Raw genomic sequence first — 57,671 nt, forward strand, 5'->3', positions numbered from 1 at the left:
CCACTGCAGTGAGGATGTAAGAAGGGGCTCGCCTATAGAGAATACGTTAAGTCAGAAGATACTGACTCACACGCCCAACAAAAAAAGCCCCAGATTTTCATCTAGGGCTTATTTAATGCGTTCAGATAGTCGAATAGTGCTATTCGCTTTCGTTGTAACCTGTATGGCTATTGCGAATTTCATAGAAGGTCGCTTGCGCGAACTCATCTGGATCACTCGAATTGTTAAGGTGATATACCCCTACTTTGAAATACATATACTGCCCATCTTCACCATACAAGCTATCGCTCATATCATAGTTCGCCACCACGTCCTCTTTACCTTCACGAGAAATAGTTACCGTAAGTAAATTCACGGTCACATTAATGTGGTAGCTAAATTTCTCATCTAAGGCGATACCATCTGCCGGGTTAGATGCACTACTACTTCTTGAACCAATCATTTCAACATAAGTTTCTATATTGTCACCCGTTGAATCTTCAACTCTACTTTCATGGGCAAAATAGATGGAGCCTAGTGAATTACCAGGAAGTTTGCGATAGTACAAGCGAATAGGTTCATCATCATTGGCGTGTATCTGGCCAATAATCAAACGTCCAATCTGATAGTTCTCTCCGGTGGTGGTGACATTGTTCACAGCCAACGTCACATGCAGATCACCGTCTACACCACCGGCATCCGCTTGACCTTGTGCTGAGGCACTGCCGAATACCCAATTGTTCTCATTAACCCCTTGGGTTCGGATGGAAGTATTTCCACGACGCAGCATTTCTCGAAGCTCAACCCGCACGTAGTTGGTATTCTCCGACGTTTTAAAACCATAACTCGGCGAACGCATTACAATGCCATTGTCAGCTGAAGCATAGAAAAACTCAGAATTGGTATAGCCCGCAGCCAATTCATTTTCCCAAATTGAATCTGAACGACCGTTATTGTCTTCGTCGGTAGGAACACTGAGGTACCAATCAGCCAAATCGATCCCCAATTCATTAGGGAACACATCAGCGAATTCGCCAGTCGCGTCCGCACAGCTGTGTGCCTGTACCTCAACAATAGCGTTATTGGTATTTTCGCTATTCCCTAACCCTACAATTCGGACATAACGCGCTTGAGACTCTTGCAGGCTTACTAACTCAAAGCCGCTATGACGACCACTAGACTCCAAGTTATCACCCACGTTTGACCAAGTTTGATTGTCTAGCGAGGTTTCAACATAGAAAGAAGCGACTCTTGACGCCCCGTCATACCATTTTATGGTGAGTGCGCCTAACGTGCGCTCCTCGCCTAAATCAAGTTCAAGACTTTGGCTTGTTCCATCAGAAGACCATCTAGATGCGGGTGTTGTATCGCTATCAATAGCGTTTCCAGGTGCCATTGATGTGTCGTGATTACCGTCGTCCGTCGCTGATACAAATGGATACGTGGTGTTTGTACAGGCTTCCGGTTCTGGATCTGGTTCAGGTGTTACTGGTATCACAGGGTCGGGTAACGATGGTGAGGATGAGCCTCCACCGCCACATGAAATTACACCCATTAAAAGCATGGTCAATGCAGAAGTTGAAGCTAACTTAAACGGTTGACCATAGTTTGATTTTTTCATATTGAACTTTCCTAGAGAGCTGCTGTTGGGCTAAGCACAAAAATGGTTAACCAAAAGGTTGTTGAATTGTAAAACTAATTATCATTATCATCAACTTTATGCAGACCAATTAACTAAATTTTAATTACCAATACAAAGTATTGACAGACAATAAGGTTAGCCAATATTAAGAGTTGTAAGTTTTGATAATTATAAGGCGGGCTTGAAGAGAGGGTTAGTCAGCTAACCCCTTCTTCAAAGGAGAGTTACACTGAGAATTTGGCGGTTATTGCACTTATATTTACGGACTGCTCACCTAGACTCTCTAGCTTTAAACGCACTTCAGTGGAGTTGTCGCCTATTTCGTCGGCGGTGGTAGCAATCTCGGTAATGCGCTGCGCGATAGTGGAAACAACACTCGATTGTTCGTCGGCCGCTGTAGCAACCTGAATATTCATGTGTAAAAGCTGCTGAATTGATTGGTCGTTGTTTTTGACAATATTGCGAATATTATCCATGGCGCTATTAACTAATTTGTGTTGCTTATCAGAATCCGCAATATCCAGCATGGTTTTCTCTGAACTCTCTTGCAGTTTGTTCAGAATCTCTTTTATCTCAATAGTGCTCGACTGACTGCGTTGTGCTAGCGTTCTGACTTCGTCAGCGACTACGGCAAACCCGCGCCCCTGCTCACCTGCCCGAGCAGCCTCAATGGCTGCATTTAGCGCCAACAGATTAGTTTGTTCAGAAATCTCCTGAATCACACCTAGTACGGAATGAATAGAGGAAACATTGTCGCCCAATTCACTGATAGATTCCCTGACATTCGACATCACATCATCTAGGTTATCTAACTGCTCACAGGAGAGTTGTACATGGTGCAAAACATCGTGCATCTCTTCTTTTACAGTATCAGCAGATTGGCGTGTTTGATTCGCATTCTGGGCAATCTCAGCAGAAGTTGCAGCCATCTGTTCAATCGCTGTAGCCACCTGTGTAGCTTCATCTTTCTGACTCATACTGCGCTGCTCTAGGTCAACCTGTCGTGCCGTTGAAATTTCTGCTATTTGGTTGAGCGTGACACTCGTATTTTTCAAATGATTGATGTCGTTTGCCATGGTATTCAAAAAGCGATTCACGGCTTTTGATATGTTATCTAACACATCAAGTTTACTCGCGGGAATGGTAGCAGTGAGATCGCCTTCACCCTCAGCCAGTCCTTCCATTGAGTGACGCAAATTACGCAATGGCTCATACATTCGGGTCACAGCAAATAGTATAAAAATAGACACCGACAGAATAATTATCACCAACAGGGAAATAGAGCTTGTCAGTGAGCTTGAAATCTCGTGACTAACAGCGTTATTTATTTCACCTTTTAGTTCATCCACACTGTCTATATAGAACCCGGTACAAATAACTACATCCCACTTTGGGATATAAATCGAATAAGCGTATTTTGGTGAGGGTTCTGCTTGTCCTGGCTTGTTTTTGTAATAAGTGCTGAAACCGGTGCCGTCCATACCTGCTCTAATCAGATTTTGAACCACATAATTGCCTTTCACATCTGTCTCATTCCAGCCGTTTTCGCCGGGTTTACCACCAGCACCATGCTGCATGCGCTCGCCATCGGTTTTATGAGTAAATATATAACCATTACCGTTATCAAATTGATACCTGTTGAGAAGCTCCATTGCTTCATAAAAACCTTCATAGCCGGGCATGTTAATGTAGGGGTCTATCATTTCCCTAGCAGATTCAAGAACGGTCACTAAACGCTTTTTTTCGATCTTCATGATGGTGTCATGGCTGATCTCATTGATACTCGCGTTTATCGCATTTGAACTACTGATTTGATTATAAAATCCAAGAGAGGCAACTATACAGAGAGGGATAAAAACTAAGAGGTATATCTGAAATTTTAACGAACGCAACATATAGATACTCCATAAATACACTTACGCTCGAAGAAACTCATATTTACTACTGGTAATCAACTGCGTAGCGAAATAAAAACTCTATAAAACAACGCTTTAATTATATTCATTGAAAGGCAACTACGAGTAAACCAAAGGCCATACTTAACCTCTGGTTAGCTCGCATTTTTACGTCTTAGGGTGCCGTGCTTGGACTTAGCACCAAATTAGAGAAGGTCACTTGGGTATAATCGCCATTGGCTTTATCTACCGCCCAATCACCTATGCCTGGACATGCTGTGTACCAACTTCCTGGTGCATTTTTGGTACTGCACTGGTTGTAAGCGCCGGCTTTAAAGTAATGCCAGTCAAGTGTGTAGCCAAACTTGTTATCAAGAGGATCCACATTACCGTATGCATCTACGTTATTTGTCAGATCAATGGAATAGGTAACGGTTTCTTTGCCTTCAGCAGTAAACTCAAGGTGCATAATGTTCTCATGCACATTAATAACATAGCTGAACTCTTCGCCCAGTTCGATGCCATTAGCCCCCGGGTCTGCAGGGTTTTCCCACGTATATCCCCACACTGGATAAGCAATATCTGTGCGGTTTGGGTCATCTTTGGCTAAGTTACGCTCGTAGGTCCAAAACACTGATCCTGTGTCGTGATCTGGCCATTTTTTATAATAGATTTTAATCGGCTCGTTACCCCAACCAAACAAGTCGCGAGTATTGCCGAGTAGAGTGGTGTCTTTTCCTGCGTGGATTTGCCCGATAACCACGGAGTAGGCAGGATTTTTATCTGGATTTCCCGCTCTAACGGCTACGTGGTCTACCTTAAGGCTGGCTTCCATTTTGCCACCAATTGAACCGAAAATACTCGACGCTGTGTGAGCCGCCAGTACGAAGTTATTTTTCGGGTGCTTGGTACCAATTCTGAAGTTACCACCGCGTAATTGCTGACGTAATTCAGAACGCGTATTCGATGAGTTCGACGTGGTTATCGCTTTGTTGGGCGCAGTAAATACCATACCGCCATTGTCGTCCAGATAGAAATAATCAGGATGAGAATAGGTTTGGATTTCTTGCACATCTATTTCGTCGATTTTTCCATCGCCGTTAGCGTCCATGGGTAAGGTAATTTTCCAATGGCTTAAGTCGAATCTATCGGCTGGCACTGGATTCGTAGAGGTAGTATTGGGCGTTGAGCCGCAAGCGGTGACTAACCCCGCAACAGCAAAAGTAGAAAAGATAAGTCTTACACGTTTATTGTTCAGCATATTCAACTCTTATTACGTGGTAGTGGTCAACCAAAAAGATAAGGGGGTGTAAAAATGTTAAAACCCCTGCAACTTTTGACATACCAATCAACAATAACACTATTACCAATATAAAATCAATTGCCTGACAATTGGGTAATAATTCGCGAGTTACACTGCTTCTTTTGAGATGTTCACGTATGGCCTTTAGGTGAATTGAGAGTACTTATTCACATAAAAATTACTTGTATTTAATAACTAGACTCAAATTTCAAAAAGCGGTTAGGTTATCCAATTGGATCCATCTATGACTGTCCAACTGTTGTTAGACTTCTCAAAAATTATTGTCCCACCAGCCCAACCTGCAGACCACTTCACATAAGCCTTGTTCGAACTTTTGTTGACAAAAAGCTCAATGTTAATGGGGTAAAAGACTCCCCATTTATCGCGAACTCTAGAAATTTCTTGGGAAGAGAGAACGATGGTTCTTACCGGTAACTGAAGGTTTGTATAGTTGTTTCTGTTACCCATTAGAAACAAAGTGTACATTTTATCTATTTCAGCTCGGTCTTCTGGTAAGGGAACCATTTGGTCAGAACGAGAATTTACGATAATTGCCTGTTCTTCAAATCCGACAATATTGTCAAGAACGGTTTCTAGTACAAATGAATAATCGTTGGGTTCTGCTGAATATTTGACAAAGGGCAAAGGGTCTTTGCTGTCAATCAATCCGTCTTCATCAGTGTCCTCAGCAAGCGCATTTAACCCCAATTTTTCCTCTAAAATGTCAGTTAAGCCGTCATTGTCAGAATCTTTGTATATGTCACTTAATTTGTATTCCAGATAAAGAGAACGCTCATCGGTATTAATTCTCAAACCAACAGGCGGAAACGAAATACTGGTAGGATCGATAGCAGCGTTTTTGACCTCAATGCGAACAAATTCCCCCTCTTTCATACTCAGTTTGGAATCTCTAACAACTTCGTAAGGTTGATTGGCTTGAATACCTAAATAGAGAGGGTTACTCCACGAAACGCCGTTGTCAGTGGAGTGAATAAGCCAATACCCTCCACCTGATACTTCGCCAACAGGATCAACATCATGATTTTGATATATTACAAAAGCTTCTTCACCTTGTTGGTCAACTCTTACGGCAGACCAATCTTGGATTGGTAGCGATAGATTAGCCGTGCTTTGCAGGTGAGTATTTGGTGAATCGTCACCCGCAGACATCAAATGCTCTTTAAAATATACGTTCCTATTGTGCGTAAAAAGGCTGACTGGGTTTGCATCATTACTTTGCCCTTCTTCAAAGCCCACTAACTCTTTCGTGTGCCTTAACCAAACCTCTCGCTTATCATCTAGTCTCGTTACAAATTCACGGTAATTTTCATAGCTCATATGCTCGCTCAATACGTCATTCCACACTGATTGATAAGTACCAGCCACAGCGGAGTTCAAGCTAATAGAATTAGCCAAGCTGTTTCCAATGTGAGTGTATCCATTGCCGATCGCTATTTTTGCTCCCAACATTCGAAAACCCGGTGCTTCGCCCTTCAATTTCCAGTATGCACCTTCATTTTCATCGTAAAAAGAGGAGGTGGAAGAACCTATGAAGTAGTCGTACAAATCCACATTGCTCGAATAATTCTCTATCAGTGTATTGAGTAATTCGCTCGTATGTAGGCTTTCAACGAAGTGCGAGTTTTTGAATGCTTCTGCTCCGTCTTTATTCCCTTTAGTTAAAAACTCGGCAAGAGTTTCATAGTAGAAATGAAAATATGCTCCATCAAGTGGATAGGAATATCCACTCAGTTCAATCGCCTCATTAAACTTCACACCCCTAATTAACTTATTGCGTATTGAGTCAGGCAGTGATTGAAGAACGCTTTCATACTCAGGCACGTACCCAAGTTTATACAGTGAATCTAGATACAAGCCCGTTAGATAAAGTCGTGTATTCTCATCAGTGGTAACTAAATCGCTTTCAAATAGTCGCTTAGAAAGCAATAATTTATGAGTGTCGCCCAATTGAGTTTCGTTAATTACGAACAAATCGATAGCCGCAGTATTATCAAAGTTAGTGTAAATCCAAGAAACAGCCTCCGGGCATCGACTTAAGCCACCGTCTTCTATAATCAATCTAAAACCGTCACCCCTTTTCGACAATCTATCTAACTGGTCTGGAACCAAACAACCCGCTGTGTCTAACCAAGTGTCTATTACAGTCTTAGTAAAATATTGCGAAGCGCTTCTATTGGAAAATAAATCAAGCGATGATTGGAGTAAGGCGTCAGTTTGTTGTTGCCAACCCTCTTCATCTGAATATGGCAATGCATCGATTTCCGATTTCTGAAGTATAAAATCGATAAGGGAGGTAATTTCAGAGTCTGGGATTTTTGAAATATCCCTTAACGCCTTTATGATTTCATCTTGAGATTTCTCGCTCGAAACAGCCAAATAAAGATAGTCTTCGAATTCATCTGGCGTAGTCATAAATCGCGCGCTGCTTTCTTTTACAAACGTATTGTACCTTGGCTCAACTAGGTCAGTTTCTTTCTTGGCTTTGTCATTGGACGTGCATGCAAAAAGGGTTGCTGCGACAAAACAAAGGGATAGTATTTTTTTCAACTCAATATCCTTTTGAAGCTTTAAGTATTGCTTTGTTTTATCTGACCATATCATTTACATAAGCAAATCCTCAAAGTGTTTTCTAACTTCGACTATAAGTTTAAACCTTAGATAAAATGTGAAGATAATTGCTATTTAGACTCTCAAAGTCATGAATGTACTAGTGAGCGTAGGTATGAATAACGTCTAAAATGGCATCTTTCAACAAATACAGGGTTTGCTTGTTACCATCGTTAGACATAAGCACCATGCTAATTCCGGTCTCAATATCAGAGTACTTCAAAACATGGTGCGAAGGGTTACTGCCGTCGTGATGAATTGCAGTTACGGCACCTGCAATCACTGTATATCGTCCAAAGTCATATTCCATATGGTGTTGCTTGCCCGATAAGGGATGCTGTTTAACCAACTTAATTAACCTAGTTCCATTGAGTAATGTGCCATCCAACAATGCCGTTTCCCATCGCAAAAGATCTTGAGGTGTTGTGTATAGCGTTACGCCATTAATCGCTGTGGGATAATCACCTTATACAATCCCCTCTCTTGTGTTGACCTGTGTGAGTTGAACTGTGTTTGTCATTCCCAAGGGCTTAAAAAATGTTTCTTCGAGGTACTTGGTAAATGTTTTTCCGGTAACCCGCTCCACGATAAGTGCTCTTACTACAACATTAATATTGCCGTACAGGTAACCACTACCAGGAGCAAAGGCTAATTCCGGTATCTGAGTCATTTGATCAATAACTTCTTCAGTTTGAATATTCTCGTACCACCGTATTTTTGGTAGTCCAGACGTATGGTTGAGAACATGCTCAACATTTATGTCCTCTGCCCATTGAGGGAGCCAATCGAGATATTTGAGAATACTGTCGTCAAGAGACAGTTTTTGCTCCTCCACCAACTTCAAAATGGCAACTGTTGTGAACTCCTTACCTACCGAACCACTACTGAACCTGTGTGTCGGCGTAATTGGCTGACTATCTTGTGTGCTCCCCCCACTGAAATTTGCAACAGGGCCGCGATTTACCATTACAGCAATAGAGCCATTAAATCCTTGTTTCGTTGCGTAGTCCTTTGTAGTTTGGCGAATAGCACCATGCCAACTCTGACCGATATCCGTTGCTAGGGCGCTACTGCTAAACAACACGACGACACTAAAAGTGAATACCAAAATTGCGGACATTCTCATTTAGTTTTCCTCCTTATTGGTAAGCGACGCCTGAAGCAGAAATTCGAGTCTGTGCTTGAGTGGTCGCAACCATAATTCAGCGAATAGAATGGCGTAGACGAGAGGCCTAATGGCATAGGTTACATAATTTACCGTGTACTCAGCTTGAACATTTGAATGAACCACAATAGTGAGTCCACATACGAGTGAACTCGCGATACCAATAATGTAGGCGTATTCGAGTAGTGACTGACACTGTCGTATTTTAGTGTTTGGCGCAGACAAATTGACTGGCGGCACTAGGATCCAGTAGGTCGCTTTGAAAAAAGCAATGTATTTCTAGCCCCATATGAGACAAGTGAAAATACCATAAGCAACCCAAATACCATGACTGCTGAAATACGCTCCCAACTGGGGTATTTCGCAGTAAGGTCAATGATTAAATAGGCGCATATCGCTAATACACACATTCCCAACAAACCAGACCAATTAGGTGCTATTGATTCGGACTGACTAGCGTTATTAGCAACATGCTGGCTTATTTCTAAATCTTTGGGACTCAATTCGAACACTGATGCCAGCGCCAAAGCAGACTCCAAAGAACAACTTCCTCTTTTTCAATCCGCTGAATGGTACGTTCACTCAATCCAGATATCGTGGCTAACCTACTCTGAGACCAACCTCGTTCCTTCCGTAAAACAACGAGTTTTTCTTTATCTAATTCCATCTACCAACCTAGCGACAACTAAACAACTACTGCGTTTGTCTACTATGCCATTGAATAGCAAGAACGCCACGACATACACCCGACAATCCCACGTAAAGTGCATGCCAGAAGCAAAATATGTATGGAATTTAACTTCTACTACCGTCATCTAGTTGCTAGCTTTTATTCTCTAATAGAGTAAAAGCAACGCAATTTGAGTAGGCGATTAGAGAGGGAAAATTGCTTTTCAATATTGTCTTTTCAACAAAACACATTTGGAAACTACATGGATAGTAAAATAATCAGGACGATTGCTTTCACGTCGCTTTTGTTTTGTACGGGCGCCTTATCACAAACGGCGAGAGTATGTGAAAAATGCAGCGCAGAAGAGGCTGCCATATCATATGCAAAGTCCCTAGCTCCACGTTTAACGTGTTCACTAGCACTCAATGGTGAGACTGAATGCTACTCACCCCAAAAGACCGTCACCTTTGTTGATGCTAATTCTGGGCAGTCATACAAATATGAGGTGTTTAGAGACAGTGCTCCCCCGTACGCAGTTCACGTTAAAAGAGTTCCACTGTCCCGTGAAAGCGAAGCGTCATTTAAAACACTCATGCAATTTATCGTTGATGCGAACGCAGCTATATCCAACGCTTCTACTCGTTTTGATGCGCTTGTTAACAGTGCATCAGATGAGTTCCAGCAGGTAAGTGCTATCGGCGAGTCTCAACCAGCAACTGAATGCCCATCAAGCAGTGCACTGAGCACACTAGTTAATCCCAATACTCTAGATACTATTCAAAGCAGAGCGGCTATTGAAATTGGTGCTAAGCTCGAAAACATAGACGATTACAGCCAGTTGAATTTTGCAAAAGTTGGCCACCAATGGAGTATTGACTTTAACGGTTTGAACAGCACTATCGTGACGGAGGGCCACCACAGAAACAAGCTCTTTATTGTCACATTTGGCCAGTCAGAACGACAAAGCGATAGAAAAGACTTTTTCGCGTACAGCGTTGATATTATTGGCTTTGACAGCCAACACATACCCATAGTGGATTTGACTCTTTCAGATGCCTCTCGCGTTGCTGGGTACTCTTTGGGAGCACTCAAAGGAGCCAACGGCCCATTAGAAATCATCGACGAGTGCATATTGACCCAGTTCGCTAACGCGGTTGAACAGGGCGTTTTGGTTTCACTAGCTAGCTCTAATGCTTCAAGCCCAGAGTTTCAAGCAAGATGCACTACCAGTGAGCTAGCGTACTGGGGTAACGAAATACGTCAAAACAATCAGGCTTTTTTGTTTAGAGTGTGTGATTAGAAACAACTAGTGCTAAGAAACACTTTTTACTGGGAAAGCCACTGAACGATAATATTTTGGATCGCAGGATAACTTGCAGACGAAACTTTCTTAAGGTTGTCGAGTTCCGTTGTACAAAACTCGGAATAATTTGATGACGTAACTTCTTGCTCTCCACTTTCTTGAATAACTTTAATACACGACTTAAAAGACTCAAAAGCTTCATAGACTGGATCCTCTTGAGCCGTTACTGACAAAGGCGAAGCAGAGATTGAACAAACCAATAGTGGAGCAAAAAGTTGACGTAAGTGCATGATAACATTCCTTGTTTTTCTTTAAACATAGTTGACTTGTAGGGAGCAGCTCTATAATTTAATGACCAAAATAAGAACTGTCAATGGAGTGACGTATGATGTATCGCGTATTTTTGCTAGCTATTATTTGCCTATTCAGTCAAACATCGCAAGCGGCCTACTTTGTAAATTTACCTGCCTCACCAAACTCAACTGGTAACTTCACACTCAGCTGGAATGCAGAGTTAACTGATGCTGGCGGGTATTATCTGTACCAAACAGTTTCAGGCACAACTACCACTATTTACAGTGGCTCGGCTAGAACTAAAACTCTGTCTGGGCTATCTAGTGGAACATACACCTATGAACTAAGAGGTTTAACTACATCGTGGATAGGAGGCGAGCCAGTTATCAGAAATGTCTCAATGGATACCTATTCCATCGTTGTCAATTCTGTATCTGTTCCGCCCAAAATGAGTACTCCATCAGTACCATCTTCTTCTGATTGGTCCATACCTGTTAGCTGGTCACAAAGCTCGGGTTCACAAGTTACTCAATATCAACTCGATGTGAAAAAAGATAACGGCTCTTACTCTACAGCGTATAGCGGCTCGTCAAGAAGTTACACCTATAACGCGTCATCAAACGGTACATACACGTTCAGAGTACGCGCAAGAAATAGTGCTGGTTGGGGGGCGTACAGTAACACTGCATCATCTTCAGTTACTAGTTCAAACACTGGCGCAGGCATAGACAGCATTCCTGATCAAGTCGTCACCTCGCTCAATGGAGCAAACCTTAACAGTGACCTAGTAGGAGAAATTCAAGCAACGAGTAGCGTTGATGGTGGAGCATTCAAATATTCAGTACCAATTACACTACCGCCTGGTCGAAAAGGAATGAGCCCTTCAGTATCGCTTAACTACTCAAGTCAGAATGGTGCAGGTGTTGCTGGATTTGGGTGGAGTCTCGCAGGAAGTGGCGCGATTCATCGTTGTGCAGATATCTATGACCTAGAATCAAGTGCAGTCTCGGTTCAATACAACCTATACGACAAGTTATGTATCAATGGCGAGCGTTTGCTTGCAACGAGTGGTACCTATGGTTATTCGGGTACAAAGTATCAAACAGAACGAAATCCGTCGTTTACGGTTGAACAAGTTGGCGGTCACTTGAACTCCGACAGTGTCTCCTTTGTTGTTCACTACACCAATGGCAATTCAGCCGAATACGGTTCAGATGCAAATTCTAGAAAAAAACGCAGCGGTCACGGCGTATCAGAAAGCTGGATGTTGCATATTCTAGAGGACACATTCGGCAATCAGGTAGAATATGAATACACATTAACAACTGGGAACAGTTACCTTAAAAATATTTATTACACTGGGCTCAACGGCCAGAGAGGTAACCGTGTTGTTTCCTTTGTATATACCAGTATTCCTACATCTTATAGTTATTCATACGGCGGAAAGTCTGCTTCAAACAAACTTCTTCAACGTATTGACGTCAAAATTAATAATGTCACCGTGGCAAATTGGCGACTAGGTCACACAACGGCGGTCAATGACGACATCCATGACGTAAAACTGTTGGAAGAGTTAAAATACTGTGAGGGTTCTAGCAGTACCGAATGTGTTGCAACGGACTTTGACTGGTATGAAATGGATTATGATTACTCAGCCACCAGCAATCACCCACTGGCCAGTGTTACCGACCAATTCAATGTTGGACAGACAGTCTATCGTGAGGGAGATTTTGATAACGACGGAGTACAGGACTTACACGGTGCTGAGCGTATTTACCTCTCATCTGGCGGAACGCTAAATTACAGTAGCCTACCGGGCTTTTCTACCAATTATGGTGATAGTGACGAAGATACGCCATTTGCGCAGCAGTCAGATGGTTATAGATATACCTCTGTGCAAGGGGTAATGGACTATGATGGTGATGGAAACAGTGATTTAATTTATAAAGATTCGAGCAGTAAAATCAGAATTGCTCTGATGAACAAAGGTGTTATCAAAGGAACTGTTAATACCAATATCAGTGCCGCCTGTAGTTTGAGCTATGTGAATGTTCGCACCACCCCATTCTGCAACAACTTCATTCTAGATTTTGACGGTGACGGCTGGAAAGACTTACTAGTAGCGACAAAAGCAGTTTCCGCAAATGTCTACGACAGCACAATTACCTATAAGGCCTATAGAAATAAAGGCAATAGCACAGGGTTCAACTACGCGGGTGAGTTTCAATTGGACCTTCGCTGGGCATTAACACCGCTTGACGTAAACGGTGATGGTCTTCTTGATTTAGCGGCATCATCTTTTGGTAAAGCACCATATTGGTACCAGACAAGCTACAACAGAAGTACTGGTCGAGTGAGCTTTACTCACAAAAACCACACATTGAACGTTAACTACAATGAAGCGCTTCGCAATAAACCCGGTCGCTGGGTTGATTTTAATGGTGATGGCCTTCCAGACATACTAACGCTGCATTTAAAAAACTCCTTCGACGCAACATATACTTACTCAGTAGTCATAAATAAAGGCAACGGAAAGTTCGAGTCTCCAGTATCTACTGGTAAACAAGAATTAGCACATGTATCCAGTATCCACGGGGGTATTGTTGATGAGAATGCAGTTGAGGGTCAGGTTTATACCAGCTTTATTAAAGTATTCGACTTTAATGGCGATGGGCGACAAGATTTACTGATACCAACGCAGAAAACAGCTAACCGATATTTATGTTGGGACCAAGATTCAAATCAAGCTTGTGATGCTATTGATGGCGCAGAGTTTCCTCGTTTTCATATTTATGACGTTTTTGAATGGGACGTATGGATCACACAGGAAAATGGCACATCTTTCGTTCAACACGAATTAGGTTCAGGTATTACGGGTGCACTGGCCACCATGTCCGTAGTTGATGTTAATGGAGATGGTCGAGATGATTTTGTTAGTGGTATTGGATTTGAGTCTGACGCCACTCACAGAAGATGGCGCTATGGGAATCCGTTTTTTGGTAACTACCCTCGTGGATACGTTATTTCACAAAGAGATAGCACTGACAACTTTGCTATTTCGGAAGTATCTACCGGCATGGGGACAGAAGCTAAAATTAGCTACGCTCAACTCGCCGATGCCACAGTAGCAAATGATAGCTTTGTGCTTGATTTAGGGCACCCATATGTGCGCTTTACTAATACTATGCGTGTGGTAGATGAATATAGTACCGACAACGGCGTAGGTTCGTTTAACACAACATTTTATGAGTATGGTGCACCAATATTCCACTTAGCAGGTCGCGGATTTCAAGGGTTTGAAAAAATAGTGACCACAACATCACAAGCTATAACCAAAGGCGCTTATGCGACCCTAGACGTTCAAACAACCATAAATTTCAACTATGAATTCCCGTGGTCAGGTATGGTTGCTTCTACACAAACCAAAGACATTACTCACGGCTACCTACTATCTGAAACTTCAAACACACTCTCTTCAGATGACCATACGTATAGCAGTGGCACGCCTTACTGCTTCTATTCGCCAGTAAGTACACAAATTAGTTACCAACAAGATGGTAGTGAAATGTCACGAACTACCACTTCTACTAAAAAGCGATTACCTTCAGATGCAAGCTACCCATTCTGTCAGCCCGAAGAAGTAGTTGTTACCGCTACGGACGACTACACCACAAAAACGGTAACAACAGACTTTGAATACTACAACAGTGGCTATGTGAGCATGCTAAGCGACAAAACTGTCAAACAACAAGCCACTTACAGCCTCTCTGGTTTACCCACGGGCGCAAGAAGCACCAAAACGGTAACTCACTATACTAAGTACAATTCGAGCAACTTTGCAGTAACGGAAACCGGGATTAAAAATAGTAGCGGTAACGTTGAGCAATCAACAAAATATTCGTATTTCAATAGTTATGGTATTCCTGAACGCGTTACTCAAGGTAGTCGCTGGTTACACAATACGTACAGAAGCGACGGTTACTTTATAGAATCTGTTAGCAATAGACAGTGGGGCCTAAACGTAGACGCTACCACATACTTCTACAATGATTTAACGGGTATTCCCGAAATTCAAATAGACGCCAACGGAATTACTACCACAACGAATACCGACTTTTTAGGTAACGTTTTAAGTACATCAACAACCAAAAACGGTGTACTACTGGCTCCTCCAGTATATACACAACGAGTTTGGCAATCAGGTAGTTACGCTGCACGAATTAAAACCGTGCAAGACGGAAGCCCTATAGTCACTGCATACCTAGACTCGCTCGGCAGAGAAGTGAAGTCACAAAGTACTGGTTTTAGCGGAGCACTGGTGACCAGTCAAACCATCTATGACGAACGTGGCAATATTTATCAACAAGTGACGCCAACGTCTGATTACAGCACAAGAACATCGGTAACTTACGGTGAATATGACGCTTGGAATCGCCCTAGCTACAAAGACGTTGATGATGGTTTTGTGCGTTACACGTCTACATATACCTATGATGGTCTTAAAACAGACATACTCGTTAATGGCACGTCATTGGCTCAAGGCTCTACCGCTAGCAACATAGGGTCTAGAACCGCTACCGTAGGTAACATGTCTCGTATATACAACTCAATGGGGCAATTGTTAAAAACGGTAGACGCGAAGAATGGTTCAACATACTTTGCTTATGATGGAGCGGGCAACCCTGACTACATCAAAGATGCCAAAGGCAAAACCATAACGGCTGTATACAACGATATTGGTGAAAAACTCAGCTTCAATGACCCCAATATGGGGCAATGGACATTCACTTATAACCAGTATGGTGAGTTAGAACGACAAACCGATGCCCGTAATGTTCAAACTGTACCTGTTTATGATTACCTAGGCCGAATTAAGTCGGTCAGTGGCCGCTCGTGGACATATGATGTTGCTGGATACGGACTTCTTGATTCGACCAATTCTGGCACTGGGCAAATTAAGTCATATGACTATGATGCACAGTTACGTGTAGACCACATTACAACTACCATCGACAACATCAATTTTGTACAAAAGTATGCCTACAACGCCACACTAGGCAGCTTAAAAGGTGAAGAATTCCCCAGCGGTGAAGTCATTGGCTATGAGTACAATCGTTATGGTTTTGTTGAAAGGGAATACAGATTAACCAGCAGCGGTGAACAGACCTTAAGAGAAATAAGTTCACTCGACGCCTTCGGTAATATCAAACAACAAATCATTGGTGGAGATATTCACCAAACGTTTTATCGAGAAGACAGTGGTGCCGTAGAAAGCATTTGCGCAGGCACAAGTTTTTCGTGCACGGTTAAATATCAACACATCTCCTATGATTACGACCAAATGGGAAATTTGGTTAAACAACGTAACGAACAAACTGGTCTTGAAGAGCAATATGTATACGACAACTTAATGCGTGTTCAAGGGGCCAGATACACTCGTGGTTCAACGGTACTGGGTAACTACAACTACGATTATGATGCAGTGGGGAACCTAACCAACAAGAGTGACTATGCTACCTTCTATGGTTATAACTCGTCCAAATCGGGTGGTGGAAATGCTGGCCCTAATGCGGTCAGACGAATCACCCGAGCAAGTGGAGGTACTGTATACTTCGAGTACGACAATAACGGAAACATGACCAAAGGTGATGGGTTAACGCAAGCTATCTACAACGTTGACAATAAACCCACCAAAATCGTCAAACACAGCGTTACGGCTACATTCGCCTACGGCGAAGATGGTATGCGCTTTAAACAAACCAAAACGGCCAGCGGGCAAACCACCACTACCTACTACATAGGCAAAGGGTTTGAGCGTGAAATTCAGCCTGGCAACCACATTGTTGATAAAACTTATGTGGGTGATCACACCACGCTTTACACCACGGTATCGGGCTCACCAGATTACCCTGCATCTGTTTTACATTCATTGGTTGACCGACTGGGAAGCGCCACCACGCTTCTACGAGGCGACCAGACTAACCCGAGTATTATTAGACATCGTGCTCATGGCATATTCGGTAGACCTATCGATGCGGGTACTGGCGGATTACTCACGTCATTAGCTTCATGGGACAATTTCAACCGGGGCTACACGGGACATGAGCAGTTAGTTGAACAAAAACTGATTCATATGAACGGGCGGGTGTATGACTATAACCTTGGTCGGTTTATGTCGGTTGACCCTGTTATTCAAGCGCCTACGAATAGTCAGAGCATGAACCCGTATTCGTATATTATGAATAACCCGATGGCGGGGGTTGATCCTAGTGGATACACCGCCGAAACTCCTACTGAGATCCCCCAAACCGCCACGGATACGCAGCAAGCAGATTTATCTAACACCAAATTCTCAAAAATTGAGAAAATGGATGACGGCAATGTATACGGCACAACTACCAGTGGAGAAGTATACAAGCTAGACAAGGTCACCGTTTCGAATGGCGCAGGGAATACAATTAGTACTTTCACGTTTGATTCGAGTAACGGAAATGGTACGGCTAACGTAGGGAAGCCTAGTAAAAGCCAAGTGACTCATGAAGACGGCTATACCAATTACGGAGGATATAGAGTCAACTGGAGAAATGTTCAACAGTCAATTCTTGATGGGCAAGGCTCCGTTGTTTCCCCCAAAGACCTAAGAGAAAATGTTCCGGGGGACCTCCTAAATTTAGCAATGTCTGACTTTGAAGCGTTTACGGATCAAGCGCTTATAGCAGGCATGAATAGTAGCTCAATGGAACGAGCTTCGATGTTTGGTGGTAGCGTAGATATGGCTACTTCTGCCGCAGTTGCAGGCCTTGCGCTTATGAGACATCACGGAAGTAATGTAACCTCACCCACCTATAGAGAGCTTGCAGGTTTGGTAAAAGGGTTTGAGGCTCATCATATATTGCCACAGTATTTAGGAAAGCAGCTTGGTTATACGCAGAAGCAAATGTTAGATCATCCTGCGATACTAATACCAAAATTTAAGCATACGGGAGCATTAAATCCTGATGCCTATCACAAGGTAATCAATAGGTACCTGCCTAGAAATCAGACGTATACTCCACAACAAATTCGCGGAGGTCTGCAAAGGGCCTATGAAGACCTCGGGAAACCTGAGCTTTATAGATCGGTTGAAGGGTTAATAAAATAACATGATGAAACTTAAAGATCTCGACTTATCAGCTTTGTCTGAAAATCCAATAATGGAGTTAGATTATGCTGAGGAAACTGATGGGGAAATACTAGTTAGACCAGTGATGAATTGGTCCGAAGAACTATTTAATTCTCAGTTGATTGTCAGAACGCAGTTTGTGGACCGTGAGCAGAAAAGCTATATCGGTTGGGCATATTTGAACTCAACGAGTCAAATATGTGACTCGCAACCTAATATCATTTTTGAATCAGGGGAATTATTAAGTTTTTGGTATGGCGTTTCAAAACCTTCCAATCGTTCCATAGATTTGTGTAGCAAGAAAGAAATTAAATTTCCTTTGCAGTTCGACTGTTATCATAACGACAAAATTCCTCACATTTACGGTGAGCTAGAAGGACTTTACTACTTTGATTCTTCATTCAAAGAAACAGTTTTTAAGCTTTAGACTCTGGTTGATAGTATAAAGCCCGCATCAAGCAGCTTTGTTGTCCTAGGCCGCTAGTTCTGAGTTAAAAAGCTCTATATGGTCACTCCGGCTGAGTCAAATGTATTCAGCCGCTTTTCGTATTTTTAGATACGCGTTTTAATTAACTCATTGTCTATTACCCTAAACAGTATTCTGCCTAATGAAATACGGCCTCATAACATATATCCGGCGTCGTAATGACCTAGTTAGCTGGTCGGAAACATCTAGTTGGACACCCGCCTTAACTGACCGCCAGTACAATTACGTTGGCGGTTAGAAATCTTCACACTGAGGTGAGTAGCCTCTGTTGAGATGACCCCAATGCCCAAAGCCAGACGCTCCCAAATTAGTTTGTCAGACACGCCCTAATATCACTGTGTATCGCGCTGTGTTCGCCGCGCATTTTCTAAAATACTAATCGGACAACTATATTAATGAGCACAAAATATTACTTGTAGCTGTTTTACGATTCATATATTCAATTAAATCTCAAAAACCTTGATATTTTCCGAATTCAGAGGCAGTGCAAAATAAAAAATCAGGCTCAGAAAAATTTCAATGCAAGCTATAAAGAAATACTGGGATACATGATAGACACCAATAATTCCATTATTTTTAGTTTTAAAACTTTTTCTTAAAAAATAGAAACACAGCCATTTTAATTTGCTAAATAGGCATTTTAATATGTATCATTGATGCGTTTATACTGTCTTAATGGCAGTTTAAATCAACCCTAAATATCATTCTAAATTTCAATTACGACATGGAGTCATCGATGGATAAAAATGCAAGAAGAAACACACTAAAACTAATCGGAGCAGGGGCTATCGTGGGAGCTTTGAGTGCACCTCCACAGGAAGCAAATGCAAGCGTTGGTGTCAATAGCAACCTATATAATGTTAAAGACTACGGCGCGAGAGGAGATGGTAGTGATGATACAACAGCAATAAAGAATGCCATATCTACAATGATGAGTAGTGGTGGAGGAACACTCTACTTTCCTCAGGGCAAATATACTATTAATAGCACGCTTTCTTTCAATAATTTTCAGGGAGCAATAACAGGTGATGGTATCGAATTATCTATTCTAATTTTCAACGATAGCGACGGAATTAGGATTGATAATACAGCGTTTCCAGAGCCAACATTTCACCTCAAGCCCTCTGTTTTTATCGAAGGCTTATCTCTTCTTACAAAAAATCTGGAACAAGAGTCGGGCTTCATTATGAGGGCAAAAGAACATCCGCATTGGGTAAACAGTTAACTTGTATAAATTGTCAATTTAGAGGTTATAGTGATCGTGAGGCTTGGAAAATAGCTGCCTCCATATCAGAGGGGTCTATGAGTGAATTTCGAGGGGTTTATTTTAAAGGGCACACCAGTAATGTTGATGTCATGCAATATGCTCTTCGACTCAGTAACAATACGATAGATATCAAAGTTATAGGTTGTTATTTCTATTGGTGTATGAATGGAATAGCTTTTGAAGGTAACAATAATAATGCAGGTGAGGGTCTAGTTGTTTCCTATTGCCATTTTGTTCCCGTGAGATATGGTATAGTTTCTAGAAAAAACACTGGTAATTATCTAGCTATTGATAACAATCACATTGCCGCTCATTCACGCGGTATTCTTCTCGGCGACAGCCAAACTAATGGTTCAAATCACTCCCAAGTAAATAATAATCTAATTTTCAAGTCAGCTACCTCTACAAGCGGATTTGTTGGAATTCATGTTTACGCGGAGCGTTGCACAATTATTGGTAACGAAATAATGAACGAAGGGCTATCAGGATCCGAGAATGGTATTGTACTGGATGGCTCGTCTTTTTCGCGTGTAATAGGTAATCTTTGTTACCGACAAGATACAGGTATTTGGATTAAAGGTAATTCAAACAGAAACATTGTCTCGGACAATATTGGAGACACTGTAAGTAACTCTGTTTACAACCAAGGCTCAAACAATCTGGTTAATAATAATATTTGATATTGACCAGATTTCATTACATAGACTGACCAAAAGCTTTTTAGGGCTTTCGACACTTTGATTTGAGTGTCTGAGCCCTATTTACCAAGCTACATATGGGTTAATGACTTTTGAACCTTTAAATATCTAAATTTTGTGAAAATCTGTCCCAAAATACAAATTATTCAAAAATAGTGTGCGAGGACTAGATTGCAACTTGGGCTACCTTAACCAAAGCCCACAGTAACCAAAACATCACACTCCATACATCAAAACGCCACGCTGCTGAGGTAATAGTTAGCAAAGCGTGAGGGATTGGGGTGTGTAGTGGATATCAGTGTGACTTTTTTAGGTGTGGGTAATGCCCGTGCTACCTCGTTAGGCAATTCGAGTATTATCATCGAAGCCGACGCTAAACCATGGCTTCTGGTTGATTGCGGCTTTGATACCTTAGACAAGTTTCAATTGCGCTATCCAAATTCTTTACCTCCTGCGGTATTTATTACCCATTGTCACTTTGATCATATAGGCGGGTTAGAGCAGCTGTATTTTCTTGCTCGTTTTTCTGATAAACGGCCTGTGGTGTATATTTCACATTTATTGGTTTCTACTCTGGTCAGCGTATTGGGGAATACTCTTATTGCCGAAGGGCGAGAGAACGTATGGGATGTATTGAACATAGTGCCTGTTCACAATAGTTTTTTTCATCAAGGCACTAAACTCTATGTACACCCTGTACGTCATCACGTACCCAACAGCGCCTTTTCATTACACATGCCCGGTTACTTCTTTTATTCAGGCGATACTCGCCCCATCCCCGAAATTATTCATCATAATGTAAATAACAACGAGATAATTTTTCATGATTGCGGGATAAAGGGAAACCCAAGCCATACTGGGTTAGACGACCTACGAAGAGAATACGCGCCTAATGTGCTCAATCGTCTGGTTGCCTATCACTACGCTACAGCGGAGGACGGTTTACATTTTGCCAAGCAGCAGATAGCGTATGCTCAACCCAATCAAACCTTTGAACTGAACAACGCCGCTACAAACCAAGCGTTGATTACACTTCCACAAAGGGCGTAAACGTTTATGCAGCAAAGCGTGCACTCACCGCAAAACAACAACATCATTATAAGTGATGAAAACGCGCCGTTTTACCAAGCATCTCCCACAGGCTTGTATGTGATTGTTTATACCATCAACCCCGTCGATCAAGTGCCTATTTGGTTATCGACCGTGGAGTCTTGGTTTAAGCCCCATGGCATCTCGTTCATATACCGCCATCCTGCACAAGCGGTACCCCTATCACTTTTTGAGAACAGCCAAGGGGTATTGCTCTGGAATGGTACACTACCCGTCTTTACCCAATTAAAGGCATGGCTCAATAACCATCAAATTGCATATAGTTTTGTTGAGTGTGGGTTCTTTCCACAAACACAGCACGTTTACTTTGATAAGCAAGGTATCAACGTAGAATGCAGCCTTGCCACTGATGATTTACGCTGGTTACCCGAAAATGCCTCAGCGCTACTGGCCAATAAAGAACATGAGTTCTTCGACGGCGTACTAGCGTATTGCGAACATGAAGACTATATTTTCGTGCCTTTGCAACTAGGGGACGATTCCAACATTCAGTTAAACTCTCGCTTCACCAACGGCATGCAGCCTTTTATCGACTACATCGAAAACCTCTACCCTTCTGAAAACATTGTGTTTAAAGCACACCCAAGAGACAACAATACCTATAGCTCTGCACTCGCAACCAGCTATTGGTCTGATGCATGTGCAAAGTCGCTTATCAAAGGTGCCAAAAAGGTACACGGGATAAATTCTACCGTACTGTTCGAAGCTGAACTGTGGGGTGTGGAAACCATTATTGAAGGCGATTGTTTGCTGAGTCGCCACAAACATCAAAAACGAGCGCTACTAGAGGCCATCGTTTGCTATCAACACGACCTGAAAGGCCCAGCGCCAGACATTGAATGTATTTTGGATAATACCTATATACGTCTAGGTTAACCTATATAGATAGGATGCCACTGTTGATTTAGTAGTGATAGCAGGGGTCTAGAATCAAAAAAGCCCCGCTAATGCGAGGCTTTCAAGAATGGTGCCCAGAGGCGGGATCGTGACTCACGGTGACCGGCACCGATACGCTGCGTGTCGTCCAACGTCCACTGAGGCCAGAATCAAAAAAGCCCCGCTAATGCGAGGCTTTCAAGAATGGTGCCCAGAGGCGGGATCGAACCACCGACACGCGGATTTTCAATCCGCTGCTCTACCAACTGAGCTATCTGGGCGAAACTGGTTAGCTTTCGAGGCGTTACCGCCTGTGCTGCTGTGGGTGCGTATTAAACGGATTTAGCAGTAACAAGTCAACCGTTTTTGTTGGTTTTTTTCGCTTTTGTTGCCGTTTGCACATTGTTTACGCAAAAACGCCTTTTTTGTCTAACTTTTAGGCGGTGTAAAGCCTTCGATAGTAGGCTCTATGCCTTCAAACAAGTAGGCTTCCATTTTTTCTTCAAGAAAGCTACGAGCCGTGGGATCCATCATATTAAGCTTATGCTCGTTAATTAGCATGGTTTGACGCTTCTGCCATTCTGCCCATGCTTCTTTCGAAATATTGTCGAAAATACGCTTACCTAACTCACCTGGATACAACTGAAAATCTAGCCCATCTGCATCCTTCTGCAGGCGCTGACAAAATACCGTTCTGCTCATTTTTATTCCTCGCTTACGTTGCGCTGTGCATATTACACAAGGTGCGCCAATTGCTGAATGATCTTTTTCGTTGGAGCCGCTAATCCAACCTCTATCGTATCGTTAACAAAGAACCACTGCCCTTGTTGTTCGTTAACGGCGGGTTTAGGTGGTTCAGCCAAGGTGGCAACAACCGGCGTTATATCTAAATGGAAGTGGCTAAAGGTATGGCGAAAGGTATCGAGTGTTGTAAGTTCGCCTATCACCAAGCCCCGATTTAACGCTAGTGCGTTTACATTGCTTATTTCGTTGGCTTCTACAAAACCGTATAAGCCGCCCCATATTCCTGTTTGCGGTCGCTGTTCTAAATACACTTGCTGGCCAAACATTGGCACTATCATCAGGGTTTGTCGCTCAGGAATTGCTTTTTTGGGCTTTTTACCGGGGTACTCGCTTTGCATGCCCTGCGCAAATGCGATGCAGTCGTGTTTTAACGGGCACTCGTCACATTTTGGTTTGCTGCGTGTACATACCATAGCGCCAAGGTCCATCATTACCTGAGTGTAATGGTTACAGCGCTGTTCTGGGGTATTTTTTTCAGCCACGTCCCACAGTGCTTTTTCCACATTGGTTTTACCCGGCCAACCTTCAATAGCGTAGTAACGTGCCAGTACCCGTTTAACGTTACCATCTAAGATGGGATGCCGTTGCCCCATCGACAATGACAACACCGCACCAGCGGTTGAGCGACCAATTCCTGGTAGCGCAATGGTATCGTCTATATTGGTTGGGAATACACCATTGTGCATTTCAACGATTTGCTTAGCGGCTTTGTGTAAGTTTCGGGCTCTGGCGTAATAACCTAGACCAGTCCAATGGTGAAGTACATCGTCTTGTTCTGCATTGGCTAGTGCTTCTACCGTAGGAAACGACGTCATGAAGCGCTCAAAATAGGGGATAACCGTAGTCACCTGAGTTTGCTGCAGCATGATTTCAGAAATCCAAACTTTGTACGGCGTCACATCTTGCTGCCAAGGAAGATGCTTGCGCCCATGCTTGTCAAACCACGCCAATACGCGCTCAGCGAATGATGGGAAGTGTGTTTCTTGAGTCATCTTTTTTGTATTTTTAGTTTACGCACACGGTCTTACGTACCGATTGAAGTAGGCGTATGTTAGCATAATTAGCAACTACTACGTTGATAGGAACGAATGTGACCACTACGTCACCCATCATATTTTTCCCCGGTACATTGTGTGACGAGCGCATTTGGTTACCCTTGTGGAAGTTACTACCGCACATTAATCGTCGATATGTTCCTCTGCAATGGGCGAATAGCCTCACCGATATGCTGGCACTGGCGAGTGACAGAGTACTCCCTGACGAAAAGGTCCATCTTGTCGGATATTCTATGGGTGGCTTCGTAGCGTCGCGCTGGGCTGCGGACAACCCAGATAGAGTTGCTAGTATTACCCTCATTGGTTACGACGCCGATGGATTGAATGACGTAGAAGTAAAGCAACGCAAAACCATTCTTAAACAACTCAAACACGGACAGTTCAATCTGTCGAACAAGCAATACTTAGCGCGCTTTGTAATGCCCAATCAACTCGACAATCCAAGTGTTGCCGGAGTCATTGCCGAGATGAATAAAGATTTGGGTAAAGGTACCCTTGTCAGTCACATTGAATCTACAACGCCAAGACCATCTATGATTAGCGCATTAAAGGACGTAAAAGCGCCCATTACCGTCATTGGTGGCAACCACGACCAAATAGCTCCTGCGGATGCGCTACGCCGCACTTATGCAAAAATACCCAATACATCGGTGCATATTTTAGAAGACGCTAGCCACATGATGCTGCTGGAACATCCTGATTTAATTGCTAAACTGCTTGAAAGGTTGTGACGAATAATAGTTTATTGCGTATATAGTGCACAAAATTCGTTGCATATCACGTTATAGACTGGATAATGCGCCACCATTGAGTTTTAGGGGTATGAGGGCACTATTCATGGGTCAATTTAAGAGTCAGGCAGAAGCCGAAGCAGCTGGTGTGTATATCAGCAAGGTAAAAAGCTATGTAAAGCGCGAAGGTCGCCTTACTAAAGGGCAAGCAAAATCCCTTGAAGACTTTTGGCCAACCATGGGTATCGACTACCAAAATGCACCACTAAACCTTGAAGAAACATACGGTCGCAGTGCACCGCAAGTCATTGAGATCGGTTTTGGTATGGGTAAATCTCTTGTCGAAATGGCCAGTGCCGCACCAGAGAAAAACTTCTTGGGTATTGAGGTACACCGCCCTGGTGTAGGCGCATGCTTAGGAGATGCGGGAGAGCTTGGCTTAGAGAACTTGCGCGTTATGGAACACGACGCGGTTGAAGTGCTCAAGCATATGATCCCTGACGGTAGCGTGTCGCGTTTGCAACTGTTTTTCCCTGATCCTTGGCACAAAAAACGCCATCACAAACGTCGTATCGTTCAAGCCGAGTTTGCAGAATTGGTGAAATCTAAACTGGCCATTGGCGGTTGTTTTCACATGGCAACTGACTGGGAGCCGTACGCTGAGCATATGGCAGAAGTCATGAATAATATCGACGGCTACACAAACCAAGCGGAAGAAGGCGACTATGTACCTCGCCCAGATTATCGTCCAATTACTAAGTTTGAAACTCGTGGTCAGAAGTTAGGTCACGGTGTTTGGGATCTCATTTACGAGCGCACAAAATGATTTTATCGCCTCAGAATCAACTCTTAGAACGCAGCATGGACCTATTCGCCAATGGTGAATGGTTATTTGTGAATCCGTCGGATGCATATTTTCTCGACGAATTAAAAAGCAAAAGCATTGATGTTATGCACCAGTTCTTCGACATATTTTCTGAGAGCGTTCGCGTTGTTCCATCGATAAGCTACGACAGTAGAGATATTGCTGATAAGGGTTTTATAAGTGAACAAAAAGTGGGGTCTCATACTCACTATTTTGCCCCCTTTCTCACTACGCAGAATCAATACACCGACGTTATGATTTACCTGCCAAAGGCTAAATCCCATTTTCAAATGCTACTTCGCATGGCTGCGGGTACATTGAAAGAGAACGGTAGAATTCACGTTGTTGGCGAAAACAAAGGCGGTATTAAGAGCGCAGCTAAGTTAATGCAGCACTTAGGACCAACGCAGAAAATTGATTCTGCTCGCCACTGTAGCTTGCTAACAACTCAGCTTTCTGGTGAACACCTTGCGTTTAATCCGGACGACTGGACAGAAACACTCACCTACGAAGTTGAAGACACCAGCTGGCCTGTCGTGTCCATACCTGGTGTATTTAGTCATGGTGAGCTAGACGCTGGCACCAAGCTACTGTTAGAAAAGCACACTTCTAACCTCACTGGTAAGGTGATGGACTTTGCCTGTGGCGCAGGGGTTATTGGCAGCTACTTGATGACTCGCTATCCTCACTTGAAGCTCGCCTTGCTTGATGTAAGTGCGTTGGCTATTTACACATCAGCTATGACGCTCAAGGCAAACAATTTAAATGCCCAGCTGATTGCAGCCAATGGTTTGCATGGCGTCGAAACCAAGGTGAATCACATTGTGACCAACCCACCGTTCCACACGGGAATAAAAACCGACTACACAATCACTAAGCGATTTATTGAGGATGCGCGACGTTTATTGCATTCCAACGGCTCGCTACAAATGGTTGCTAACCGCTTTTTACCCTACCCTGGATTGTTGTCAGAACATTTCTCAAAAGTGCTAACTACTGCGCAGACCACACAATTTTCTCTATATCATACCTCTTTCTAATAGCACCCAGCTTAATCTCTGTGCTAACGTAACCGTAAGAGTAGTGTGGCGGGTAACTGGCTCGTCACTATAGGTTTATGCGTACAGAGTTTCGCTTTTCTTGTAGAAGGCATTACAAGTAAAAAGGTGTAGTTATGAACATAGTGTTTGCTATTTCGGAAGTTGAAGAGTTGGTGAAGACCGGTGGTCTGGCAGATGTAGGAAAAGCGCTGCCATTGGCACTGCATAATGCAGGTGAAGACGTAGCCATCGTCATGCCGTACTACAAAACCATAGCAGAGGAATACAATCTCCCCCCTTTGTGCGACCGCCAAACTCTATTTACAGAAGGTAAGGTCTACCATTTCGACATTCGCGAACTCAATTGGCACGGTATCAGTGTTTACTTTGTCGATTATCCTGAGTACTTCCAGCGTGATGGTTTGTACGCTAGTGCATTCGACGCTTACGAAGACAACGGCGAACGTTTCAGCTTTTTCAGCGGTGCGGTGCTACATACCTTGCAAACCCTAGAGCGTCGCCCAGATGTTATTCACTGTCACGACTGGCATACCGCAATGTTGCCGTTTTTAATGACCCATGAGCGTTCAGGTTACTTTGCGTCAACGCGTTCAGTGTTCACTATCCACAATGCAGCGTTTCAAGGTGTACACAAGGTCGAGCAAATTCCCTATTTACGCCACCACCCCGAGATTTTCTCGCAAGTACACGGCGGCTACATCAATATGCTGCAGTCAGGTATTGAGTTTGCCACTAAGGTCACTACGGTAAGTCCTAACTATGCCCAAGAGCTGCTAACAGATTTAGGCAGTCATGGTCTCCACGACCGTCTGGTTATGAGAAGCGCAGACTTGTCGGGTATTTTGAACGGTTGTGATTACACTCAATGGAATCCTAAAACGGATGCGTTCCTTCCAGTGGGTTACGACGCGGAAAGCTTTGAAGGTAAAGCGGAATGTAAAGCCGCATTGCAAAAGCGTGTTGATCTTCCACTAATGCCCCAAGTCCCACTGATTGGTATGGTATGTCGACTTACCGAGCAAAAAGGCTTTGGGTACATACTGCCCATCTTAGATGATTTAATGCAGCACAATATTCAAATAGCTATTGTGGGTACTGGTGATCCTAAAGTGTGTATGGACTTGGGTGAGTACGCGCAAAATCACAGTGATAAATTCGCCTTTGTGAATGGCTTTAGCTCTGAACACGCACACTTAATTGAAGCAGGTGCAGACTTCTTCCTCATGCCGTCACAGTTTGAGCCGTGTGGTCTGAACCAGATGTACAGTCTAGCTTATGGCACTGTGCCGATTGTGCGTGCCGTAGGTGGCTTAAAAGACACGGTCATAGATTTAACACAAAGTGACGCTCCCACAGGTTTCACGTTTTACGACCCTACACCTTATGCACTGTTGTCGTGTATTCGTCGAGCGTTGTTGTTTTACTATGAGCACCCTGATCAGTTTAGAGAGATGCAACTACGGGGTATGCATACTAGATTTACATGGGAAGCCGCTGCAAATAGCTATACGCAACTGTATTTATCTATGATGGTGGAAACCGAGTAAATTAGGTACTACTTTCCTTTTAGGACGGAATGATACACTATGAGCTAGGACGCCGATGTTGTGCATTTGAAGGTATAAATGACAGAAAAAACGGTACGACTTTCAATAAAGAGCCTTTTCCTCTGGGTGGTTATGAGTATTGCCATGGTATCCCTTGGGGTGTCAGCTATACTTTCAATCTATTCACAGGTGAATATTTACGAAGAAGAGCTCGAGTCTAATGTGCTAATGCTAGGTAAGCTCATTGGCGCAAATTCGGTTCCGTTTATCGCCACCAATTCTCCCAGTAACCTCGAAGAACGAATGAACAGCTTGGCTACCACACAGCAAGTTCTCAACGTTCATGTATACCGAATTAATACCGATGATGAGTCGGTGAATCACTTCGCTTACTACAATAAAGACGGCCGTTTGCTCATTGCTAGTCAAACCCACCGTTTACTCGAATTAAAAGATAACCCGACGATTGATGACGGTGGTGATTACGTGGAGGTCACTCACCAAATTGTTGATTTGGAAACGGGAACGCCTGTAGGTTGGGTGTACTTGCGATTTTCTACAGTGAGCTATAACAGCGTTGTCGTAAAATCTATTGCACTTACGCTCTCAGTCATGGTGCTTTTGGCGGTGTTGTGCTTTTTGCTAGCATTGAGATTGCAAAAAGTAGTTACAGCGCCAATCGAGCAACTTGCTCGTTTTCTACAAAAAACATCAAGAGAGAGAAATTACAGCGCCCGCACCGATATTGCAGGCGTGAAAGAAATAGGTATATTGTCTGACGCCGTTAACGTGATGATGTCGCGCATACAAGACTACATTCAAAAACAACAAGAGGCTGAAGCTAACCACAAGGCGTTGAACGCTAGTCTTGAAGAGATTGTTAGTGAGCGCACAATTGCACTGAAAGACGCCAACCAAGAGCTAATCCAAACCTTGGAAAAGCTTCACCAGTTCCAACGTCAAATGGTGCAAAATGAAAAAATGGCGTCCCTCGGCGATATGGTGGCGGGCGTAGCACATGAGGTTAATACCCCGATCGGCCTAGGTGTAACAGCGTCAACCATGATGCTTGACCGTTTAAAAACGGTACAGGACGATTACGACAATAAGCGACTCAAGGCCAGCGGCTTAAAACGCTTTTTCGACGAGAGTAATGAAAACCTCAACATCATTTATCGCAATCTAAATCGCGCAGCAGAGCTAATCTCAAGTTTCAAACAAGTTGCCGTAGACCAATCAAGCGAGTCCAGTCGTACATTTTGTTTTGCTCAGTTAGTTAACGAGATACTACTGTCGTTGCAGCCTCGACTTAAAAAGCTCTCTCATGAGGTTACCGTGGATTGTGACCAAACGTTAACGGTACAAACCAAAGCGGGCCCCATTAATCAAATCCTTATCAATTTGATTATGAACTCGCTTATTCACGGTTTTGAAGGAATTGAAAACGGGCAAATATCTATTTCTGCCGAATTGGTAACGTCAAACAAATTGAAACTAGTTTATAGAGATAATGGAAAGGGTATTCCTCCAACGATTAGAAAAAAATATTCGACCCATTTGTCACCACAAAACGTGGACAAGGTGGCTCTGGCCTGGGTATGCACTTAGTGTATAACTTAGTGACTCAAGGGTTGAATGGCTCAATATCATTGTCGAGCGAAGAAGGCCAAGGCGTGGAATTTGTCATTATTTTTCCAGTAAAGCCTGCAAATTCGAAATAAAAGTGGCTAAACTATTGAACTTTGCTTGATTTTTATTGGCTAAAACCCCATAAAAGAATGAATTGATATTCAATAATTGCTTGCAAACAAGGTCACGAATATTAATATTTAAACAGCAGACAGCTTAAACCGATTGAATATAAAGAGTGTAGAACACCATGCAAACACCAAATGTGTTAATTGTTGAAGATGAAGTAGTAACGCGTACCACGCTGAAAAGTTTGTTTGAGGCCGAGGGATACAGTGTATTCGAAGCTGAAAACGGCGATCAAATGCATGACTTCTTTGAAAACCACTCTATCAATCTGGTTATCATGGATATTAACTTACCAGGCAAAAACGGTTTGATTTTGGCTCGTGAAGTTCGTGACCGCAAAAACGTAGGGCTTATCTTCCTTACAGGCCGTGACAACGACGTCGACCGTATCCTTGGTCTTGAAATCGGTGCAGATGATTATCTGACTAAGCCGTTCAACCCTCGCGAACTGACTATTCGTGCACGCAACCTTCTTGCTCGTACTACTAGCTCAGCTGAAGACGACGACTTACCGAGTCGCGTTAACTTTAACGGTTGGATCTTGGATGGCGACAGCCGTTCATTGATTTCTCCTTCAGGTAAGGAATTCCGTCTACCTCGTAGTGAATTCCGTGCGCTTCACTTGTTCTTGAGCAACCCAGGTAAAATTCTTACTCGTGAACAGTTAATTATGGAAATGACAGGCCGTGAACTTCGCCCGAATGACCGTACTGTTGACGTAACTATCCGCCGTATTCGTAAGCACTTCGAATCAGAACCAACTGATGAAGAGTTGATTGTAACTATTCACGGCGAAGGTTACCGCTTCTGTGGTGCAGTAGACGGTTAATAGTCGCTGATACTAAATCATTAAAAAAGCCGCTCATCGAGCGGCTTTTTCATTCTAGTTTCTTACCTAACGGGGCAAGAAACATACTTGGTAGCGATAGTGCTTATCTTTAAGTAAAAATTCCTCATGGGTACTTGGGCTCCACGAATCATCACCACCCACGCCCATATGCGCGTGATCAATATACACATATGTACAATCTGAAGGTGTCAGGTCACAGGTATGCTTTGCAACATCTAACTGCCCTTGACCAAACTGACTCACAGAAAACGCAAACTTACCCTTCAACTCAAGATTGTTGAGCACCATAGTGTCACAACCAGTTCTCAATCCATTCTCGGTTGGGAAGATATAAGGGGTATGCATGGCATCGAGTGTTTCTGTGTAGTTACCATAACGGGCTGCCGCATTTCTGTCGGGATAGTTTTCAAAAGGCCCCTTACCTCGCCAGAGCACTTCTTGTTGATTGCTTTCAAGAGGCGCAGCATATTGAAGACCAATACGAGGCATTGGTGGCAGATTGTCGTCAAGAGTCACTTTGATATCTAGAGTCAGTGAACCATCGCCACTAAACGTATGAGTCCAATGAGACGAAGCAACTAGAGCATCTTCATAATAGTAATGAAATAGCGATACTAGCGAGACACTATGTGTACTTTGCGACACAGTTACACCAGCACAGACGCGTTCCCAATTGCCTATTCCGGCTCTGCGCCACCTCGACTCCCACGCATTGGGATCGGGATTGTCCACTTCGCTCACGCCAATATCGTTGTCTAATGGTGCACGAAAGAAATTATCTTCAAACGGCGCACTTAATTGTTCTGTACCATTGACTAACCAAGACACCAGCAAACCTGACTGACTATTCACGCTAAACAAGCTGGCACCCGCAGTAACTTCTGCCATGCCATTACTTTCAGCTAGCGTTACACTGGCATCAGACTCATCAAGTCTCAATGGTGAAATACCGGCTAGATTAACCAGAGCAAACTGTTCTGTATCTAACACATGACCCGCACTACCCCAAACGCAGTCTTCACTCAAACAAACGTCCACATTTAAGTGATACTTAGCGCCAGCGACAAAATCTACCTGATGAGTAATGTCTATCAAGGTCTTGCCTTGAGGAGCAATCGCTACATCGGCACTACCCGATGACACACGAGTGCCGTTTTCAAGTATTTCCCATTTAAGAAGCTCGTTATCGGTATGGCGGAACAGGTAGTCACTTTCAATCGTGAGCTGATAGGCACCATTATCTTGTGCTAGCGAGAAGGACAAATGCTGCTGACAATACTTAGCTTCAAACAGCGCGGGGTGCGGTGTTCTATCGGGAAACAACAAGCCATTGATACAAAACTGACGATCGTTGTCTTCGTCGCCGAAGTCTCCACCGTATCCCCAATAGGCCTCACCGCTTTCTGTATGCTTCAGTAAGCCTTGATCGACCCAATCCCATACAAATCCACCTTGTAAGCGCGGATAGTCTCTAAACGCTTTCCAGTAGTCTTCAAAGCTACCTAGACTATTCCCCATTGCATGGGCGTACTCACATAAAATTACTGGGCGATCCTCACCGGGCAATGACAACCATTTCTTGATAGCCCACTTTGGTACCGCGTCATCTTCAACATCCGTATCTACTCGCGCATACATGGGCGCTATGATATCGGTGGCAGTGGTATCTGAACCACCTCCCTCGTATTGCACTGGGCGGGAGGGGTCGAAGGCCTTTGACCATCCATACATCGCATCATGGTTCGGTCCGTGCCCGCACTCGTTGCCCAATGACCAGATAATAATAGAAGCGTGGTTTTTATCCCGTTCGACCATTTGGGTATATCTGGCCATATATGCCCCCGCCCAAAGAGGGTCTTGTGACAGCCTTCCCATCGGAAACATGCCATGGGTTTCAATATTGGCCTCGTCAACCAAGTACAAGCCATAATGGTCACACAACTCATACCAGCGAGGATGGTTAGGGTAATGGGCAGTACGTACTGCATTGAAGTTGTTTTGCTTAAGTAGTTTGATGTCTTCAATCATGTCGAGTTCGGTCACCGCATGACCTCGAGATTCATGGTGCTCGTGACGGTTAACGCCACGAATAAGAATCGGTTTACCGTTAACGCACAACTGACCTTGTATCATTTCTACTTTTCTAAAACCGATGTCGTACCCTTCGACGTCTACGGTATCTCCGGCTTCGTTAATAAGTGTCACCACTAAGCGATACAGGTTGGGTGTTTCAGCAGTCCAATGCAACGGACTATCGACCGATAGTTTTTGAAAGACAACATCGTCCCAACCGCCCTTTTCATCAATTCGCTTGTTGTTTGTGCCTGTAACAAGCACTGGTGTAACCGGCTCGCCACACAAGGTGAACAGCTGAGCGCACACACTGTAACTGGCTGGCGCCACAATACGCGTTCGAATAGCAAGTGAACCGTCGCGATAACACGCATCAAGATCAGGTGTGGCGAACACATCTGCAATGTGAGTTTTAGGCTTACTCACCAAAGTAACATCACGAAAAATACCGCTGAGCCACCACATGTCCTGGTCTTCAAGGTAGCTGCCGTCGGACCAACGAATCACCATGACTGCCAAAGTGTTTACACCGGCAACAAGCACCGTAGACAAATCAAACTCAGCGGGTAAGCGACTATCTTGGGAATAGCCTATGTACTCACCATTGCACCAAAGGTGAAAAGCACTATTAACACCGTCAAACACAATGTGATTACGTTCACGTAGCTGGTCATCGTTAATCGTGAACTTTGTACGATAGCACCCAGTTGGGTTGTCATCAGGCACAGAAGGAGGATTTACTGGGAACGGGTACCGTACATTGCAGTAAATTGGCTTATCGTGGCCTTGAAGCTGCCAATTAGAAGGCACGGTAATAGAAGTCCAAGACGTTTGCTCGTCGTTTGACAGTTCGGCGTGAATAAAAGACTCGGTGACTGCTTCAGGGCGTGAAAATAGTTTAAAGTCCCATTCTCCGTTTAGGCTTTGCTTACTCGCGCCTTGACCTTTTATTGCATCTTTAACCGATGAAAACCCATTAAGTGGGCTGTGAGCAGACACGCGATTTTTTTGAAAAACCACGGGATTCTGCCAATCTTTTTGCGCAACGATTTGAGCTACACTCGCCATACTGTCTAACCTCTCTTAGGGCGGTTTATAACGGCAAATATAGCCAATTACAGGAATTTCACTTATGCTTAACACTCTCTTTTATTTATCCAAAACTATCATATGGCGTTGAATCGAGAATTTAGAGACATAGTTAATATTGGCCCACACTGCCATGAACGCTTTATAGACAGTACAAATACCCCAGAAATTAAAGCGTTAGATATTGAGCTAGCGGGATGCTCTAATTTATCTGGAACTTATCAAGTCGCACGAGTAACGCCGCCAAACCATACGATATTCTATACCCTATCTGGCGAAGGCTGCGTGTTTACTCCACAAGATAAACTTGCTCTACCAAAACACAGTTTAGTGTTACTCCCTGCCGACCAAAGCTTTGAGGTGCGAATTACCGCTGAGCATTGGGATATCATTTGGCTTAATTTAACCAACAGCCCCCGCTGGCAACACTTGCGAACACCTTCCGCACAGCTAAAGAGCAATGTTGATTTAGCGAGTGTGCACCACGCCATGGAGCTTCTGTACCTAGAAAGTGATGGTCATAGACGTGAAGGCGTAATTCCAATTATTCAGCATCACTTACGTAGTGTGGTGTCACAGGAGGCAAACGTACAGCAAGCGCGTATTGATGTGTTGTTCAGTGAAGTAGAAAAGCAACTGCAGTTTGATTGGACCGTCGATATTATGGCACAGCGAGCACATTACTCTGCACCACATCTTCACCGGCTATGCCTAGAAAAATATGGAAGGAGCCCCATTCAGCAAGTCATCCACTTGAGAATGATTCGGGCCAAAAACCTGCTTGAGAACACTCAATGGCCAGTAGCGCATATCGCCCATTATGTTGGCTACACGAGTGTATTTACTTTTTCCAAGCGATTTAAAAAGTCAGTCGGTGTATCACCTACGGACTACCGGCTCAGCACTATAAACTCCAATGACATGCAAAATACAAAGGTAGGCTAGATGTGTGGATGCGTGACTATGCCTTTTTATATGCTGGCTGACCAAACTTTTTCAGCCAAACATCATTGGCCATAACGTCGCTTGCACTGTCAATATGGTCTAGCCAGGTTTTACCAATCAGGTGGTCATATTCATGCAAGAATACCCGCGCAACAAAGCCCTCAAGTTTTATTTCATGCCGGTTTCCGGTGATATCTTGATAGCTAATATCAGCCCAAACCGGTCGTGACACTTTGCCTCTTAACCCGGGCACCGATAAGCAACCTTCCCATTCTTTAGCAACCTGATCACTTTGCGCAATAATGGTAGGGTTAATTAATAGTAAGGGGGACATTTCAGGCGCATCGGGGTAACGGGCATTAGGCCGTGATGCCACGTACATAATTGCACGTGGATCAAACACCTGAGGCGCGGCAATACCGATCCCTTCTGCACGTAACATAGTTTCTAAAAGGGCATCGCAAAACGCTGCTAATTCCGCACTATCGAAATTTCCGGCCTTAACGGAGGTCGCGGGTGTTGCAAGAATTTCTTCACCAACTTGTGCAATGTCCATTTTAATCTCTCAATTCCACCAACTAGCTTAGCTACCAGCAATCTTCATTTCGTTGAGCAAAATAGAGCCAGTTTGCACGCTGCCTCGAACATCGCGTTCATTACCAATAGCGGCTATGCCTGCGAACATATCGGCTAAATTACCCGCGATGGTGATTTCGTGAACCGGATATTGAATTTCTCCGTTTTCTACCCAAAATCCAGCGGCACCGCGAGAGTAATCACCCGTAACAATATTGACCCCCTGCCCCATAAGTTCGGTAACAAGAAGTCCAGTACCCATTTCTTTGAGTAAGTCTTTGTCACTGTGGCCCGTGTCGTTGACTAACCAATTGTGTATGCCACCTGCATGACCGGTTGAGGTTTCATTTAACTTTCGACCTGAGTAAGTGGTGTATAAATAGGTCGATAGCTTACCGGCTTCCACAATTGTCATATCTCGTGTAGCTACACCTTCATTGTCGAAACTTGAACTGGCTAATCCTGCTTTTATGAAGGGGCGCTCTTGAATGTTTAACCATTCTGGGAAAACTTGAGTACCCAATTTGTCGAGAAGGAAACTTGAACGGCGGTACAAGCTGCCACCACTGATAGCTCCTACGTAATGACCGAATAAGCTTGAAGCAATGTCTTTATTCAGTATTACTGGCACTGTGGCGGTGTTTATCTTTCTTGCACCCAAACGCTCAACAGTGGCTTGTGCCGCTTCTTCACCTACTAAAGCTGCACTTTTCAGCAAGTTAGCTTTGCGGTTTACTGTGAAAGCGTAGTCTCGCTGCATGTCGTCGCCTTCGGCACCAATCACCATACAGCTCAAGCTGTAACGACTGCTCGGATAGCCAGCATTAATACCATGGGTGTTGCCGTAAACACGCATACCCAAATTAGCATTGTACGATGCGCCATCAGAATTAGTAATGCGCGCGTCATAGGCTAACGCCGCTGACTCTGCCTCAATAGCCAGCTCAATACCTTTTTGCGTATCAAGTACTTCAGGGTGGTACAAATCTAAGTCAGGGAATTCAGTGGCAATTAGTTCCTTGTCCGCCAACCCAGTACATGGATCTTCACTGGTATATTTTGCAATATCTACGGCTTTTTCTACCGCCAATGTCAGTGCTTCTGGGCTAAGGTCGGCCGTAGACGCGCTGCCTTTTCGCTTACCCACATAAACGCTAATGCCTAGGCCACCATCGTTGGTAAATTCAACGTTTTCCACGTCTTTCATTCGAGAAGAAACGGCGATGCCTTGGACCTTTGACATACTGGCTTCGGCTTGGGTTGCACCCTTTTTGATCGCGAGTTTCAGAACGTCATCTACAACATTCTGTACATCGGATAACTGCTGCTCTATTTGCATAGTAAGTTTTCGCTGTCTAAATTCGGCTGTGATAGTTACAATTTAGCTAAAGTGTAACACTTATGGGTTTGAAATGAGCGATCACGATCCGAATTCCTTCGAAGAAAGTGGCTTCGAAGAAGATAATGAATTTGTCAGTAAATCTGAACTTAAGCGTCAGTCAAAAGAATTACATAAACTAGGGGAAACCCTAGTCAACCTTACCGCTGCCCATCGAGCAACGATTACTATGGACGATGAGCTTAACGACGCTGTTGAATTAGCGGCAGGGTTAAGTCGTAAAAAAGATGGCTTTCGTCGTCAATTGCAGTTTATTGGTAAACTGCTTCGCCAACGTGATGTCACCGACATACAGGCCGGGTTAGCAAAACTGACTCACCAGCATCAAGCGAGTAATGCGGCGTTTCACGCCATAGAAAAAGCACGAGACGCAATTATTGAGCAAGGTGACACTGCTATTCAAGCGTTACTGGAAAAACACGAAGAACTCGACCGACAAAAACTGCGCCAGTTCTATCGTCAAATCAAGAAAGAGCGGGAAAAGAATGGCCCTCCGAAAGCGTTCAGAGAGTTGTTTCAGTATTTGAAAACAGTCATGCCAGAGGCGTAAAAAAAGGCGATGTAGTCAATACATCGCCTTTTTAGTATCTATAAAGTAAAGCCTTGCTCTACGCCGTGCCACCCACAGTGAGTTCATCGATTTTTAGTGTAGGTTGACCCACACCTACGGGTACACTTTGACCGTCTTTACCGCAAACACCTACACCTCGATCAAGGGCGAGGTCGTTGCCGATCATTGATATTTTTTGCATCACTTCAGGGCCATTACCAATAAGGGTAGCGCCTTTAACAGGTGCAGTTATTTCGCCATTCTCAATTAAATAAGCTTCTGCACTAGAGAACACAAACTTGCCCGACGTAATATCCACCTGACCACCTGCAAAGTTAGGGGCATAGATTCCCTTGTCGATAGACGCGATGATTTCTTTGGGATCATGCTCGCCCGCCAACATATAAGTGTTAGTCATACGAGGCATGGGTAGATGTGCATAAGACTCACGACGACCATTACCGGTAGGTGCGACACCCATCAATTTGGCGTTGTGTTTATCTTGCATGTAGCCTTTGAGAATACCGTCTTCTATCAATACATTGTATTGGCTCGGTGTACCTTCATCGTCAACGGTTAATGAACCACGACGATCAGACATAGTTCCGTCATCAACCACAGTCACGCCTTTTGCTGCGACCTGTTGGCCAATTCGGCCACTGAAGGTAGAGGCGCCTTTGCGGTTAAAGTCGCCCTCTAAACCATGTCCTACCGCTTCATGTAACAACACGCCAGGCCAGCCATTACCTAATACCACTGGCATTGCTCCGGCTGGTGAAGCCACCGCCTGCATGTTTACACGAGCCATATGCAAGGCTTCATCTGCAAGCTGCTCATAAAACAATTTATCGCCTTCACGACTAAAGAAGCTATAAGCGTAGCGTCCACCTGCACCAGCGCTACCTCGTTCACGGCGGTCGCCTTTTTCCAGCAACACTGAACAGTTCAAACGCACTAAAGGGCGAATATCCGTGGCCAACGTACCGTCACTTCCTGCAACAAGTACTTCCTCATAGACACCACTTAAGCTCACAACAACTTGACTCACGTCTGTGTCTTGCTGACGAATGTAAGCATCTACAGATTTTAACAAGGCAATTTTTTCAGCATCTTGCATGGCTAAAATTGGATTGTCTTCACTGTAGCGAGGAGTCACGCTGTGCTGACCTAACGATGCCACCTTATGAGTACCACCAGCTGGCGCAATACTTCGTGCAGCGCCACATGCTTTGGTAATGGCATCTCGGCTGATCTCATCTGAATACGCAAAACCTGTCTTCTCGCCACTAATTGCACGAACGCCAACACCACGCTCGATGTTGTAGCTGCCTTCTTTGATAATACCGTCTTCCAGTACCCAGCTCTCATGCTGACTTGATTGAAAATATAGATCGGCATAGTCAGTAGTGTGCGTGTGGATCTGACCAAGTGCATTTTCTAAAAACGCGATATCCAGATCGGAATCGGCCAATAAACGGCCTTCAACTGAATTAGACAAAGTGACTCCTGAATCGATTATGTTGCGCTATGGGCATATTGCGTTTTAGCTTTTCCCGTAACTCTAGCTCGCATTGTACCTGAATGCAGCCGGGAAGTTTCTCTTGTTGTGCTAAAACTTCGCCCCACGGCGACACTATCATGCTGTGACCATAGGTTTCACGATTATTAACGTGAACTCCAGTTTGATTGGCGGCCACAACAAAACACTGTTTTTCTACAGCTCTTGCTTGAATGAGCGTGTGCCAGTGTGCCTCTCCGGTTTTTTGGGTAAACGCGGCAGGTAACACCAAAATATCAATATCGTCCATTGCTTGGAAAAGCCCGGGAAATCTAACGTCGTAACACACCGCTAAACCAATCACACCAATGTCTGTTTTTACTGTGACAACTTCGCTTCCCGCCTTGGTGCAATTGGATTCTTTGTAGCTGCCCGTGGCATCGTCTACCGAAACATCAAACAAATGAATCTTGCGATAGTCGGCGAGAACCTCGCCGGTAGGTCCGAACAAATAGCACGCCGCAGAAAACTTATTTTCATTGAGCACTTGTTCAGGGAAGGTCCCCGAAACTATATAGCACTGATGCAGCTTAGCTAGCGCCGCCAAACGTTCTTGGATGGGACCTGAGCCCTGCACTTCGGCATGCTTCAGCACGTTGATGTCTTTGGTACCAAAACAAGCAAAACACTCGGGTAGAACAACTACACTATTCGGCGCAATATTAGTGTTGGCTAATGTCGCCTCTACAAAGTATAAATTTTCTTCCACATCAGGTGTTGATGTCATCTGTATAGCAACGCAATTAACCATCGACTACCTCCATGTTGATACGTTGAAGATCCTCTTCCGTAAGTGGACGGTCACTGGTGTCTTGTGGGGGGACGGTATTGTTTTGCGCGGGCAGACTAATGTCTTTACTGTCGCGCCCCACTTCTTCAAACACAGGCTCACTAATCGTGCCTGTGACTTTGTAATTCACATTCGATATGACCTTGGCTGAGGTCAGCATTTGGTCTAGAGCAAGAGCTGCAAGTGCAGTGGGCGGTGTCGCTAAAAAATAGACCAGAACAGGTAGATTGCCTGTTACATTGGGGGTAAATGATACGTCGTAGTTTAACGACCCATCTGCAAGCACTGTCGAGCCCATAATTTCTATATCACCTGCGCCGCCATCTATCTCTGTATCTGCGGTATAGGCTACACCATCTGATATGTTCAGGGTGCCAGACATAGCGTCGTAGAAAAAGCCTTTGGCAAATACGTCTCTAAAATCCAAGCTCAGTTTACGAACAATGGAATTTAGACTGAATAACGTAAATATACGTGAGCCCTTGTCGCTAAGTTCAGTCAGATAGCCGTCACTTAATCCCCACTCTATGTCGCCGTTAAGCTTGGCAAGTGAAAACGCCATGGGAGAGCTTTCCCATGAAAGGTCGAAATTCAAATCAGCTTGGGAATCTTTGATGCCTGATGTCACGCCAAACTGCTTGAGCATTTGCCCGACGTCAGGAGAAACAAGGGTGCCCACCAGTTGAGTGGAAGCCTGTCCACCCACAATATTCCACTCACCTGTTGCATTGACTTCTACCTCATCAGACAGAGTACGCAACTGGCGAATCACCATGCCTTGGTCAGCGCGTACTACGTCTAACGTGACTTCTCCGAGCTCAACATCAAAGATCTCACACTGACGACAGTACAAAGAAATAGGTGGTAATTGTGTTGGATTAAGCCCACCAGAGCTCTCATTGTCTGACGCGAGTGCGCTAAGTTCTTCCGATTTGTTCAGACTCAAATAGTCAATATCAATCTTGACTCCCTGTTCGTACAAATCCCGATTAAATAAAATCGAGCCTCGAGCATCTTCAGCGACAACATCAAGTAGCCAGTCGCCAAAGGCATACTCAGCTTCCAGATCCACGTTGTGAAGCGAGTAACTGCCTAAGGACAATTGTTCAGTACTTGCGGCGATATGTTTTGGCAAGCCGAACAATGAGAGTTTTTTCCCTGCATCAGATGTATTCCCCGCGGTGCGGGTCAATGAGCTGATAACGTCAAACCACTGAGTAACGTCAGCATTTTCTAACTGGGCAACAATATTGAAGCCTTCGCCTCTGTGAGTAACACTGTCGTTTCCAATGGATAACAATGACTGTGTAAACTGCATTGTGCTGTGAGGCAGCGTTCCCTCAAACGTTACAGATTCACCGAGTGCAACATCAACATGAGAACCATCGTTAATACCCTTGCTCGTTATTATCAGTGGAAGGTCTTGTGCCAATGAAGAGGAAAATGGTTGAGGGAGTGTACTTTGTACATCAGTTAAACTAGCCTGAAGTACGGCTTGGTATTCGTAAGCTTGTTTGCCCAGAGAAAGTGCTAGATCGAGTTGCCAATCCGACTCTCCCATAAGGTATTGAGCAAACTCATCAGACACATAACTCGCCAGTGGTGTAACATCCCAGCGACCTCGCATATCAATGGTTAACCCATAGGTGTCTTGTTGCTCTCCGGTAAACGACAAGGTAACAGGTTGAGAGAGCAAGTTAGCCGATAAGTTATTCGCCGTAATATTGCCGTTAATAAAGTCAATTTCTCCAGATACCTCTTCGAAGGTCATTTTAGTACTGGCAATATAAATCGGCGTACTGTTAAGACGAGCCTTACCCGATGCCACAACTTTTCGGGTATGTAATGGAATATCCAACTGAAGATCCGCAGCTACCGGACCAGATATCAACACGTCCTTATTGAGCACGCGCCCCAGTGAATTCGACAGGCTAGATTCAGCCATGAGTGCAGCTAATTGCTCGCCAGTACCCTCACTCGACGCATTGATCGTGAGTGTTGAATTTGGACGCATACCGGGAATAACAGCAACAATGTTCTGCAGGGCTATGTCATTAAGCATTGCCGCGTCGCTTTCCATAACAAGATCGTTGTTTTCAAAACGCAGTGACAAATCAAGCTCTGATAGGGCGGGCCATTTGGATGAAAAAAGAAAGTCGCTCTGTTCTACATCCACGAAGGCTTGGAAAATACCCTCATTGTTTTCGAACGGCCAGTCACCTCCTTTACCCTTCCACAACACAGTAGCGCGAGTTACATCACCGGCCCCGGTGAAAGCTCTGGTAAGAAAAGCGTTCGTGTTTTTCCCCATATATTTGTTGGGGAACAACTGACTCACCGTATTTAGCGGCATAGGCGCTATGTCGAGCAAACTAGAAACTTCGCCAGAAGAGAGATTAACCAGCGCCTCAGCCGACAAATCAACAATGTCTGATTCAATCTCCACATCATTTATGGCTAGCTGCCACTCTTTTCCATCGTTGCTCGCCTGTGGATACACAAAAAGGCTGGCACTTAGCGCATCTAACGCCAAGTTTTGTTTCAATATTCTGTCAGAAAGTAGTTCGCTTTGAGCGGTATGAAGATGCACGGCACCGCTGTTTTTATACCAAAACACATCAGCATCTAACGACGTCATTCCGGGTATGCGTTCCGTTTGCGACCATGACAGATCAATCACTTTCGCAGCCAGTGCTACACCTCGGTCACGCATTTGAATTTGTAGTGTCGCTAATTCACCCTTGGGGTTGAGCGCTCTAAACTCCTGTTCTCCAGCTTCACTCATCACCAGAGGTAACACCATGAGGAAGGGATTGAGCTGAATAGGTTTAACCGTGTTCAGCACTAGCTCGCCGTGGTTATACCATTGCCCAACAATATCAGTAACCAAAGTTTCGTTGTTAGAATCCAGCACTAACTGGTCTACACGTACGTTCCAACCGTCTTGATGAGGTACCAACTGAAAGTCACCACCGCGAATCGCAGTGAACAAGATATTGTCTTCGCTTCCCCACTCTAACGTACTGTCTGAAAACTGGCCGGCGATCCCACTGATGGTTCCCGAATCAATATTCGCCCATAGTTCGAGATTAGCTTGGCTTTGCTTTAACGGTCGCTTGGTTTTTAATAAGTCGCTAACCCAAGGTGATATATCTAACGCTTCAGCTTTAGCGTAGATAACACCTCCAATACTCTCTTCGGTTTCCGTTAAGTCGACGATAAACGAAGCCGTATTGGCTGATACCCCTTTTAGTCTTGCGCTTCCTGAACCTTGGTGCCGATCACCTCGGTTTTGCCACGACAAGTGCTCAACTTCATAAACGTGCTGTTCGCTATGATGGGACAAACTCACTACGCCATCGCGTAATGAAAAACTTTGAAGTTGATTTAAAAAGAGGCTTCGAAGCGCTTCGAGCACGGGAAAATCATTGTTTCTTTCGCCAATGCGTTGAGTGTCAATATCAACGTTTACACCGCGAAGTTCGAACCGATTCGACGATATCATTCGCTGAGAAATAGACTGCCAAAAATCGATCTCTACGTAGACCTGACTCACATCCAGAGCCACAGGAGATGCAACGTCTTTATCTAAGGTGACACCATTGAGCACAATACTTGGCCCAGAGCGCAACCACACTGCATGGACACTTTCGATACTTAGATTAACGCCGTACTGCTCATTGACTACATCTTCAATGAGGTGTTTCTTGTGTTCTAAATGAGGCAATGCATAGCGCATAGCACTGAGTGCAAGCGCAAACAGTACTAGCAATATTGCAAGGAAGAGCCACAGCTTTTTAACCGTATATGCTATGACTGAAGAAAAATTAATCACACGTTGCCTTTGATAATAAACTCGTTACATCATCACGACGTCGTACTTATCCTGGTTGTACAAGGGCTCTGTTTGCACTTTGATTTGCTTCGATACGAAGATTTCAAGTTCAGCTAACATGTGAGATTCCTCTCCCATGAGCGCGTCTGCTACTTTAGGTGCCGCATACACTACGAACATGTCTGCGTCGTAGGCGCGGTTAACTCGAACAATTTCACGGGTGATTTCAAAACAAATAGTCTCTACAGTTTTCACCGTTCCGCGCCCCTTACACACTGGGCACTCACCACACAAAATATGCTCAATACTTTCACGGGTCCGTTTTCTTGTCATTTCAATCAAGCCAAGCGCGGTAAATCCGTGAATATTGATCTTTGCCCTATCCTTGCTTGTCGCTATCTCTAGACTATGTAAGACCCGTCTTTTGTGGTCTGGTTCAATCATATCGATAAAATCGATAAGGATCATTCCGCCTAGGTTTCGAAGGCGTAACTGCCTTGCGATTGCTTGGGTCGCTTCGATGTTGGTGTTGAAGATCGTCTCTTCAAGATTTCTGTGACCAACGAACGCCCCAGTGTTGATATCGATAGTTGTCATGGCTTCGGTTTGATCAATGATCAAATAGCCGCCAGACTTTAACTCTACTCTACGTTCAAGTGCACGTTGAGCTTCGTTTTCAACGTCATAGAGATCGAAAATTGGGCGCTCACCTTTGTAGTACTCTAACTTGCCATTCATCTCTGGCACGTACTCTTTGGTAAATTGAAACAGCTCTTGATAAGACAGGTTGGAGTCAATACGGATGCGGTCAAGCTCTGTCCCTACAAAGTCTCGAAGCACACGACGTGCCAGAGGTAAATCTTCGTACAACACGTTAGATTTGCGCTTTTTCATTCGAGACTGGATTTTGTCCCACAATCTGCGAAGGAATGCGGCGTCTTGCTGCAACTCGGCTTTACCCACACCTTCTGCAGCCGTTCTCAGGATAAACCCACCATTCTCGTCGCAAAATTCTTGAACGAGTGCTTTCAAGCGCTCTCGCTCTGCCTCTTCCTCAATACGCTGAGATACACCAACATGAGTAACGCTGGGCATAAAAACAAGGTAGCGACTGGGGATAGTAATGTCGGTGGTAAGCCTAGCGCCTTTGGTACCAATGGGATCTTTTACCACTTGAACAACAATGTCTTGACCATCGCGAACTAACTCGCGAATGTCTTGTTTTTGGATATGGCTTGCCGAAACGTCGTCTACTACTTCATTGTGTATAACAATATCTGAGGCGTGAAGAAATGCGGCCTTCTCTAGGCCAATGTCAACAAATGCTGCCTGCATTCCAGGTAACACTCTGCTTACTTTTCCACGATAAATATTGCCCACCAACCCTCGTTTGGTATGACGCTCTACGTGGATTTCTTGCAGAATTCCGTTTTCTATTAGCGCAACCCTAGACTCCGACGGGGTAACATTAATTAGTAGCTCTGCACTCACGATGTAACTCCAAACTCGTTTAGTAATTCTCGGGTTTCAAACAGGGGTAAACCAACCACTGCGCTAGCACTTCCCTTGATTGCAACCACGAACTGACCGCCAATGCCCTGAATGGCATAACTACCCGCTTTATCGGCGGGCTCTCCTGTGTCCCAGTATGCGTCAATTTGCGCTGGGGTCAATGAGGCAAATTCTACTTGTGTGGTAATTACTTGGGTCTTTTGCCCTTCCGTTGACATAACGCAAATAGAGGTGAGCACCTCGTGAGTATTACCGGACAGCATTGAAAGAATTCTGTGCGCATCGTTTCTATCGATTGGCTTACCCACACTTTCGCCATTAAAAGAAATTAACGTATCCGATGCTAAGATGACCGTGTCTGCCGTTAGCCCGACTTTCGCGGCACTTGCTTGTGCTTTTTCTCTGGCCAATCTTGCCACTTGAGCCAGCGGTGTTTCGTCTGCCAGTCTAGATTCGTCGATACCAACAGGTGCAACACTGTGTGCTATACCCAACTGGTTTAGTAATGCTGTTCGACGAGGAGACGCTGACGCCAAAATTACGGTTCGAGTCATAGCGGCACTTAATTGATGGATAACTGTCGTCTGATCTTACGCAACATCCAAAACACCCAAGGCCAAATAGCCATAGAAGTGACTACCGGTAGTAGATAATCTACTTGGAAATAGATATCGGTAAGCAGATGCTGAACCCAAAAGGTGATCAGATGATAAAAAGAGGATAGTAATCCGATGATAATAGCTTGTTGCCACACCGAATAATTGCGCAAGCGTTGGTAGTTCGCAGCCAAAATGTAGATAGATATACTCAACCCTAGACTGTGTATACCCAGCGTCGTTCCCAGCAAAATATCCATTGCCAAGCCTGACAAAAAGGCCACACCCACATTGACTCGATGGGGTAACGCCATTGCCCAGTACGCGAGCACAACCAATATCCAATCAGGGCGATACAAATCAACCTGCATAGGAAGGGGCATAATTTGGAGAACCAAAGACGCTAGTATGGATAATATAATGGCGTAATGACGTTTACTGATCATGCATTACTCCTCTTCACTGGCATTTGCGTCAAGGATTTCATCTTGGCCCTCACCGGCCAACCAGAGTAACAACAGGTGATTCAACCTATCTAACTTCGCCATAGGCGTCACCGATACTTGCGCAAAGGGACGACTTTCATCTCGAGTGACACTTTTCACTGTGGCTACCGGATAGCCTTGAGGAAACACCTCGCCCAATCCTGACGATACCAGCACATCGCCCACTTCAATATCGACAGAATGGGGCACATGTTCTAAATACATTTCATTTAACGAGCCACTACCCGTTGCGATAAAACGAATATCATTGCGCAGAGACCGTACTGGAATGGCGTGGGTTACATCGGCAACCAATAACACACGACTGTTAGTGGTACCTACTTCCATGACTTGTCCAACGATACCCTGATCATCAATCACTGGTTGGGAGAGGTATACACCATCTAGCGCGCCTTTATTGATCAACACTTGCTGGCTGAAGGGGTTTTTATCTACCGCCATCAACTCTGCGGCTTGTCTTCTCAATGCCTCCCTAACCGGAACATTAAGCAAATTTCGCAAACGGTTGTTTTCTTCTACCAAGCTGTCGAAACGTTGCAGTTTTTCGCGCATGACTAACACTTCGCTCGACAGCTCCTCGTTTTCATCGAGTAACGCTTGATGTGAGGTCAGACGGTCTGCACTTTCACTAAGTAACACGCTGGGTAAGTTTGCCAAATACTGTAAAGGGCTGACTAATGAATTCAAATATACCCGTGTAGACTTAAAGCCATCGAGTTTATGGTCAACAAAAATGAGAATGGCAGACAGCACTATTGCTAGAGCGAGTCTATTGTTGAGTGAGGGGCCGCGGGTAAAAATAGTGTCCATAATGACGAAGAAGGCAACCTGACGGTTGCCTTTTACTTATTCGTAACTAAACAAGTCGCCGCCATGCATGTCTATCATGTCGAAGGCTTTACCACCGCCACGGGCAACACAGGTTAATGGATCATCGGCAATAACCACCGGGATCCCCGTCTCTTCCATTAACAAGCGATCAAGATCTTTAAGTAAGGCACCACCACCTGTGAGTACCATGCCTCGTTCTGAAATATCTGAAGCTAGCTCTGGTGGAGATTGTTCTAATGCCACCATTACCGCAGAAACAATACCCGTCAGTGGTTCTTGAAGTGCCTCTAGTATTTCATTTGAATTAAGGGTGAAACCTCTTGGTACGCCCTCGGCTAAGTTGCGACCACGAACTTCGATTTCTCGAACCTCCTCACCAGGGTAAGCTGCGCCAATTTCGTGCTTGATACGCTCTGCAGTGGCTTCACCAATCAATGAACCAAAGTTTCGACGGATGTAGCTAATAATAGCTTCGTCGAATTTATCACCACCAATACGAACCGACGATGAATAAACCACGCCATTCAAAGAGATAATGGCAACTTCAGTAGTACCGCCACCAATATCAACAACCATAGAGCCAGTAGCTTCAGACACAGGCAAGCCAGCACCTATCGCTGCGGCCATAGGTTCATCAATAAGGTAAACATCTCTAGCACCTGCACCTAGTGCTGACTCTTTGATCGCTCTTCGCTCAACTTGTGTTGAACCGCAAGGAACACATACCAAAACGCGAGGGCTAGGACGTAAAAAGTTGTTATCGTGAACTTGCTTAATAAAATGTTGAAGCATTTTTTCAGTCACATAAAAGTCGGCAATAACGCCGTCTTTCATTGGACGAATAGCTCTAATGTTACCTGGGGTACGCCCTAACATTCGCTTAGCTTCTGCACCTACAGCGGCAACACTCTTTGGACCAGCAGCCCTTTCTTGTCGAATAGCGACAACAGAAGGTTCATTTAACACGATACCTTGGTCTTTAACGTAAATCAGCGTGTTTGCTGTTCCGAGGTCTATGGACAAGTCATTAGAGAACATGCCTCGAAGCTTTTTAAACATGAAAGGTGTATTCCTGTTGCTGAGTTAACCCGCATTTTCAGAGTGAAAACTGCGAATTAAATGTAATTTAGAAAGATATCCGCTCACTTTAACAATGGCTTTATATTAGGGCAAGGGGACTTATGCTGAGATGCTTACTTTTATTGGTCTATTCTGAAAATTCGACCCGGCCATTGTGAAAAAAGTAGCTAAAGGACTCACCAGAGGCAACACGAAATCTACAGCGCGCCCTTTTTTCGTCGCTATCGCCGCGGGTTGAGAAATATTCTGAGTAGACTTTCATGCCATCGAGCATCAATGGCTCCATCATAACGGCTCGCCACAAACGTTCGCATCCGCTGTCATCTGCTGGCATCGCTGAAGGCCAGCCTCGATGATTGACCTTAACCGGTGTTCGGCCAGTCTCACGGCTTTGCATGTCATAATGGACCAAAATGACGATATTAGTAGCGCCCTGTGCTCGCCACGTTGAATTAACTGTGAACACGTTTCGTTCGAAAGTAGTCGCGTATTTACTAAAATCGTATGTAATCATACTAGGCTTGTTCGCATCGAGCATAGCAATAATCGCAACCAGAGTACCGGCAAATAAGCCGATAAACACTAGATATAGTGCTACCTTTAATGGGCTCTGTTGTTTGGTCGCTTTCTTCATAGATTCAGTGGTAACGTCAATGGCGCTAACTTATTTATCGGGACAATAAATAAAATCTGAAGTACTAGGAGCTAGATTCTATTCATTTAAGCTTAGCGACAGTTTGCTAATTCCCCAATAACTATTGCTTTTTTCGTTCACTTGCCAACCCAGTTGTTTCAAATAGATCCTCAGATAGCGATTGGACATACCGTGGCCAAACACAACAATTCGCTCGTGAGATTGCGACGCCTTATGGAGTATAGAGGCAGCCCCCTTAACTCTGGCCTTGGCTTGTGAAAAACTTTCAAATGGCCCTTTTATACCTAAGATCCACAAAAAACGGTTAAGAAAAACCCAGTGCCATGCTTTTAAGGTGAATGGAAGGCGGTAGTATGGAATATCCATTTCCTTTAACTCTGAAAGCACCAACTCAGGTTTTTCGCCAATGTAGTATTCGGCTGATAGTTTCGCTCGTTTGAATGAACTACTGATAACTAGCGAAGGAAAAAGGTTACTTTTGGACGCAGGGTAATTCGCAGGGTCTAACTCGGAGTGACCGTAATCTTTCACCCATCTTGCAAACCCTGCGGCATTGAGTTTGTCATTTTTTGCTGATAAGGGTTTGCCGTGCCTTATCAAAATGATTTCCCTATCGATATTGAACTCCGTTTTTTTAAGCACTCGATTTTAGCTGAGGCTCCGCTGTTTTTATCGAGGTATCACTAAGAAAGTTAGCCAGTACTTCTTTTTGAGATTGAGTAAGTCGTAAGCCGTGTTTAGTCCTACGCCAAAGTACATCATCCAAAGTACGCGCCCATTCACCACTTATCAAATATTCTACTTCGGCTTCAAACAAACCTGCGCCGAAGTCCCTCCCCATATCTTCAATCGATGTTTTACCCGCCAAAAACTGCTTACAGCGAAGTCCGTACTGACGAACATATCTCACAATGTTAGTTTGAGGCAACCAAGGAAAGTCTCGCGCTAGTTCACTTTGCAAGCTTTCTTTATCTGCGAATGACCCTCCTGGTAAAGGTGCAGTTTTTGTCCACGCTCTACCAGCCTTAGGAAATAATGTGACCAGTTTATCTACGGCATGTTCAGACAACTTACGGTAAGTCGTAATCTTTCCACCAAACACGTTGAGCAGAATTGGCGAGGCGTTATCTCCCTCTAACTCTACTTTATAATCTCTTGTTAACTCTTGTGCCGACGCGTTAGCTTCTTCCAATAGAGGACGCACACCACTGTATGAATGAACGATGTCTTTTTGAGTGATTTTTGTTTTGAAATAAGTATTAACGATATCCACCAGATAGTCTGTTTCTTCTTGGGATATAGCGGCTTTTGCAGGATCACCTACATAGTTTTCATCCGTCGTGCCCACCAACGAAAAATCATCTTCGTATGGGATAACAAACACAATTCGACTATCAGCATTCTGTAGAATGTAGGCTTCATCTGTGTCGTATAGCTTTGGTACGACAAAGTGACTGCCTTTAACCATTCGCATTGCTTTAGGGTTATCAATGTCATTGACCCTATCAAGAAAAGAGACGGCCCATGGTCCTGCAGCGTTTACAATAGATCGCGCGCTAACTGTAAACGTTTTCCCATCAGAGTCGCGCAAAGTCGCGTGCCATCGATTACCATGTTTTTCTGCACGAAGACACTCGGTACGTGTATAAATATTCGCGCCTTGTTTTTGCGCAGCAATCGCATTGAGTACAACTAATCGAGCGTCATCAACCCATCCATCTGAGTACTCAAAACAGGTTTTAATATCACTCACAAGCCCGCTATCTAAGGGATTTTTGATACGTTTTGAGCGAGGTAACATATTGCGCTTTGCGAGGGAATCGTAAAGAAACAAGCCAATTCGGATCATCCACGCAGGACGAAGATGCTTTTGATGAGGCAAACGAAAACGAAGAGGCCACATGATGTGCGGCGCTTTTTGAAGTAATACTTCACGCTCAGCTAACGCTTCTTTCACTAAACGAAATTCGTAATGTTCTAAATAACGCAAACCGCCATGGATGAGTTTACTACTTGACGATGAAGTAGCTCCACCAAGGTCGCCTTTTTCACAAAGAGCTACAGATAAGCCACGCCCAGCCGCGTCAACGGCGATACCAGTACCGTTTACGCCACCGCCAATAACGAGTACGTCTACTGAATTTTCGGTGCTCATTGTATTGTTCATGTGCTCTCTTTACATTTACGTCGATATTTGCGGCTATTTGACATCCAAAACGAAACCATGTCAACACAAAACGAACACAAACGAACATTAAGAAGTTTTAAAAAACCGCTTTTAGTAGCGGTTTTTTAAATGATATGTGAAGGCTAAGTCACTCTACGCCTGAATAAAATCTATACTATTATCATCCAAGATTTTCTTAATCGCTTGTGGTGGCGTTTTATCACAAACAAAGCATCCAACCTGAGAAATATGCCCTTGCTCCACCATAGCTCGGCGTTGAAACTTACTATAGTCGGCAGCAAGAATGACCTTTTGTGTGTGCTGCAATATCGCTTGAGATACCTTTACTTCTCTAAAGTCAAAGTCCAATAGTGCACCATCAGCGCTAATACCACTGATACCTATAATGCCGTAGTCCATCCTAAATTGACTAATAAAATCACAAGTAGCCTCGCCAATGATTCCACCGTCTCTGAAGCGAACTTCACCTGCCGCAATGATGACTGAAAAGTCTTCTTTTGCTGACAAAATGGTTGCAACATGAATGTTATTGGTGACTATGTGCAAGTTTTTGTGGTTGAGAAGCTTCTTCGCAACCATTTCCGTAGTAGTACCAATGTTGATAAAAAGCGACGCACCATCGGGTATCATAGCTGCAATTGCTTCCGCGATTTTCTCTTTCACTTCTCTATTTTGCGTTTTTCGTTCGTTGTATGGGGTGTTTTCCCAGCTTCGGTTTAAACCAGCACCGCCGTGATAACGACTTACTGTTCCATCCTCAGCTAGTTGGTTTAAATCACGCCGAATGGTTTGAGGGGTTACCGCACACTGTGACACCAAATCGTCAATAGACATAAATCCATTTTGTTTAATCAAATTTATTATTTTTTCGTGTCGTTGGGATTGGTTCATCACCGCGCTCTCTTGACTAAAGAACGAACATTATACTAGGTCTTAGCCCTATCATCATCCCAATATCGAACACAAAAATGTTCGAAATCGAAAATTATGATTGTTAAATGTGTGTAAATGATGCACACTTTATGTCAAATAAGTTTTAGGAGACGGGTTTTGGGTCAGTACATTCTTGCTATCGATCAGGGCACAACTAGCTCACGCAGCATTATTTTTTCTCCCTCTGGAGAAGCTGTAGCAATGGCTCAAAGCGAATTTCCTCAACACTATCCAAATGATGGCTGGGTTGAGCACGATCCAGAACAAATTTGGGAAAGTGTTATTCAAACGGTTCGGCAGGTTGTAGAAAGTTCAGAGGTTCAAGCAACAGAAATAGCCACCGTTGGTATCACAAACCAACGAGAAACCACACTTGTGTGGAACAAACACTCGGGGAAAGCAGTTTACCCTGCGATCGTTTGGCAAGACAGAAGAACCTCTGCGCAGTGCAGCGAACTCAGTAAGGACACATCCTTTACCAATTACATTACTGAAACCACTGGCTTACTTCTAGACCCCTATTTTTCTGCAACCAAAATCGCTTGGATACTTGATAATGTAGAAGGAGCCAGAGAGAGCGCTGTTCAAGGTGATCTGCTGTTTGGCACCATCGATACCTATCTAATATGGCGTTTAACTGGCGGGCAATCTCATAAGACAGATGCGACTAACGCATCTAGAACCATGTTGTTTGATATTCATAGCCAACAGTGGGACGACAAACTCCTCGCCAAATTCGACATTCCTAAATGTATGCTCCCGGAAGTACTGGATTGCTCTGCTGAATTTGGTGAGTTAGATAATAGTATTATCGGCCACACCGCTCCAATTCAAGGAGTTGCGGGTGATCAACAAGCTGCTTTGTTTGGGCAGTGCTGCTTCGAGAAGGGTATGGCTAAAAGTACATATGGTACTGGTTGTTTTATGATTTTGAACACCGGCACTACACCTCTACGTTCACAAAACCGTTTGTTAACTACCATAGGCTATCGCTTGAATGGCGAAACGACCTATGCCCTAGAGGGCAGCATTTTTATGGCTGGGGCAACAGTCCAATGGCTTAGAGATGGTCTCAAACTTATTAGCAATGCTTCAGAGTCAGAAGCGCTTGCTATGAGTGCAAAGAAAGACAATGGCGTATTTTTAGTACCAGCATTTACCGGTCTTGGCGCGCCATATTGGGATCCAAATGCACGAGGCGCAATATTTGGTTTAACTCGTGACACTGGAATCAATGAAATTGTTGCAGCTGGCCTTCAGTCTGTTTGCTATCAAACAAAAGACCTTCAAAAGGCCATGGAAAGTGACGGTGCAAGACCTACCACTATACGCGTAGACGGTGGCATGGCCAATAATGACTGGGTAATGCACTTCTTAGCTGACGTTTTAGGTGCCGACGTAGAGCGCCCACAAAATACAGAAACTACAGCATTGGGGGCAGCTTATTTAGCGGGCCTCCAGTGTGGTTTATTCGCTTCTACCGAAGAACTCTCAGAACAATGGAGCAGAGAAAACGTATTCTCTCCACGACTTACAAAAGCAGAGCGAGACGCTGCTTATAAAGGTTGGAAAAATGCAGTTGATCGGGTTCGATGTAGTTAAAAATCACTAAAAGTTACAAAAACGTAGCGAAATTACACCTATTTTTTAAAATTATTTTTATAACATTATCATTACATTTATTTTTTGTGTTAACATGCACGCAACTAGGAAAACGTTTCACCTTCTTCCTAGTATTTATAAAAATATAATTATCAAATAGTTAAGTGATATAGAAAGCGATAAACAAAAAATATTTGTAAACTTTGTGTTAACAGCCATTATTAAGCACAGGGTTTATCGATAAGTACGTAAAAACGTAGCCTACTCACGGAGAAAACACAGTGACACATAAAATTAACACATCACAGTTAGGTCCGATTGCGAGACGCTCACTACTAGGTGTTGCCATCGCCTCTGCTCTACACGCTCCTGTTGCACTTTCACAAGAATCAAACGCACAAGCCGCTGATGCCCCAGTTGAGGTTATCGAAGTTCGCGGTATTGTTAGCAGTTTAAAACGTGCAATGTCAGATAAAAAAGAAAGTCTTGCCGTTTCTGATGGTATTGCCGCAGAAGACTTAGGTAAGTTTCCAGATCTAAACGTTGCCGAATCACTACAACGTATTACCGGTGTATCGATTGACAGAAGTGGCGGTGAAGGTCAAAAAGTAACGGTACGTGGTTTTGGCCCGCAGTTTAACACCGTTCTTGTAAACGGTCGCCAACTTGCGTCGGATGACCAAGGTCGAGCATTCAACTTTGACGTATTGGCCGCAGACCAAATTACAGGCGCCAATATATATAAAAGTGGTGTAGCTAACCTTCAATCTGGTGGTATCGGTTCTACTATCAACGTTTCTACTGCTCGTCCGTTTGATTACGACGGTTTCCAAGCAGTGGGCAGCGTTAAGGGCATGTACGAAAGCCTCTCTGAAGAGACTTCACCACAAGCTTCATTCTTGGTGAGCAATACATTCGCTGACGACAAATTCGGTTTGTTACTTGCAGTTTCTCATCAAGAGCGCCAAGTTCAAATTAACCGTATTCAAACTGCAGGCTGGCGCCCAGGTTTGACACTATCAAACCGCAACGACGGTATTATTGCTGATAACGTTTACCTTCCTCGTAACTGGGATCAGGTAGTTGATCAACAAGATCGTACACGTACCAACGCGTCACTTGTTGCTCAGTTTGCCCCTTCTGACGACGTCACTATTACTCTTGATGGTTTTGTGTCTAAGTTCGAAGTTGATTCTCAAGTAACCGACCTTGCTTCATGGTTCGAACCAGACCGTGTTGGTTCAGCAACTGTAAACCCGGATACAGGTACAGCGATTCGCTTTACGCAAGAGATCGATCTACACCAAGGTTCAGGTAACCCTGCGTCTGACTTTGTTTCAACTAGCCGTAACGTTCGTGACGTCACAAATAACGGATTCGGCCTAAATGTCGAATGGATGATCAACGATGCACTTACCGCTAAGTTTGATGTTTCAACATCGTCAGCTGAAAACGACATTGCGGGTGAAGGTCGCTTCAACGTAATCGGTATCATCAATAACTACTCGTTTGATGGCACAGGTAGCGTACCAACCGTTGAACATGATGGTTTTGGTAACGGTAATCTGCCTGATATTTCTCTGAACCGTTTGCACTATAACGATTTAGGTAATGTTGTCGCATCAGAAGACGATGTAACTGAATACAAAGCTGATTTCACTTACCTACCAGACTCTGACGTTTTCCGTAGAGCAGACTTTGGTGTGCTACGCTCAGAGCGTGAAAAATACGTTTATCAAGAATTTGCATCACAATGTGCATTCTGTGGTTACGGTGTTGCTGCACCGATTGACGAACTAAATATTCGTCCTTTCACTGCGCAAAACTTTTTTAGCGGTCTAATTGATACATGGTACACCTATGACGGCGAAGCTTACTTGGATTACTTGGCGTCTCAAGGTGCCGCGGTAGTACCTACGCTTCAACCTAACCACTACACCATCGAAGAAGATGTTACTGCGCTCTACGCACAGTTTGAATTTGGTTATGACATTGGTGACATGCCAGTAACCTTGAATTTTGGCGCGCGTTACGAAGAGACTGACGTCTCAGTATCTGCGGTTCAGGCATTCATTTCAGATATCGTTCCTACGACTGACTTGACACTGTTCGCTAACCGTTTCGCTCCGGCCGAAAACATTACGGGAACATCGTCATACTCAAACCTACTTCCAAGCTTGAACGTTAAGTTAGAAGTACAAGACGACATGATTGTTCGCTTCTCTCGCTACGACTCACTGACTCGTCCAACGATGTCACAGATGTCACCAGCAACAACATTTGGTGAGCCTCGTCGTCAGAACCTTCAAGCAAGCGGTGGTAACCCTGGTCTACAACCTTTTGCAGCTGAAAACTGGGACCTATCATTTGAGTGGTACTACAGCGACGATTCTGCAATTACGTTTGCAGTATTCAGCAAAGAAGTTGAAAACTTCATCGTAACGCTATCAGGTGAAGAGTCTTACTCAATGACTGACCGTAGCGCTGCTGATGGTTATCGTTGTGCGGAAGATAATTGTGCAGTGGGTGTGTCACTTGATCCACAAGATCCAGATCGCGACGTAGTTGCTGATACAGAAGAGCTGAATGGTGAAAGCGAGATTTACACTGTAACTCGTCCTCAAAACGGCGAAACTGCAACAGTAAACGGTTACGAGATTGCTATTACTCATGTTTGGGATAATGGTTTCGGTGTGACAGCTAACGCTACGGTAGTAAACAGTGACGCGGAAGTATCTGGTGATACTCAACAGACCTTCGCTCTACCTGGCCTTGGTGATTCACAGAACTTGATCTTGTTCTATGAGAAAGATGCGTTCCAAGCGCGTGTTGCATTTAACAACCGTGAGTCTTTCCTATTCGCACTAGATAACACTGCTGTTGGCGGTGCAACTGGTGAGCCAGTAACTACAGACACTTATGGCCAATGGGATGTAAGTGCGAGTTACGACATCAACGAAAACTTCACGGTATTCTTTGAGGGCATCAACGTAACCGAAGAAGAATTGACACAATTTGGTCGCTTTGAAGATCAAATCTACTCAATTGAAGATAACGGTTCACGTTACGCGGTTGGTATTCGCGGTACATTCTAAATTAGAGTGTGTTTTGGCAGGGTTAAATCCCTGCCATTTATTCATAGGCTTATTGACTCCATCAGCAAGCCTATGAATAAATGTTGTCCCAACACATCAGCTAGTATTGGCATTTATGAATCAGACATCTCAAAATTCTTCGAAACAAAAAATTGTGATCGTCGGCGGTGGAACCGCTGGATGGCTATCGGCAGCAATTATTGCCGCTAAGCACAAAGTGGCAGATGGAGAGTGCGGTCTAGATATTACCCTTGTTGAGTCAAGTGACATTCCCACCGTTGGGGTAGGTGAAGGTACATGGCCAACCATGCGCAATACACTAAAAGATATAGGATTGTCTGAAAAAGAAGTATTCAAGCGCTGCTCCGCCGCATTCAAGCAGGGTGGAAAATTTGTCAATTGGGTGGCAGGTAACAATGATTACTACTATCACCCGTTCACGGTACCGCTAGGCTACGGAAGAGTAGAGATGGCGCCCTACGTTGACAATATTGCGGAGTTTGCCAACGCCACCAATTTTCAGCAGCACGTATGCGAACACAACATGGCGCCTCGTACGCTGAGTGAAGAAGAATACAGTAGTGCTCAATCGAACTATGCATATCATTTAGACGCAGGCGCGTTTGCAGATCAGCTTCGCGAATTCAGCAAATCCACTTTGGGCGTTAAACATACAGTAGCTACTGTGTTATCAGTGCAGTCTAATGG

At 44.1% G+C, this 57,671-nt stretch carries 44 protein-coding genes, 1 tRNA gene and 1 pseudogene (1 of these 46 only partly in view); 18 read left to right on the forward strand and 28 right to left on the reverse strand.

Annotated elements, in window-relative coordinates; all coding sequences use genetic code 11:
* Positions 1-139 precede the first annotated feature (139 nt).
* The 9 genes from EYS00_RS11680 to EYS00_RS20965 all read right to left on the reverse strand — a co-directional run bounded on the left by EYS00_RS11680 (position 140) and on the right by EYS00_RS20965 (position 9,279).
* Positions 140-1,600 (reverse strand): polysaccharide lyase family 7 protein, encoded by a 1,461-nt coding sequence (locus tag EYS00_RS11680; RefSeq protein ID WP_130636733.1) that lies wholly within the window; start codon positions 1,598-1,600, stop codon positions 140-142.
* Between the two features lie 245 nt (positions 1,601-1,845).
* Positions 1,846-3,375 (reverse strand): methyl-accepting chemotaxis protein, encoded by a 1,530-nt coding sequence (locus tag EYS00_RS11685; protein ID WP_165399370.1) that lies wholly within the window; start codon positions 3,373-3,375, stop codon positions 1,846-1,848.
* A 316-nt stretch (positions 3,376-3,691) separates the two neighbouring features.
* A complete protein-coding gene (locus EYS00_RS11690; protein ID WP_130636738.1) occupies positions 3,692-4,777 on the reverse strand; it encodes a polysaccharide lyase family 7 protein in 1,086 nt (361 codons plus the stop codon).
* Between the two features lie 261 nt (positions 4,778-5,038).
* Positions 5,039-7,387 (reverse strand): hypothetical protein, encoded by a 2,349-nt coding sequence (locus EYS00_RS11695; protein ID WP_130636741.1) that lies wholly within the window; start codon positions 7,385-7,387, stop codon positions 5,039-5,041.
* Between the two features lie 160 nt (positions 7,388-7,547).
* Positions 7,548-7,838 (reverse strand): hypothetical protein, encoded by a 291-nt coding sequence (locus EYS00_RS11700; RefSeq protein ID WP_130636743.1) that lies wholly within the window; start codon positions 7,836-7,838, stop codon positions 7,548-7,550.
* Positions 7,839-7,913: 75 nt separating this feature from the next.
* On the reverse strand, positions 7,914-8,573 hold the full coding sequence (locus tag EYS00_RS11705; protein WP_130636746.1) for a serine hydrolase: 660 nt from the start codon (positions 8,571-8,573) through the stop codon (positions 7,914-7,916).
* Positions 8,574-8,852: a hypothetical protein gene (locus tag EYS00_RS11710; protein WP_130636749.1), complete on the reverse strand. Its 279-nt coding sequence runs from the start codon at positions 8,850-8,852 to the stop codon at positions 8,574-8,576.
* On the reverse strand, positions 8,852-9,151 hold the full coding sequence (locus EYS00_RS11715; protein WP_242618764.1) for a hypothetical protein: 300 nt from the start codon (positions 9,149-9,151) through the stop codon (positions 8,852-8,854). The genes EYS00_RS11710 and EYS00_RS11715 overlap by 1 nt, the downstream gene beginning before the upstream one ends.
* Positions 9,112-9,279 (reverse strand): helix-turn-helix transcriptional regulator, encoded by a 168-nt coding sequence (locus tag EYS00_RS20965; RefSeq protein ID WP_242618751.1) that lies wholly within the window; start codon positions 9,277-9,279, stop codon positions 9,112-9,114. Before EYS00_RS20965 ends, EYS00_RS11715 begins: the two co-directional genes overlap by 40 nt.
* A gap of 265 nt (positions 9,280-9,544) precedes the next feature.
* Here EYS00_RS20965 and EYS00_RS11720 point away from each other — a divergent pair, with 265 nt between their 5' ends.
* Positions 9,545-10,582 (forward strand): hypothetical protein, encoded by a 1,038-nt coding sequence (locus EYS00_RS11720; RefSeq protein ID WP_130636751.1) that lies wholly within the window; start codon positions 9,545-9,547, stop codon positions 10,580-10,582.
* 26 nt (positions 10,583-10,608) lie between these two features.
* Here the strand turns inward: EYS00_RS11720 and EYS00_RS11725 are convergent, their stop codons facing one another.
* Positions 10,609-10,875, reverse strand: a complete 267-nt coding sequence (locus EYS00_RS11725; protein WP_130636754.1) for a hypothetical protein — start codon at positions 10,873-10,875, stop codon at positions 10,609-10,611.
* Between the two features lie 95 nt (positions 10,876-10,970).
* On the opposite strand from EYS00_RS11725, the gene EYS00_RS11730 reads away from it, so the two are divergent.
* The 6 genes from EYS00_RS11730 (at position 10,971) to EYS00_RS11755 (ending at position 22,479) form a co-directional block, all read left to right on the forward strand.
* Complete coding sequence (locus tag EYS00_RS11730; RefSeq protein ID WP_130636756.1) at positions 10,971-18,020, forward strand: RHS repeat-associated core domain-containing protein; 7,050 nt, start codon at positions 10,971-10,973, stop codon at positions 18,018-18,020.
* A 1-nt stretch (position 18,021) separates the two neighbouring features.
* Positions 18,022-18,468: a hypothetical protein gene (locus tag EYS00_RS11735; protein WP_130636758.1), complete on the forward strand. Its 447-nt coding sequence runs from the start codon at positions 18,022-18,024 to the stop codon at positions 18,466-18,468.
* A gap of 796 nt (positions 18,469-19,264) precedes the next feature.
* The gene (locus EYS00_RS11740; protein WP_130636760.1) at positions 19,265-19,753 is read left to right on the forward strand and encodes a glycosyl hydrolase family 28-related protein; all 489 of its coding nucleotides are present in this window, start codon (positions 19,265-19,267) and stop codon (positions 19,751-19,753) included.
* Positions 19,754-19,830: 77 nt separating this feature from the next.
* The gene (locus EYS00_RS11745) at positions 19,831-20,475 is read left to right on the forward strand and encodes a NosD domain-containing protein (protein ID WP_130636763.1); all 645 of its coding nucleotides are present in this window, start codon (positions 19,831-19,833) and stop codon (positions 20,473-20,475) included.
* Between the two features lie 318 nt (positions 20,476-20,793).
* Positions 20,794-21,543 (forward strand): MBL fold metallo-hydrolase, encoded by a 750-nt coding sequence (locus EYS00_RS11750; protein WP_165399371.1) that lies wholly within the window; start codon positions 20,794-20,796, stop codon positions 21,541-21,543.
* Between the two features lie 6 nt (positions 21,544-21,549).
* Positions 21,550-22,479: a hypothetical protein gene (locus EYS00_RS11755; RefSeq protein ID WP_130636767.1), complete on the forward strand. Its 930-nt coding sequence runs from the start codon at positions 21,550-21,552 to the stop codon at positions 22,477-22,479.
* A 205-nt stretch (positions 22,480-22,684) separates the two neighbouring features.
* Here the strand turns inward: EYS00_RS11755 and EYS00_RS11760 are convergent.
* The 3 genes from EYS00_RS11760 to mutY form a co-directional block, all read right to left on the reverse strand.
* Positions 22,685-22,760, reverse strand: a tRNA-Phe gene (locus EYS00_RS11760).
* A 148-nt stretch (positions 22,761-22,908) separates the two neighbouring features.
* Positions 22,909-23,181: an oxidative damage protection protein gene (locus EYS00_RS11765; RefSeq protein ID WP_130636769.1), complete on the reverse strand. Its 273-nt coding sequence runs from the start codon at positions 23,179-23,181 to the stop codon at positions 22,909-22,911.
* Between the two features lie 32 nt (positions 23,182-23,213).
* Positions 23,214-24,275: an A/G-specific adenine glycosylase gene (gene mutY, locus EYS00_RS11770; RefSeq protein ID WP_130636771.1), complete on the reverse strand. Its 1,062-nt coding sequence runs from the start codon at positions 24,273-24,275 to the stop codon at positions 23,214-23,216.
* A 98-nt stretch (positions 24,276-24,373) separates the two neighbouring features.
* Between mutY and EYS00_RS11775 the strand changes: the two genes are divergently transcribed.
* From EYS00_RS11775 to arcA, 6 genes and pseudogenes are all read left to right on the forward strand, one after another.
* Entirely contained in the window at positions 24,374-25,069 is a 696-nt protein-coding gene (locus tag EYS00_RS11775) for an alpha/beta fold hydrolase (protein WP_130636774.1), read from the forward strand.
* Between the two features lie 106 nt (positions 25,070-25,175).
* Positions 25,176-25,895: a tRNA (guanosine(46)-N7)-methyltransferase TrmB gene (gene trmB, locus EYS00_RS11780; RefSeq protein WP_130636777.1), complete on the forward strand. Its 720-nt coding sequence runs from the start codon at positions 25,176-25,178 to the stop codon at positions 25,893-25,895.
* Positions 25,892-26,974: a methyltransferase gene (locus EYS00_RS11785; RefSeq protein WP_130636780.1), complete on the forward strand. Its 1,083-nt coding sequence runs from the start codon at positions 25,892-25,894 to the stop codon at positions 26,972-26,974. Before trmB ends, EYS00_RS11785 begins: the two co-directional genes overlap by 4 nt.
* A gap of 134 nt (positions 26,975-27,108) precedes the next feature.
* Entirely contained in the window at positions 27,109-28,542 is a 1,434-nt protein-coding gene (glgA, locus tag EYS00_RS11790; RefSeq protein ID WP_130636782.1) for a glycogen synthase GlgA, read from the forward strand.
* A gap of 78 nt (positions 28,543-28,620) precedes the next feature.
* Positions 28,621-30,263 (forward strand): annotated as a pseudogene (locus tag EYS00_RS11795) (ATP-binding protein).
* Positions 30,264-30,421: 158 nt separating this feature from the next.
* Positions 30,422-31,129 (forward strand): two-component system response regulator ArcA, encoded by a 708-nt coding sequence (gene arcA, locus EYS00_RS11800; protein WP_130636785.1) that lies wholly within the window; start codon positions 30,422-30,424, stop codon positions 31,127-31,129.
* A gap of 66 nt (positions 31,130-31,195) precedes the next feature.
* On the opposite strand, the gene EYS00_RS11805 is transcribed toward arcA, so the two are convergent.
* A complete protein-coding gene (locus tag EYS00_RS11805; protein ID WP_130636787.1) occupies positions 31,196-34,291 on the reverse strand; it encodes a beta-galactosidase in 3,096 nt (1,031 codons plus the stop codon).
* A 108-nt stretch (positions 34,292-34,399) separates the two neighbouring features.
* Here EYS00_RS11805 and EYS00_RS11810 point away from each other — a divergent pair, with 108 nt between their 5' ends.
* Positions 34,400-35,257, forward strand: coding sequence for a helix-turn-helix transcriptional regulator (locus EYS00_RS11810; protein WP_373995569.1), 858 nt, complete (start codon positions 34,400-34,402; stop codon positions 35,255-35,257).
* A 16-nt stretch (positions 35,258-35,273) separates the two neighbouring features.
* Here EYS00_RS11810 and def read toward each other — a convergent pair whose 3' ends face one another.
* Both def and pmbA read right to left on the reverse strand, forming a co-directional pair.
* Positions 35,274-35,813 (reverse strand): peptide deformylase, encoded by a 540-nt coding sequence (def, locus tag EYS00_RS11815; protein ID WP_130636792.1) that lies wholly within the window; start codon positions 35,811-35,813, stop codon positions 35,274-35,276.
* 27 nt (positions 35,814-35,840) lie between these two features.
* Positions 35,841-37,172: a metalloprotease PmbA gene (gene pmbA, locus EYS00_RS11820; protein WP_130636794.1), complete on the reverse strand. Its 1,332-nt coding sequence runs from the start codon at positions 37,170-37,172 to the stop codon at positions 35,841-35,843.
* A 73-nt stretch (positions 37,173-37,245) separates the two neighbouring features.
* On the opposite strand from pmbA, the gene yjgA reads away from it, so the two are divergent.
* Positions 37,246-37,782, forward strand: coding sequence for a ribosome biogenesis factor YjgA (yjgA, locus tag EYS00_RS11825; RefSeq protein WP_130636797.1), 537 nt, complete (start codon positions 37,246-37,248; stop codon positions 37,780-37,782).
* Positions 37,783-37,840: 58 nt separating this feature from the next.
* On the opposite strand, the gene tldD is transcribed toward yjgA, so the two are convergent.
* From tldD to EYS00_RS11885, 12 genes are all read right to left on the reverse strand, one after another.
* The gene (gene tldD / locus EYS00_RS11830) at positions 37,841-39,280 is read right to left on the reverse strand and encodes a metalloprotease TldD (RefSeq protein WP_130636800.1); all 1,440 of its coding nucleotides are present in this window, start codon (positions 39,278-39,280) and stop codon (positions 37,841-37,843) included.
* Positions 39,273-40,091 (reverse strand): carbon-nitrogen hydrolase family protein, encoded by an 819-nt coding sequence (locus EYS00_RS11835; protein ID WP_130636802.1) that lies wholly within the window; start codon positions 40,089-40,091, stop codon positions 39,273-39,275. Before EYS00_RS11835 ends, tldD begins: the two co-directional genes overlap by 8 nt.
* Positions 40,084-43,965, reverse strand: a complete 3,882-nt coding sequence (locus EYS00_RS11840; RefSeq protein WP_130636805.1) for a YhdP family protein — start codon at positions 43,963-43,965, stop codon at positions 40,084-40,086. Before EYS00_RS11840 ends, EYS00_RS11835 begins: the two co-directional genes overlap by 8 nt.
* Before the next feature lie 24 nt (positions 43,966-43,989).
* Positions 43,990-45,456, reverse strand: a complete 1,467-nt coding sequence (gene rng, locus EYS00_RS11845; protein ID WP_130636807.1) for a ribonuclease G — start codon at positions 45,454-45,456, stop codon at positions 43,990-43,992.
* A complete protein-coding gene (locus EYS00_RS11850) occupies positions 45,453-46,031 on the reverse strand; it encodes a nucleoside triphosphate pyrophosphatase (RefSeq protein ID WP_130636810.1) in 579 nt (192 codons plus the stop codon). The genes rng and EYS00_RS11850 overlap by 4 nt, the downstream gene beginning before the upstream one ends.
* Before the next feature lie 8 nt (positions 46,032-46,039).
* The gene (gene mreD, locus EYS00_RS11855; RefSeq protein WP_373995568.1) at positions 46,040-46,519 is read right to left on the reverse strand and encodes a rod shape-determining protein MreD; all 480 of its coding nucleotides are present in this window, start codon (positions 46,517-46,519) and stop codon (positions 46,040-46,042) included.
* Positions 46,520-46,522: 3 nt separating this feature from the next.
* Positions 46,523-47,389, reverse strand: a complete 867-nt coding sequence (gene mreC, locus EYS00_RS11860) for a rod shape-determining protein MreC (RefSeq protein ID WP_130636812.1) — start codon at positions 47,387-47,389, stop codon at positions 46,523-46,525.
* A 36-nt stretch (positions 47,390-47,425) separates the two neighbouring features.
* On the reverse strand, positions 47,426-48,469 hold the full coding sequence (locus EYS00_RS11865; protein WP_130636814.1) for a rod shape-determining protein: 1,044 nt from the start codon (positions 48,467-48,469) through the stop codon (positions 47,426-47,428).
* 148 nt (positions 48,470-48,617) lie between these two features.
* Positions 48,618-49,124 (reverse strand): hypothetical protein, encoded by a 507-nt coding sequence (locus EYS00_RS11870; RefSeq protein ID WP_130636816.1) that lies wholly within the window; start codon positions 49,122-49,124, stop codon positions 48,618-48,620.
* A 78-nt stretch (positions 49,125-49,202) separates the two neighbouring features.
* On the reverse strand, positions 49,203-49,787 hold the full coding sequence (locus EYS00_RS11875; RefSeq protein WP_130636818.1) for a histidine phosphatase family protein: 585 nt from the start codon (positions 49,785-49,787) through the stop codon (positions 49,203-49,205).
* The gene (gene glpD / locus EYS00_RS11880; RefSeq protein WP_130636820.1) at positions 49,780-51,312 is read right to left on the reverse strand and encodes a glycerol-3-phosphate dehydrogenase; all 1,533 of its coding nucleotides are present in this window, start codon (positions 51,310-51,312) and stop codon (positions 49,780-49,782) included. Before glpD ends, EYS00_RS11875 begins: the two co-directional genes overlap by 8 nt.
* A 153-nt stretch (positions 51,313-51,465) precedes the next feature.
* Positions 51,466-52,224 (reverse strand): DeoR/GlpR family transcriptional regulator, encoded by a 759-nt coding sequence (locus EYS00_RS11885; protein WP_130636822.1) that lies wholly within the window; start codon positions 52,222-52,224, stop codon positions 51,466-51,468.
* A gap of 159 nt (positions 52,225-52,383) precedes the next feature.
* On the opposite strand from EYS00_RS11885, the gene glpK reads away from it, so the two are divergent.
* The 3 genes from glpK to EYS00_RS11900 form a co-directional block, all read left to right on the forward strand.
* Complete coding sequence (glpK, locus tag EYS00_RS11890) at positions 52,384-53,868, forward strand: glycerol kinase GlpK (protein ID WP_130636824.1); 1,485 nt, start codon at positions 52,384-52,386, stop codon at positions 53,866-53,868.
* Positions 53,869-54,149: 281 nt separating this feature from the next.
* Complete coding sequence (locus EYS00_RS11895) at positions 54,150-56,963, forward strand: TonB-dependent receptor (protein ID WP_242618752.1); 2,814 nt, start codon at positions 54,150-54,152, stop codon at positions 56,961-56,963.
* A 115-nt stretch (positions 56,964-57,078) separates the two neighbouring features.
* On the forward strand, positions 57,079-57,671 hold the 5' end (the start) of the coding sequence (locus EYS00_RS11900; RefSeq protein ID WP_130636827.1) for a tryptophan halogenase family protein. Its footprint extends 940 nt past the window's final position; the window shows 593 of its 1,533 coding nt (coding positions 1-593); it begins with the start codon at positions 57,079-57,081; the stop codon falls past the right edge of the window.

The sequence above is a fragment of the Alteromonas sp. KUL49 genome (assembly GCF_006538345.1).
GTDB lineage: Bacteria > Pseudomonadota > Gammaproteobacteria > Enterobacterales > Alteromonadaceae > Alteromonas.

Bases quoted from the DNA above. Each gene is read 5' to 3' on its own strand.
- EYS00_RS11680 (WP_130636733.1), bottom strand. From the start codon at position 1,600: ATGAAAAAATCAAACTATGGTCAACCGTTTAAGTTAGCTTCAACTTCT.
- EYS00_RS11685 (WP_165399370.1), bottom strand. From the start codon at position 3,375: ATGAAGATCGAAAAAAAGCGTTTAGTGACCGTTCTTGAATCTGCTAGG.
- EYS00_RS11690 (WP_130636738.1), bottom strand. From the start codon at position 4,777: ATGCTGAACAATAAACGTGTAAGACTTATCTTTTCTACTTTTGCTGTT.
- EYS00_RS11705 (WP_130636746.1), bottom strand. From the start codon at position 8,573: ATGAGAATGTCCGCAATTTTGGTATTCACTTTTAGTGTCGTCGTGTTG.
- EYS00_RS20965 (WP_242618751.1), bottom strand. From the start codon at position 9,279: ATGGAATTAGATAAAGAAAAACTCGTTGTTTTACGGAAGGAACGAGGT.
- EYS00_RS11720 (WP_130636751.1), top strand. From the start codon at position 9,545: ATGGATAGTAAAATAATCAGGACGATTGCTTTCACGTCGCTTTTGTTT.
- EYS00_RS11725 (WP_130636754.1), bottom strand. From the start codon at position 10,875: ATGCACTTACGTCAACTTTTTGCTCCACTATTGGTTTGTTCAATCTCT.
- EYS00_RS11730 (WP_130636756.1), top strand. From the start codon at position 10,971: ATGATGTATCGCGTATTTTTGCTAGCTATTATTTGCCTATTCAGTCAA.
- EYS00_RS11735 (WP_130636758.1), top strand. From the start codon at position 18,022: ATGATGAAACTTAAAGATCTCGACTTATCAGCTTTGTCTGAAAATCCA.
- EYS00_RS11740 (WP_130636760.1), top strand. From the start codon at position 19,265: ATGGATAAAAATGCAAGAAGAAACACACTAAAACTAATCGGAGCAGGG.
- EYS00_RS11745 (WP_130636763.1), top strand. From the start codon at position 19,831: ATGAGTGAATTTCGAGGGGTTTATTTTAAAGGGCACACCAGTAATGTT.
- EYS00_RS11755 (WP_130636767.1), top strand. From the start codon at position 21,550: ATGCAGCAAAGCGTGCACTCACCGCAAAACAACAACATCATTATAAGT.
- EYS00_RS11765 (WP_130636769.1), bottom strand. From the start codon at position 23,181: ATGAGCAGAACGGTATTTTGTCAGCGCCTGCAGAAGGATGCAGATGGG.
- mutY (WP_130636771.1), bottom strand. From the start codon at position 24,275: ATGACTCAAGAAACACACTTCCCATCATTCGCTGAGCGCGTATTGGCG.
- trmB (WP_130636777.1), top strand. From the start codon at position 25,176: ATGGGTCAATTTAAGAGTCAGGCAGAAGCCGAAGCAGCTGGTGTGTAT.
- EYS00_RS11785 (WP_130636780.1), top strand. From the start codon at position 25,892: ATGATTTTATCGCCTCAGAATCAACTCTTAGAACGCAGCATGGACCTA.
- glgA (WP_130636782.1), top strand. From the start codon at position 27,109: ATGAACATAGTGTTTGCTATTTCGGAAGTTGAAGAGTTGGTGAAGACC.
- arcA (WP_130636785.1), top strand. From the start codon at position 30,422: ATGCAAACACCAAATGTGTTAATTGTTGAAGATGAAGTAGTAACGCGT.
- EYS00_RS11805 (WP_130636787.1), bottom strand. From the start codon at position 34,291: ATGGCGAGTGTAGCTCAAATCGTTGCGCAAAAAGATTGGCAGAATCCC.
- def (WP_130636792.1), bottom strand. From the start codon at position 35,813: ATGGACATTGCACAAGTTGGTGAAGAAATTCTTGCAACACCCGCGACC.
- pmbA (WP_130636794.1), bottom strand. From the start codon at position 37,172: ATGCAAATAGAGCAGCAGTTATCCGATGTACAGAATGTTGTAGATGAC.
- yjgA (WP_130636797.1), top strand. From the start codon at position 37,246: ATGAGCGATCACGATCCGAATTCCTTCGAAGAAAGTGGCTTCGAAGAA.
- EYS00_RS11835 (WP_130636802.1), bottom strand. From the start codon at position 40,091: ATGGTTAATTGCGTTGCTATACAGATGACATCAACACCTGATGTGGAA.
- EYS00_RS11850 (WP_130636810.1), bottom strand. From the start codon at position 46,031: ATGACTCGAACCGTAATTTTGGCGTCAGCGTCTCCTCGTCGAACAGCA.
- mreD (WP_373995568.1), bottom strand. From the start codon at position 46,519: ATGATCAGTAAACGTCATTACGCCATTATATTATCCATACTAGCGTCT.
- mreC (WP_130636812.1), bottom strand. From the start codon at position 47,389: ATGGACACTATTTTTACCCGCGGCCCCTCACTCAACAATAGACTCGCT.
- EYS00_RS11865 (WP_130636814.1), bottom strand. From the start codon at position 48,469: ATGTTTAAAAAGCTTCGAGGCATGTTCTCTAATGACTTGTCCATAGAC.
- EYS00_RS11870 (WP_130636816.1), bottom strand. From the start codon at position 49,124: ATGAAGAAAGCGACCAAACAACAGAGCCCATTAAAGGTAGCACTATAT.
- glpD (WP_130636820.1), bottom strand. From the start codon at position 51,312: ATGAACAATACAATGAGCACCGAAAATTCAGTAGACGTACTCGTTATT.
- EYS00_RS11885 (WP_130636822.1), bottom strand. From the start codon at position 52,224: ATGAACCAATCCCAACGACACGAAAAAATAATAAATTTGATTAAACAA.